Genomic DNA, 47,544 nt, shown 5'->3' with positions numbered 1-47,544 from the left:
TCCTGGGCGCGGCGGCCCGGCACGCGGCCGAGGCCGCCGCGGCGGTCTGCCCGCCCGGCGCGGACCGCGAGGTGGCGCTCACCGGCGGCCTGTTCCGGCTGGGCGAGCCGCTGCTCGCGCCGCTGCTCGCGGAACTCGCCGCGCGGCTGCCGCGGGCGCGGGTGTCCGTGGCGGCGGGCGATCCGCTGGCGGGCGCGGTGCTCATCGCCGGGGCGCTCGCGGCGGACGCGCTGCGCCTGCCGCGGGACCCGGCACTGCTGCGGGTGCTGTAGACCGCGTACGGCCGGTGCGGGACGACCGTATGCCGTACGGACCGGGCTCGTCGCCCCCACAACGCCGCACTCTTCCAAACAGTTTTCACCAAATTAGGACAATACACCCCGCAGTAACCCCCAGTCGAACACCAGAGCCCGCCGAGGGGCTACCATGCGGCGCCATGAGTTCCCCCACGGGCCCCGCGTCAGGCCTGCCTGTCCGCATGCCGCGCCCTCGCCAGCCCGGGCGGCACCGCCGTCCGGAGCCCGTGGCGGCGCCCGAGGGCGCGCCGCCGCTGGTGCTCGCCGTCCCCGGCGTCTGCGACGCGGCCGTACGCGGCCTGGCCGAGGAGATCGTGAGCATCGCCCGGTCCGAGCTGCCGGGCCTGGACGCGCGGATCGGCTACCTGGACGGCGACGGCGTCGAGTTCCCGCACCTGACCGTCGTGCTCGCGCGCGCCGCGGCCGAGCGCACCGGGACCGCCGACCGGCCCGCGGAGCACGCGGAGCGAGAGCCTGAACAGGACGCCGGGCCGGAGGCGGCCGAACGGCCCGCCGCTCCGGGCGACGGCCTCGCGGCGGTCGTGGTGCCGCTGCTGGCCGGCCCGGACGCGACACTGACCCACCGGATACGCCAGGCCGTCGCCGCCGCCGGCGTGCCCGCCGAGGTCACCGACCCGCTCGGCCCGCACCCGCTGCTGGCCGAGGCCGTGCACGTGCGCCTGTCCGAGGCGGGTCTGGCCCGCGCCGACCGCGCCCGGCTGTTCACCGTCGCCACCGCCGCCGACGGCATCGTGCTGGCCGCCGCGGGCGGCCCCGCCGCGGCCCAGGCCGCGGGCATCACCGGCATGCTGCTGTCCGCGCGACTCGCCCTGCCGGTGATGGCCGCCGCGCTGGACCAGGAGGGGGACGTCGCCCGCGTCGCCGGCGAGCTGCGCTCCTCCGGCTCCGCACAGCTCGCGCTCGCGCCGTGTGCCGTCGGCCCGGAGGTGGCGCCGGACCTGCTGGCCCGGGCGACCGCCGAGGCCGGCTGCCCGGCGGCCGAGCCCATCGGCGCGTACCCGGCCGTGGGAGGCCTGGTCGTGGCGAAGTACGCCACCGTCCTCGGCATCACCCCGCGCCCGTCCGCCGCCATGCGCTGACACGCCGCGGCCACCCCGCCGCACATCGTCCTACCACCTGATGAGAGCATGCGCTGCGCAGACAGTCATCTCCAGGAAGCGGAGCGCATATGGAACGTCATGGGGGAAGGCCGGTTCGCCGGCGGGGGGCGACGGCCGTCGCGGCGACGGCGGGGTTCGCGGTCACACTGACGGTGGCCCTTCCGGCCGCCACCGCGCAGGCCGCGAGCGGACCTTCGGGCATCAGCGCGAAGGGCGCGTACCTGTTCGACAGCGGCGCGGGCCGGGAGCTGTGGGGCAAGAGCGCCGACACCCGGCGCCAGATGGCCAGCACCACCAAGATCATGACAGCGACGGTGGTGCTGGAGACGCGGAACGTCGACCTGAACAAGCAGGTGACGATCAAGCAGGAGTACCGCGACTACGTGTCCCGGCAGGGCGCGAGCACGGCCGACCTGCGCAAGGGCGACAAGCTGTCCGTGCGGCAGCTGCTGTACGGGCTGATGCTCCCGTCGGGGTGCGACGCCGCGTACGCCCTCGCCGACACCTTCGGCAGCGGCGACACGATGGCCAAGCGCACCAAGTCCTTCATCTCCAAGATGAACGACAAGGCGCGGTCGCTGGGCCTGCGCAACACCAGGTACGACTCCTTCGACGGCATCTCGCAGGGCGGCGACAACTACACCACGCCCCGCGACATGGCGAAGCTGGCGGCGCGCGTGCTGAAGAACGGCACGTTCGCCGCGGTCGTGAAGTCCACGAGCACCAAGCAGAAGGCGTCCAACGTCAACCGGACGTACACCTGGTACAACACCAACCAGCTGCTCGGCTCGTACAGCGGCGCCGTCGGCGTGAAGACCGGCACCGGCACGGCGGCCGGGCCCTGCCTGGTGTTCGCCGCCAAGCGCGGCAGCCGCACGCTGGTCGGGGTCGTCCTGAACGACTCCAACCGGTACCCGGACGCCAAGAAGATGCTCGACTGGGGATTCGGCACCCGCACCGCGATGANCCAAGAAGATGCTCGACTGGGGATTCGGCACCCGCACCGCGATGACGCTGCGCACGCTGCCCAAGGGCGCGCAGCGGGACTGACGACCGCCGCTTCCACCACCTTCCGGGGTCCGCCCGTCGCCACGACGGGCGGACCCCGTCCTTTGTGCCCGCCCGGCGCACGGCGGCCGTCCGTACGCCGGGGCCGGCGCGTCGGCCGCCCTGCACGGCCGAGCACCCCCGCCGCCCCGGCGGGCGGACCTCCCCCGCCCGTCCGACGCCACGCCGGATCCGCTCCCGGCCGGCACCCCGCCCGCGCCGACACACCGGAGCCCGCCCGCGCCCCGCGGGGCCCGGGCGTGAGGATGGGCGCATGGCCGACACCTTCACGACCCGGATCATCGACGTCACGACCGGGTCCACCGAGACCGTGCACGACCTGACCGACGCGTGCGCGTCGTTCCTCCGGGACGTGGCCCGCGGGCGGGACGGGCTCCTGAACGTCTTCACGCCGCACGCCACAGCGGGCCTGGCGCTGATCGAGACGGGCGCGGGCAGCGACCGGGACCTCCTGGAAGCCCTCCGCACGCTGCTCCCCGCCGACGACCGCTGGCAGCACCGGCACGGCTCCCCGGGACACGGACGCGACCACGTCCTGCCCGCGCTCGTTCCCCCGCACGCGACGCTGCCGGTGGTCGGCGGGGCGATGGAACTGGGGACATGGCAGTCGGTCGTCCTGGTGGACACCAACGTCTCTAATGTCAACCGTCAGGTTCGGCTGAGCTTCCTGGGTTGACCGAGATCATCCTGGGTGCGGCCGCCAATCCTCCTTACTCTGCGCGCGGAGCAGGAGAGGACCTTGAGCGGTACGGACCCGGAGATGACCGATCGCCCCTGCGACGGATGCGGCAGGTGCCTGCTCGGCGTGCGGCGGCTGTCCCACATGAAGGCGGCCACCACCTCGCCCGAGCGGCAGTGCGACGACGTCCTGAGCGCCGCCGCGTCCGTCGGCGGGCACATCATCGGCTGGGCCGACGGCTGGGAGGTCTCGTGGGGCCACGGACCCGATGACGAGGCCCAGGCTGGGCCCGTGGCTGCGCGACGAGAAGGGTCCGTACGACGGCCTCGTCGCGGCCGCCGTGGACCGCCTCGGGCGCAACGTGGTCGACTGCCTGAACACCGGCTACAAGATGCGCGACGAGGGCAAGCTGCTCGTCGCCTACGGCCACGACGGCCCCTGGAACCTGGACGACCCGGCCGACGAGAACCGCTTCACGATCGAGGCGTGGGGCGCCCAGATGGAGCTGCGCGCGATCCAGCGGCGCAACCGCGGCACCACGGTGAAGACCAGGGCGGCACGGGGCGGCTGCCCCGGGGAAGTCACTGACATCGGCCCGCCCCGCGTTCCCTTGAGATCACGCCTTGCCGGTACCCCGGCCCGAGCCTACGGCCCGCGGCCACCGGCCGGCAGCCGTACCGCGGGACCCGGTACGGCCGGTGCCGGCCGCGGTACGCCGAGGCGCTCGGCCGGCGGGCGTACGTACGGCGGCCGTACGGCGTACGTGCCCCCGGCATACACGCGGCATGCCGCCGCGCGGCCCGCCCGGCGAGCCGGGGCAGGAGCCCCATGGCCCCGCGGCCCGGGACGCGGCGGAAGGCCCCGGGCCGGGCAGGTCACGCGGCCGGGGCGAAGGTGCGGCCGAGCGCGCGGACGGTCCAGCCGGCGGACTGCCAGCGCTCGGCGGGCAGGGCGTTGCGGGCGTCGACCACGGCCGCGCGGCGGACGACCCGGGCGAGCACGGCCGGGTCGAGGTCGCGGAACTCCTGCCACTCGGTCAGGTGCAGCACCACGTCGGCCTGTTCGCACGCCTTCTCGGCGTCGGGCGCGTAGTCCAGGGACGGGAACTGGGACCGGGCGTTGCCCATCGCCGCCGGGTCGTAGACACGCACCTGGCCGCCCTGGAGCTGTACGGTCGCGGCGACGTTGAGCGCGGGGGAGTCGCGGATGTCGTCACTGTCGGGCTTGAAGGCCGCGCCGAGCACGGCGACGTTGCGGCCGAGGAACGAGCCGCCGACCAGCTCGCGGGCGATGTCCACGGTGCGCCGGCGGCGGCGCATGTTGATCTCGTCGACCTCCCGCAGGAAGCGCATCGCCTCGCCCGCGCCCAGCTCCTGGGCGCGGGCGAGGAAGGCGCGGATGTCCTTGGGCAGGCAGCCGCCGCCGAAGCCCAGGCCCGCGGACAGGAAGCGCGACCCTATGCGGTTGTCGTAGCCGATCGCCCGCGCGACGGTGGTGACGTCGCCGCCGGCGGCGTCGCACACGTCGGCGATGGCGTTGATGAAGGAGATCTTGGTGGCGAGGAAGGCGTTGGCGGACACCTTCACCAGCTCGGCGGTGGCGAAGTCGGTGCTGATCCACGGCGTCTGGTCGGCCTGGAGGATCGGCGCGTACACCGCGCGCAGCAGCTCGTCGTCGGCGGGCGAGCCGACGCCGACCACGAGCCGGTCGGGGTGCAGGGTGTCCTGGACGGCGTAGCCCTCGCGGAGGAACTCCGGGTTCCAGGCCAGCCGGGCGCCCGCGCCGGCCGGGGCCAGCCCGGCGAGCCGGGCGGCGAGGCGGGCGGCGGTGCCCACCGGTACGGTCGACTTGCCGACCACCAGCGTGTCGCGGTGCAGGTGCGGCGCGAGCGCGTCGATCACCGCGTCGACGTACCGCAGGTCGGCCGCGTCGGACCCGGGACACTGCGGCGTGCCCACGCAGACGAAGTGCACCTCCCCGAAGTCCGCCGCCTCGGCCGCGGAGATGGCGAAGCGCAGCCGGCCGGCCTCGACGTTGCGCGCGAGCAGCTCGCCGAGGCCCGCCTCGTGGAACGGCGGCCGGCCGGCGGCGAGCGCCTCGACCTTGGCGGAGTCGACGTCCACGCCGAGCACGTCGTGGCCGATCTCGGCCATGCACGCGGCGTGGACGGCGCCGAGGTATCCGGTGCCGATGACGGTAAGACGCATGGGTGACCTCCCTGTCGCGGAAAGCGGATCAGCCGGCGTAGCCGGCCGGGTGGAGCCGTTGGAAACGCCAGGCGTCTTCGCACATGGCGGCCAGGTCTCGGGTGGTGCGCCAGCCCCAGGCCCGCTCCACCCGCCGCGGGTCGGCGATGAGCGTGGCCACGTCGCCGGCGCGGCGGGGCTCGACGCGGTACGGGATCGGCCGGCCGGCGGCCCGGGAGAACTCGGCGAGCAGGGTCAGCACCGAGGCGCCGGTCCCGGTGCCGAGGTTGAACACGCGCAGTCCCGTCTCGTCGTCGAGGTGGTCCAGCGCGACCCGGTGGCCGTCGGCGACGTCCACGACGTGGATGTAGTCGCGCACGCCGGTGCCGTCGGGCGTCGGGTAGTCGTCCCCGTAGACCGGCAGCTCGGGCAGGCGTCCGACGGCGACCTGCGCCATGTAGGGCAGCACGTTGTTGGGCACGCCGGCCGGGTCCTCGCCGATCTCGCCGCTGGGGTGGGCGCCGATCGGGTTGAAGTAGCGCAGCGCGATCACCGACAGCCCGGGGTCGTACGCGCAGGCGTCGGCGAGCAGCTGCTCGCACAGGTACTTGCTGCGGGCGTACGGATTGGTGGGCGCCGCGGGGGAGTCCTCGTCCAGCGGCACGGTGCTGGTCTCGCCGTAGACCGAGCAGGACGAGGAGAACACCAGCCGCCGCACGCCGTGCTCGTTCATGGCGTGCAGCAGCGCCGTGGTGCCGCCGATGTTGATGTCGAAGTAGGTCAGCGGGATCCGGGTGGACTCGCCGACGGCCTTCTTGGCCGCGAAGTGGATCACCGCGTCGAAGCGGTGCGCGCGGAAGACCTCCGCCAGCGCGGCCCGGTCGCGCAGGTCGGCCCGGTGCAGCTGGACCGGCCGGCCGGCGAGCTTGTGCACCGCCTCCACGGCGCCGGGCGAGCTGTTGGAGAAGTCGTCGACCACGACGACCTCGTGTCCGTGGGAGAGGAGCTCGACGCAGGTGTGGCTGCCGATGAAGCCGGCGCCGCCGGTGACGAGGACGGTGCTGGTCATGGGGGTTCTCGCTTCCTTGTCAGATCCTGGCTGGGGCGCCCAGCGGCCCCCGCGCCGTCCCGGGGCGGGGCGGCGCGGGGCCGGCGTCACCGTCCGAAGACGGCGTGGAAGTACGCGGGGTAGCGGGCCACGGCGACGGCCGCCGACACCGCCACCAGTACCGCGAGCAGCAGCGGCAGCGCCGCGGTGGCCCGCAGCGCGGCCCGGGTGCGCACGCCGGCGCCGCGGGCGGCCTCCCGGGCGTGCAGCAGCGGGACGAGCAGCGCGACGACCGCGTACGTCACCGCGCCGAGCAGGCACAGGAACGCGTAACCGGCCTGGTCGGTGTGGGACTCGGCGTACAGCGCCGCCCCGGCGAGCGCCGCGCTGAGCGTGACGAAGGGCAGCATCAGGCGGGTGGGCAGCGGTTCGAGGCCGCCGGCGGACTTCGGCGTGACCTTGAAGGTGATCGGGCGGGGCCGGACCCGCTGCACCACCGCGGCCGCCACGCCCCAGGCCACGAACGGCCAGCGGGTCAGGCAGTAGAGGTAGTTCTCCCAGCTCAGGATCGGGGAGCGGGACGGGCGCAGCAGCCCCCTGCGGCGCAGCAGGACCACCATGGCCAGCACCCACACCGACAGCGACCACCAGCGCAGCAGGAACTCCGGATAGTCGACCTGTATCCAGGGCGAGCCGTCGACCGCGGCCACCGGCGCGAGGGCCAGCCCGCCGACCGTGGTGGCCGCCAGCAGCAGGTAGAAGTCCAGCGCGTACAGAAAGCGCAGCCGCAGCCGCCACGGCAGCCGCGGCACGTGCCGGGGGACCAGGCCCAGCAGCAGGGTGGTGAGGCTGCGCGACCACTGGAACTCCTGCACCAGCATGGCGGAGAAGGTCAACGGGCCGTCGCCGTGCGCCTCGGCGTCGATGGCGAAGACGCCCTGCCAGCCGGCCGAGTTCAGCAGGAAGCTGGTGGAGAAGTCCTCGGCGAGCTCGGGCCCTATGCCGCCGATGTCGCGCAGGGCGGCGGTGCGCACGGCGTAGTGCGAGCCGATGCACACCGGCGCCAGGCCGGCGCTGTGCCCGAGTTGCGCGGGGCCGTGGAAGGTCGCCTCGCGGTGCAGCCGGCCGCGGGCCGCCCAGGACTGGTCGGCGTTGGCGTCGCAGACGCTGGGCGCGGCGACGTAGCCGACGGCCGGGTCGGCGAAGGGGCGGACCATCTCGGTGAGGTAGTCCGGGTCTGGCACGTGGTCGCAGTCGAGCTGCGCCACCACGTCGTATCCGGCGTACCCCTCGGTGTCGTAGAAGAAAGCGAGGTTGCCCTCCTTGCACCGGGTGCGGCGGGGCCAGGTGGCGCGGTGGTAGGCCGCCACCCCGTGGCGGGTGGACAGGCGCACGCCGTGTGCGGCGCACCAGGCCGCGATCCGGTCGTCCGGCGACTCGTCGCACAGCCATACGTCGTAGGGCTGCGGGTAGCGCTGGGCGAGCATCGCCTCCAGGGTGGTCCGGGCCACCGCCCACGGCTCCGAGGGGGCGCGGGTGACCACGAAGGCCACCCGCAGCGGCGGGACGCCGATGCGCGGGTCGACCCGCTTGAGCCGGTTGACGCCGATCACGAAGTAGACCGGCATCACCGACAGGTAGAGCAGGATCCCGCTGTTGACCACGATGCCGGTCCAGCCGACCCGGTGCGAGGGCTGGAGCCACCAGACCCAGAACAGCGCCAGGCAGACCAGCCACCCGGCCGTCAGGATCGCGACCAGGGCGCGGTCGCGGGGGCGCAGCACCGGCACGAAGGTGCCACGGGAGAGCCGGCGCCGCCGGGCGAAGGCGCGGTCGAGCAGGGGCCCGTCGGGGCGGACCCGGGTGACGCGGCCCTGGGAGAGCGCGATCACGGCGTCCGCGGGGGACCCGGCGGGTATGGAGGGGGCGGGGCGTACCGCAGACTCCGGCTCCGGATCCCGGTGGGCGGCCGGGCTGGCGCCCGGGTGCAGCGTACTCACGTACCGGACTCCGATCGTTTGACGCCCGTCGGCGCCTCCCCACCGGGGAGGCGCCGACGGGGGTGGGGAGGGATCAGGCGGCGGCGGCGCGGTCGACGGCCGGTTCGCCGTCGAGCTGACCGCCGGCGAGCGCGGCGCGGGCCGCGGCCACCTCGTCCGGCCGGTCCCTGAAGTACCGGACCGTGCGGGCCAGCCCCTCCTCGGTGGACACGAGCGGGCTCCACCCGAGCACCTGCTGGGCCCGGGTGATGACCGGCCGGCGGCGGGTGGGGTCGTCGACCGGCAGCGGGTGGAACTCGACGGGGCTGTCGGCGCCGGTCAGCCGCAGGACCAGGGCGGCGAGTTCCAGCACCGTGCGCTCCTGGGGGTTGCCCAGGTTGACCGGGCCCGGCTCGGCGGAGTCGAGCATCGCGACGATCCCGCGGACGAGGTCGTCGACGTAGCAGAAGCTGCGCGTCTGCGAGCCGTCGCCGTAGACGGTGAGCGGGTCGCCGTTCAGCGCCTGCGCGATGAAGCTCGTCACCACCCGGCCGTCGTGCGGGCGCATCCGCGGCCCGTAGGTGTTGAAGATGCGGACGACGCCAGTGTCGGTGCCCAGGTGCCGCCGGTACGCCGCGGTGGCGGCTTCGGCGTAGCGCTTGGCCTCGTCGTAGATGCTGCGCGGGCCGACCGGGTTGACGTTGCCCCAGTAGTCTTCGTGCTGCGGGTGGACCAGCGGGTCGCCGTAGACCTCGCTGGTGGAGGCGAGCACGAAGCGGGCGCCGCTGCGGTGGGCCAGCTCCAGCGCGAGTTCGGTGCCCCTGCTGCCGACCGCGAGCGTCTCCAGCGGCATGCGGTGGTAGTCCGGCGGGGACGCGGGGCTGGCGAGGTGGACGACGGCGTCGACCGGGCCGGCCACGGGCAGTTCGGCCGCCACGTCGGCCCGTACGAAGGTGAATTCGGGTGCGGTCGTCAGGTGCGCGATATTGCTGCGCCGACCGGTCGAGAGGTTGTCCGCGCAGACGACCGAATCACCACGCGCTATCAGTGAGTCGCACAGGTGCGAGCCGAGAAAGCCCGCCCCTCCGGTAACGACGATACGCACGGCTCTCCTCAGATGGGGAAGAAGTTGGGACTTCCGGCCGCAATGGTGGGGTCATTACCGGATCCGTCTTGTCGGGGCGCTCACTATGCCATCGTTTACCACCCTTGGTAACGCCAGGTAGGCGTGATGCTTGCCACTCTGAAACGCGTGCCTGTGCCACGGATCGGAAAAGGTGGTTCCGGAGCCGGACGGCGAAGTCCGGCGCGTGTCAGTATGAATGGCGCCGGGTACACGTGTCACGGGCCCCGGGAGGGTTTACCGACGGACACCCGGCGCGCAATAAAAAACTGACTGTCGCGGTGCGCAACCACGCCCGTGTAAATAGTGTGTAAAGTGATCCCCGGTGGGACGGGAAACGGATTCCGGTCCCCCCTTTTCCTCCGGGTACCCGGAGTACCGGGCTGGGACTACGGTGGGACCTCCTCGCGTCCGCGCCTCGTCCGCGCCCGCACCACACCTCGCCTAGACCGCGGAGCCCCACGTGCTCTCCCGCAGAAGCCTGTTGTCCACCGCGCCCCTGCTGACGCTCGCGGCGGCCGCCGCCTGCGCCGGGCCCTCCCCCCGGCGCGGCGGCGGGCCGCGGCCGCTACGGGGCGCGCTGGCGGTGCGCGGCGCCGACCTGTCCTCCCTGCCCCAGGAGGAGGCCGCCGGCCGGCGCTTCGGCGACGCGGGACGCACCGGCCCGGCCGAGCGCCTGCTCGCCGCCCGCGGCGCGACCGCCGTCCGGCTGCGGGTCTGGGTCGACCCGGGTCCGGACGGCTTCGGCCTCGCCGCCGCCCTGCACCTGGCCCGCCGCGCCCACGCGGCCGGCCTGCGCGTCGTGCTGGACCTGCACTACTCCGACAGCTGGGCCGACACCGCCCACCAGACCACGCCGAAGGCATGGGCCGGACAGGACCTGCGGCGGCTTGCCGCCACGGTGCGCGACTACACCCGGGACGTGGTCGAGGCGTTCGCCGCCCAGCGCACCCCGGCGGACATGGTCCAGATCGGCAACGAGATCAGCCACGGCATGCTGTGGCCGCACGGCCGCATCGACGCCCCGGGCCGCGAGGAGCGGTGGGACGGCTTCCGTACCCTGCTCGCCGCCGGACTGCGCGGCGCCGCAGAGGCGTCGGCGCCGCCGCGTACCGCCGTCCACATCGACGCCGGCGGCGACAACGCGCGGGCCCGCCGCTTCTACGACCACCTGGCCGCGGCCGGCGTCCCCTTCGACGTGATCGCGCTGTCCTACTACCCCTTCTGGCACGGCTCGCTGGCCGCCCTCCAGTACAACCTCACCGACCTCGCGGCGCGCTACGGCAAGGACGTCCTGGTGGCCGAGACGGCCTACCCGTGGAAGCTGCCGGCGGACGACGGCTGCATCGTGACCCGCGCCGACCAGCTCCCGGACGTGGCCCGCTTTCCGGCGACGCCCGCCGGGCAGGCGGCCTACTTCGAGGCGCTGCGCGCCCTCCTCGCGGACCTTCCGGGCGGCCGCGGCCTGGGATTCCTGGCCTGGGAGCCCGCCTGGGTGCCCGGAGTGCGGGCGAACCGCCGCCAGGAACGGCTCTACGCCAACCTCACCATGTTCGACTGGTCGGGCGCCGGGCTGCCCTCGCTGGCCGCCTTCCGTCCCCGGTGACCCCGGCGCGCACCGGCGCCCGACGCGGAGGTGAAAGCGCGCGGCGGGGGCGCTCGCCACGCCGGAAGCGCTGATTCCAGCGGTACGGCGCGGGGGCGGCCGCCGGGACCCGCGGCCGCCGTACCGGCAGGAACCGGCCGCACGCCGACCGTCCCGGCCACCGCCCACCCGGCTCGTCGGGGCCGCCGACGCCCACCGGGGCCGTACCACGTCGCGCTCCACCACTGGTCGGGCTCTGCTCGCGCGCGGCCGGACGTTGGCCCGAAAAGCGCCTGCGCGCGGATGCGGGGAACCGGCGCGCGCCAGCGCGCGAGCGTCCCGGGCACCCCGGCGTGCTCGCCCCGGCGCCTTGGCATGTGCACCGGCCGAGCGGAAGAGTGCTGCGCGGCCCGCGCGCGTACGCCAGGGCCGTGGCGCTCCTGGAGAACGAGATCGCCGAGCACCGCGGCGGCCGCTGACGGGGTCCGGCGTCGGCCGTGCCACACGAGGGGAAGCACGAGGGGCCGGCCGACGGCCCGCCGGGGACCGCGCCCGACAGGTCGCGGCGGCGGCCTGTCGGGCCCGTGGCGGGGTCAGTCGACCGTCCAGTGGAAGACGTGCCGTTCCGGCATGTCAGGGACCCGGAGACGGGATAAGTCAACGGTCGGCGTGGCCCAGAATGTCGCCGCGTTCGCTGATGAATTCCGCGCTGCTGAGGTAATAGCCCGCAGGGACGCCGAGGTCGGTGAGTTCTCCCCTGCGCCACAGGCAGGCGTGCGGGTTGCCGGTGTCGGCGTGCTCAAAGTACCCCACGACCTCCCGGCGGTCGTTGACGTCCTGAGCAACTCCCGGGCCCTGGCCGGGGACAGGCAGGTCCATGGTTGTGCCCTCGCTGCACAGCACGGGCCGTTCGGCTCCGGGTCTGGCAACGGTTCCTACCACGTCACCGCGGTCGTTGAGGGCACGACCCCAGCCCGCGCAGCCTTCGGGCACGCCGAGGTCGGTCAGCTTCCCGTGCTGCCAGACGAAGGCCCAGACGCCGGTGTAGCTTTCGGACGTGTTGTGACTGCCGGCTTTCCGGCCGTGCCGGTCGGGTCCTACCGCGCGGGTCCACATGCCGGAGTTCCCGAGGCCGGAGAGGTCGGTGGTCCGGCCCCAGGGGCCAAAAGAAGTAGTACCCAGCTGAGCCGGTCCCGTATCCGCCGAGGACATGGCCGTGGTCGCTCAGCCCGTACGTGTACGAAAGCGTCCGCGCCGCGGCGGGCGGCCGGATCCGGCCGGGTCTCCCGCGCCCGTCGGGGGTACGCCCGGCTTCCCGGACGACCGCGAGAACGTCGTCGCCGGGCGGCAACGACTGCGCGGGCGAACTGGCGCGGTTTGTCCAGGTAGCCGAAGCCTTCCGTTCGACGCGCCGGACACGGCGGGGCAACCGGCGCCGGCAGCGCGGTAGGGCTGACGAGTTGGGTCGCCCGGCGAAGGAGAGCTCCTGAGCCAGCCGTGTCGCTAGCCGAACTGGTGAGGTGGGGCAGGAACCCGTCCCCGCCTCGCTCCAAGGGTGCGAGGTGGGCCCGTGAGGAGTTACCGTAAGTTGCCCTAGCGGAGGTTGGCGGATACAAATGTCGATAGTGCCAACCGTCAGGTCCGGCTGTCTTTCCTGGGCTGATTCGGAATCATCCCGGGTGCGGCCGCCAAACCTGCTTGCTCTGTCCGCGGAGCAGGAGAGGAACCTTGAGCGGTACGGACCCGGAGATGACCGAACGAGCCCACGACGGATGCGGCAGGTGCCTTCTCGATGTGCGGCGGCTGTCAGGTGAAGTGGCAGGGGGACGACGGCCGGGCGCTGCCCGTCGGTGGCGCTCGGGGCGTCCGGCCGTCCGAGCAAGTCAGGCGCCGCTGATACAGGTGTCCTTCTCGCAGGTCTGGCCGCAGCCGTCGCCAGGGTCAACCCCACGGGGCTGCCGCACGGAATGAGCCTGCAAAAAAGTGGCCGCACTCGTTCCGATTTCACCGCGTTCACGTATCCGCAGGCCCCGGACTTGCTCCGGACGACGCGCGGGCGACAGACAATAACGTGTGCTGAAATTCCGGCGAGCCTGTCAAGGGCGAAGTGGTCGGCGGTTCCGCTGACGCGCGCGCCGGGTCGGGTTCTGTTTTCGCTGCGCCATGCCGCTTCCGATCGCGCCTGAAATCTCTTCATTCGGTGCCGGGTATCGGGCTCTGGGCGCCGCCAGGAGCAGGGAGGGCGTAGTGGCTCCGCGCGTTCCAAGAGAGTCGCCGCAGACCGTGGCCGCGATGATTAGAACAACCCGTTCCGCCGAGGGTCCCTCCACGTATGACGTCGCGCATACGTTTCCCGGGCAGAGCGGTTTTTCGGCGCGCGCTCTCACGCTCGCTGCCCGGCGAATCCCCGTGGTCCCTGACGCGTTGCGCGAGGTTTCGGATCTCACCGCCGACGCCGGTCTCGTAGAGGGCGTCCCGGCTCTCGGCCCAGCCTGCCGGACTCCTCCCTTCCGACCGGCCCGGACCTGGCGAACGCCCCAGCGGCCGCCCACCGCCCGCGCACGCCACGCAACCACCTCACGCGGAGGGACCCCATGAGTGCTCGCCCCGGCCCTCTCGGCACCCCGGACACCAGCGTCCCCCAGTCCTCGATCGACCGCGCCCTGCTGGACGAGAGCCGATTCGGCGGAGGCTGCATGCACCTGGGAGCCGTGCTCCTCTTCGACGGTGACCCGCCGGGCCTGGACGCGCTCGCGGCTCACCTCACCGAACGCCTCCCGCTGGCCCCCGAGTTGACGTTCCGCGCCGCAGGCACCGCCCGCAGGCCGAGGTGGGAGCCGGACCCCGCGTTCGACGTCCGCAACCATCTCCACCTGGCCGCGCCCGCCCCAGGGCCGGGCCCCCTCGCCGACCGTGTGATCAACGCCATGCTGGGCCTGCCGCTCGACCCCGGCCGTCCCCTGTGGGGGCTGTGGGCGGTCCCCACCGGCCACGGACACGCCCTGTGCTACCGCGCCCACCACGGCTACCAGGACGGCCAGGCCGCCGCCCGTACCGTCAGGACGCTGTTCGCCCCCTCGCCCTCGCGCCCCACCAGGCGTCCCACCACACCACCGGTCCCCCGCCTTGAACCTGGCGTGGTCAGGGACGTGCTGCCCCTGCTGCGGCGGCCCGCCCGCTGGTCGGCCCTGGACGCACCGCCCGGCTCCCGGCGCCTGGCCACCACCACGGACACCGATCTCACCCGGCTCAAGGCCATCGCCCGCACGACCAGCACCACCGTCAACCAGGTGTGCCTGGCCCTCGTCACGTCCCTGCTGCGAGGCTGCTTCCCGCGCGACTGGCCGCACCCCCGCCAGACGGTGCGCACCGCCATGGGCCTGAGCCTGCGCTCCCCCCGCGCCCCGTACCCGTGCCTGGGCAACCAGTCCGGCGCCGACCACATCGCGCTTCCGTGCGGCGAACCCTCCGCTCCGCGCCGTCTGGAAATCCTGCGCGAGCGGATAACGCCCGAGCATCTGGCCCAGGTCAGACGGCACCAGGCCGCCCTCCTCGGGCGCCTTCCTCGCTGGAGCGGCAAGTTCGTCGTGCGGGTGTCCACCCACCCCCGGTTCGTGCAACTGGCCGTGGTCGACATCCGCGGCCGCACCTCGGTGGCATTCGGCGGCAGGCAGGCACAGGCGGTCTACGCCCTGCCCCCCTGGATTCCCCGCCAGCCCCTGATGATCACCTGGATCACCTACCGGGACCGCCTCCACGCCACCTTCCTGGCCTCTGACGAATTTGCCGGCCGCACCCTACTCGCCGACCTGTGGCACCAAGCCGTCGACGACCTCGGCCGGGAAGCCCGCGTCCGCACCCTGTGAAAGGCACCGCGACACGCTCCACAGCAGAGGCCCGCACCAGCGGGAACCAGCACCTGCCCACCCTCCGTCCGCTTCGCGCACTCCGCGAAGGAGGTTTTTCGCCGTGGCATCACTGAAGATTCCGACGTTCTCCGAACCTGAGTTCCCCTCGGTCAGCCCCCACGAGGAGCAGATCGAGGCGTACACACGCGACTACGCGGAACGCGTGGGCATGACGGCGACCCCTGCCGGAAGGCGGAGGCTCGACGCGGGCTACGGCCGCTTCGTCGCCTGGACCTATCCCGCCGCTCCCTTCGAGGACCTGGGCATCTGCGCTGAATGGCTCTTCGTCACCTTCGTCCTGGACGATCTGCACACCCTGCCCGCCTATGACTCGCCGGATGCCTGGTCTCCGCACCACCGCCGTCTCATGACGTTGATCGAAACCGGTCGGCACGAACAGGTAACGCGTCCCACCGCGTTCACCCGGTCCGTCGCGGACCTGTCGGAGCGGACCCGGCGCAAGGTGTCGGCGGCCTTCTACGAGAGATTCGCCCACCATCTGGACATGTTCTTCCAGGGATTCTCCAGAGAGTCGGAGAACCGCCGGATCGGGACGATTCCAGAACTCGGGAACTTCCTGGAGACCAGGCGCCTTTCGGTCGGCATGGAGTTCGGATTCGACCTCGTGGAATTCAGCCAGGGCTTCGAGGTCCCCGAGGCGGTCTACACCAGCCCCGGCTATCAGAGTCTCGTCGCCGCCGCGGCCGACATCGTCGCCTGGCAGAACGACGTCCACTCGCTCAAGCTCGACATTCAGCGCGGCGACCTGCACAACCTCGTCCTCGTCCAGCAGAAGGCGACCGGATCCGACCTGGACCAGGCACGTGAGATGGCCTGCGACCAGATCCGGCAGCGCATCGACGACTTCACCAGCGCCGAACACCGGCTCCTTGCGGCCCTGGCCGAGACGGATCTCACCGAGCCCGACCAGGCCAGGATCCTCGACGTCGTGGCCGGCATGCGGCAATGGGCCAACGGCTGCCTGCACTGGTACCGCACCACGACCCGCTACACGATCCCCGCCTCGTCCGCGGAGGCCGACCGGGAGCACCAGCACCTGGAAGCCATCTTCTGACGGGTGCAGCCCACGACGCCTGCCGGCGACGCGGCCGACCGCGGACTCCGCCCGCGGTGCGGGCGGTACCCGCCCAGGCCGGCCCCGCCGTCTCGCCGACGACACGCGAACAAGGATGCGCGACCGATGATCCACGACTCCGTGCCCACAGCACCGAGCGCCCTGCCGCTCCTCGGCCACGCCCTGCCGCTGATCCGTACGCCCCTGGCCTTCGTGCGGTCGCTGCCCGCCCACGGGGAGCTGGTCCGTATCCGGCTGGGCCCCCTTGCCGTGATGGTGATATGCGATCTGGACCTGACCCGGCAGGCCCTGCTCGACGACCGCGTCTTCGACAAAGGGGGCCCGCTCTTCGACCGCATGCGGGAAGTACTCGGGGACGGTCTCGCCACCTGTCCGCACGGTGAACACCGCCGACTGCGGCGGCTCGCCCAGCCCGCTTTCCATTCCGCCCGGCTCCCCGGCTACGCCCAGGCCATGACCGCCCGCATCGACGAGGTGATCGGCTCCTGGCACGCGGGACAGACCCTGGACGTCCTCGCCGAGATGATGACGCTCACCTCCAGGGTCACCGCCGCCACCATGTTCTCCGGCACCCTGCCGCCAACCGAGCAGGGCCAGATCCTCGACGACGTGACCACCGTCCTCAACGGGGTCTTCTGGCGCATGTTCCTGGTCCCCCCGCTGGACCGGCTCCCCACCCCGGGCAACCGCTCCTACGAGCAAGCCCGCGCCCGCCTCCGGGACACCTTCGACCGGATCATCGCCCAGCGCCGCGCCGAGGGCACCGACCACGGCGACCTGCTCTCGGCCCTGATCGCGGCCCACGACCCCGAAGACCACGGGGGCGGTATGACCGACGCGGAGATCAGGGACACGATCGTCACCTTCTTCATCGCCGGGACGGAGTCCACAGCCTCCAACGTGGCCTGGGCGCTGGACCTGCTCGCCCGGCACCCCGAGATCGAACAGCGGCTCCACACCGAGGTCGACGCCGTCCTGGGCGGTGCCCCGGCGGTCCACGCCGACCTGCCCCGCCTGGAGCTGACCGGGCGTGTCATCACCGAAACCCTCCGGCTGTACCCGCCGAACTGGCTCTTCACCCGCACGGTCACCGCCGACACCCGCCTGGGCGGACACCTGCTGCCCGCCGGGACCACCGTCGCCTACAGCGCCTATCTCATCCACCACCGCCCCGACCTGTACGACCGGCCCGAGGTCTTCGACCCCGACCGTTGGGACCCCGGGCGCCCCCAGCCGCCCCGCCACGCCTACCTCCCCTTCTCCACCGGCGCCCGCAAATGCGTCGGCGACACCTTCGGCATGAACGAGGCCACCCTCGCCCTCGCGACCATCACCGCCCGCTGGCGCCTGACACACTCCCCCGGCCACCAGGCCCGCCCCGTCCCGCGCACGACATTGCGGCCCCGCGGACTGCGCATGCGCGTCACGCCCCGCACCACGGCCGGCACCCGAGACCCGCGCCCTATCGAACGCCTGCCCTAAAGGCTGTCCCGTAATCCCTGGTGGATCAGCGAGCGGCGTCAGATGCGGTCAATCGCAAGGCGGCGGAGCGTCCGAATAGTGGTTCTATTCGGACGTTTCGCCAACGCCGCGAGTGGCCGTAGCTGGCGTCGGGAGCCCGCCAGGGATTGCGGGACAGCCTTTGGTACGGGACCGCACGGCGATGTCCGGCGCCCTGGCCAGGCCGACGGCAGCGGCCCGGCCGAGGCGGCGCCGTGTCTCGCGGGGCCGACCCCGAAACTGCTCCTGAAGGCTCCTGCGCGGCGCAGGCGAAAGCCTCGGTCCCGTACCGGGCCGGGCGCGTCAGGGCGCCGGGTCGGTGGCGGGTGCCAGGCGCAGTGCCTCCTCGACCAGGGCGTCGACCACCTTGGTCTCGGGAACGGTCCGTACGACCTCTCCCTTGACGAAGATCTGGCCCTTGCCGTTGCCGCAGGAGACGCCGAGGTCGGCTTCGCGTGCCTCGCCGGGGCCGTTGACGACGCAGCCCATGACGGCGACGCGCAGCGGGTGGGGGAAGCCGTCGAAGGCGGCTTCGACGCGGGCGGCCAGGCGGTGGATGTCGACCTGGAGGCGGCCGCAGCCGGGGCAGGAGACGATCTCCAGCTTGCGGGGGCGCAGGCCGAGGGAGGCCAGGATGTGGCAGCCCGCCTTGACCTGTTCGACCGGCGGGGCGGACAGCGAGACGCGGATGGTGTCGCCGATGCCCTCGGCCAGCAGCGCGCCGAAGGCGACGGCCGACTTGACCGTGCCCTGGTAGGCCGGTCCGGCCTCGGTCACGCCGAGGTGGAGGGGGTAGTCGCACGCCCCGGCCAGCAGGCGGTTGGCGGCGATCACGGTCAGCGGGTCGTGGTGCTTGACCGCGATCTTCAGGTCGGTGAAGCCGTGCTCCTCGAACAGCGAGCACTCCCACAGGGCGGACTCCACCAGGGCTTCCGGGGTCGCGCGCCCGTACCTGGCCAGCAGGCGCGGGTCGAGGGAGCCGGCGTTGACGCCGATGCGGATCGGCACCCGGGCCGCGGAGGCGGCGGCGGCGATCTCGCCGACCCGGTCGTCGAACTTCCTGATGTTGCCGGGGTTGACGCGCACCGCGGCGCAGCCGGCGTCGATGGCGGCGAAGACGTAGCGGGGCTGGAAGTGGATGTCCGCGATCACCGGGATCGGCGACTTGGCCGCGATGGCGGGCAGGGCCTCGGCGTCGTCCCGGCCGGGCACGGCCACGCGGACGATGTCGCAGCCGGCGGCGGTGACTTCGGCGATCTGCCGCAGGGTGGCGTCCACGTCCGCGGTGCGCGTGGTGGTCATGGTCTGAACGGAGACCGGCGCGCCGCCGCCCACGGGCACGCGGCCGATCTGAAGGCGCCGGGACGGTCGGCGCGCCGGGGTGGTGGTCCCGGGCGGGGCGGGGGCGGGGGCGTCGGGGCGGCCGGGGTTCATCGGGCGCTCCGGGCGGTCGCCGGGGCGGCCAGGCCGGGTCCGTCCGGCCGGTCGGTCAGGGCGCGCAGCACCGACCGGGCGATGCCGGGGCCGTCGAGGCCCGCCTCGGTCAGGAGGGTGTCGCGGGCGCCGTGCGGGACGAACGCGGGCGGCAGCCCGAGGGTGAGCACCGGCGTGGCGACGGCAGCGTCCCGGCAGGCCAGCGCGACGGCGCAGCCGAAGCCGCCGGCGCGGGTGCCGTCCTCGACGGTGACGGCCAGCCGGTGGCGGGCGGCGAGGGCGGGCAGGGCGGGGCTGACCGGGAGCAGCCAGCCGGGATCGGCCACGGTGACGCCCAGCGCGTGGCTCTCCAGGGCGCGGGCGGCCTCCAGCGCCGCTCGGGCCAGCGGGCCCGCCGGGACCAGCAGGACGTCCAGGGGACGGCGGGGGCTGCGGTGCAGGATGTCCGTGCCGTCGATGCGCGCCGCCGGATCGACCTGCGGCCCGGCCGCTGCTCTGGGGATGCGCAGGAGGGCGGGGCCGTCGCGCAGCGCGGCGGCCTCGCGCAGCAGGAGCCGCAGCCGGGTGGTGTCCCGGGGGGCGGCGATCCGCAGGCCCGGCACCGCGCCAAGGGTGCTCACGTCCCACATGCCGTGGTGGGACGGGCCGTCGGGGCCGGTGATCCCGGCCCGGTCCGCGACGAAGGTCACCGGCAGCCGGTGCAGGGCCACGTCCATCAGCATCTGGTCGAACGCCCGGTTCAGGAACGTCGCGTAGACGGCGACCACCGGGTGGTAGCCGGCCAGGGCCAGGCCGGCCGCGGAGGTGACGGCGTGCTGCTCGGCGATCCCGACGTCGAAGACCCGTTCCGGAAACCGGCTCGCCATGGGCGCGAGGCCGGTCGGCCGCAGCATGGAGGCCGTGACCGCGACGAGGTCGGCGCGCTCGGCCGCCAGGTCCGCCAGCTCCTGACCGAAGACCTCGGTCCACGACGGTGGCGCCGCGGCGACCGTGCCGGTGCCGGTGCCGGTGCCGGTGGCAGAGTGCCCGGCGCTCACCGCGTGCAGGCGGTCGGCCTCGTCCGCCTCGGCCGGCCCGTACCCTCTGCCCTTCTCGGTCACCACGTGGACGACCACCGGGTGGGCGAGCGCCCGCGCCCGGCGCAGCGCGCTCTCCACCTCGGCCGTGTCATGGCCGTCCACCGGGCCGAGGTACCGCAGGCCCAGCGCGGTGAACAGGTTCCGGCGCGCCTGCGCGGCGCCGCCCCGCCTGAGGTCGGCCAGGTGGGCGGCGAGCGCTCCGCCGGTGGGGGCGTAAGAGCGGCCGTTGTCGTTGAGCACCACGACCACCGGACGGTCCGGCGCCGCGCCGAGGTTGTTCAGAGCCTCCCAGGCCATGCCCCCGGTCAGCGCCCCGTCGCCGATGACCGCCACCACCGCCCGGTCCGGCTCGCCGCCCAGGGCGCGGGCCTTGGCCAGTCCGTCCGCGTACGACAGGGCGGTGGAGGCGTGCGAGTTCTCCACCAGGTCGTGCGGGGACTCCGCCCGGCTCGGGTACCCGGACAGCCCGCCCCGCCGCCGCAGCCGGTCGAAGTCCGCGCGGCGCCCGGTCAGCAGCTTGTGGACGTAACTCTGGTGGCCGATGTCGAAGACGATCGCGTCCCGCGGCGAGGCGAAGACGCGGTGCAGCGCGAGGGTGAGTTCGACCACGCCCAGGTTCGGCCCCAGGTGCCCGCCTGTCGCGCACACCGCCTCCACCAGGAAGCGGCGGATCTCCGCGGCCAGCGCCGGCAACCGGTCCGGCGGCAGGGCGCGCAGACGCTCCTCGTCCGGGACCGTGTCGAGTAGGGGCCAGACCGGGGTCGCCATGGCGCACGCACATCCTCACAGTAGGCCGGGAGCCGCCGACCGCCCGAGACCGGCGCTCGGACCGGCTCGCGGCTCGGTGTCCTCCAGCAGAACGCGGCCGGGCGACGGCGCGGAACGGGGCGGCGGCTCGTACCGGATGAATGTGCTGAACACCGCCGTCCCCGCGGGCCGGGGCCCGGCGGCCCGCAGGCCGCCGGGACGGCGTACGTCCGTCAGACCAGGCGCCGGGGGGCCGCACGGCGTGGCAGGGGGTGCCGGCGCAGGAGGTCGCGTACCGGCTCGCTGCCGCGGTACCCGGACAGCCGACGGCGCAGCAGGGCCAGGTCCCGGGCGGTACGCGCGGATTGCAGCCGCAGGCCCTCGGCGAAGGCCGAGTCGGCGGCCTGGCACGCCTCCGGCACGTCTCCGCGCAGGAGGTGCAACTCGGCCAGCGCCGCACCGGCCAGGACGCGCGGCCGGTACTGGCCGCCGTCCCGGTGCTCCAGGGACGTCTGGAAGGCCGCGACCGCGCCGTCGGTGTCCCCCAGCGCACGCCAGGTCCGCGCCTGCTGGAAGGCCAGGGCGGCGAAGGGGTACCGGACGAACGGCCCGGCGCTCCCCGCCTGCTGTGCCTGGTGCGCCTCCAGGGCGGCGTCCAGGTCGGCCAGGGCCGCACGCCGCTCACCGGCCCGCGCTCGGGTCACGGCGCGCTGGGCGAGCAGGAAGGACCGGATGCCGGTCTGCCCGCGCGGCACCGGAACCTCGCAGGCCGCCGCCGCCAGCCGCAGCGCCGCGCGGTGGTGGCCGAGCGACTGGGCGTGCGCGCTCATCGCGCGTACGGTCACCGCGTACAGGTCCGGGGCGTCGGCCTCACGGGCCAGCCGCAGGGCCAGGCGGTGGTAGCGCTGGGCCAGATGGTGGGCGAGGTCGTCCACGCACGACTGGGCGAGCAGGAAGGCCAGCTGGGCCGCACCGCGCAGCAGGCGGCGGTGCGCCTCCTCGCCGCTGTCCGCGCGCAGCCACCCGGTGACCTCCTCGCGCAGGTAGCAGCTCAGGCTGCGCCGCGCGTGCGCCCCGCCGAAGGAGGTGAGGGCCTGGTGGAAGGCCCGCGCCATGCGCTCCACCTCCTCCGCCTCGGCCGTGCCCACGCGGTCCGCGGCCTCCCTGGGCGACCGGGGCCGCGCCGGGTGCGGCGCCGTCCACGGCGTCGGCCGCGCCAGGGCGGCCTGGTAGGGCGTCGCCCGCAGGTCGGCGGCGCGGCGGGGGTCGGCCTCGGCCGCGCACAGCTCGGACACCGCCGCCGCGCCCTGGCACCCGTCGGCGGCTGCCCCTGACGCGTGCGGACCGTCGCTCCAGCCGAGGTCGGGTGGGGTGATCGCCCGGTTCAGACGCCGGGTCAGCGCCTCGGCCACCAGCCGCGCGGTGTGCGGGCGGGGCTGGACTCCACAGAGCCAGTGGGAGACGACGCTGCGGTCGTGGGAGACGTCCCAGCCGTTCTCGGCGGCGATCTGCGCGACACAGCGCAGCAGTTGGGCGTGTGACCAGTCGGCCTCGGCAAGGGCGGCACGCAGCGAGGCGTTCGGCTGGCGGCGGTTCGGCATCGTCTCGGGCCTTTCGTACGGGGGCGGTACGGGCCACCCGGCGCGGCCGCGCTCCGGCTCACGCCAGGTCGCCCGCCGCCCGCGGGAGCCCGGCCGCGCACGGGGGCGCGGCCGGGGGCCGCCCTTCCCGTACTCCGCGGAGCGCAAGGGGGCGCAGACAGGGAGGCACGACATCACCGCGCTCCGCGGCCCGTGCGTCCGAACGCGCCACAAGGACGGGAACGGAAGCGCCACTCCCTGTTCCCACCCGTCTCGGCCTGCGCATGTGTCGGTGCGCCTACGCACGGGGCGCCGACGCGCGGGGCACCTCGCGTCCGGCCCGTCCGCGCCTCCCGGGCCCAGCCACGGCCGTGGACGACGACGCCCTCCGGGAGCCCGGCGCCGGTACGCCGTCCGGGTGAATCCGGGTTCCCGCCCTCCCGGGGACGCTCTGCCGTGGCAGGAGGCGGCGCTACGGATACACCTATGGAAGATCCGTTCATCACCGCCGCCCTCAGGACCTCGGCCCCCGGTCGTGGCCGCCGCCCGGACGGCCGGAAGCCGGGCCTCCGTACGGACCTGAACGGCCTCGTGCCGGACGGCGGGAACCGCCCCCCGCCGAAGCGGGGCCGCGCCGGCCGCGGACGTGATCCCGCACAGCGGGTGGCGACGGCTCGCCCCGCGCGGCCGGACAGCGCCAGGTCCGGCGAGCACCCGGCGCGCGCCGCCGCCCCCCGCCTTGAACAGTCGGCCGGCACCGAAAGTCGCGCGCGCTCGACCGTCCGCCGCCTGTCGTACTCCGGACGGCTGCCGCGAAGCCTGCCGCTGGACGCGCTCGGGGCGCGCCCCGGGCCGCAGGCCGTCGCGGTGTCCACCCGGACTCCCCCATGCGGCGGTTCCTCGATCCGCCGGGCGCCGACGGCCGCCTGGACGCTTCGCGGTGGTACGCGGCAGCAGAACGTGGCGGGCGCCACTGGACAGAACCCCTGACCGGGACGGACCCGTGCCAGGGCCAGGCACCCGGCCACGGGCCGACGACGTACCGGTGGGACGGTCCGCCCCCCGGCGACCAGGTCGGCGGGGGGGGCGGACCGCCACGGGAAAGGCGGGAGCGGGCGCGGGACGGCTCCCTTCCGGCGGCGCGCGACCGCCGACGCGACCGCGCGCCGCAGCGGAACGCCGCGGTGCGGTCTCAAGGGCCGGTCCGAGGGGTGGCGGGCTACGGCCGGCGGTGGTGCCGCCCTTGCGTCCACCAGTGGACGGCGGCCAGCGCGGCGGCCGCCCGGAGCGTCTTCTTCCAGCGTGCGTCCGCCCGTTGGTGCAGCGGGGACAGGTCCCCCTTGCTGACGTCGCCCACCTGGACGGCGAGTTCGTGGTTGGCCAGGTCGCGGGCCAGGTCGCGGGCCTGCCCCGGCAGGTGCAGCGCGCCGAGCAGCAGTTCCAGGCCGGTACGGGCGAGCTGGACCTCGGACAGCGCGTCGCGCGCGTAGCCGAGCAGGATGTCCCGCAGGTTGTCCTGGAAGACCTCGATGACGCGCAGTTCGGGCGCGAGACAGCGCACGGAGCCCTCCAGGTTGGCGAAGGACTTGCCCAGGATCGAGACCATGGGGCTGGTCTGGATGCCGCGCCGCGTGGCGCGGGTCAGCGCGCGGGTCAGGGTGGCCCCGAAGTCCAGTTCCTCCAGCGAGGCGGTGGCCACCTGCGGCACCAGGGCGGTCATGTCCTGGATGAAGGCCCCGACGTCCGCCCAGGGGGTCGCCCTGCCCATCTCCACCCAGGACCTGGCCAGCGCCGTGCCGTCGTTCTGGGCGACGCTCAGCAGGCTGAGCACGAGGGACATGCTCAGCCGCCGGTCGACGCGTCCGACCATGCCCCAGTCGATGAGGGTGGCGGGCTGCCCGGGCGCGACGAAGACGTTGCCCGGGTGCGGGTCGGCGTGGAAGGTCAGGTCGGTGAAGTAGCCCTGGAACATGAAGGACAGCAGGTCCCGGCCGATGGCGGCGCGCTGCTCGTCCTTGAAGGCGTCCCGGTCGGCGTCCCGGATGACGGTGCCCGGCGCCAGACTCTGGATCATCACCTTCTCGGTCGCGTCGACGACGCGGGGCACGTCGAGGTGCTCGAAGCGGCGCGCGGCGGCGCGGCCCCGCTCGGTGTTGCGTGCTTCGACGGTGAAGTCCAGCTCGGGCCGCATCGCGTCGAACACCACGCCCAGCATGGCGTCGACGTCTATGGTGGCGCTGAACCGGGGGGCCCGCCGGGCGAAGAAGCGGGCGGCCCTGCGCAGCATTCTCATGTCGTCCTCGACGACCGGCCGGATGCCAGGCCGCTGGACCTTGACCGCCACCGGAGTGCCGTCGGCCAGCGTCGCGGCGTACACCTGGGCCAGGGAGGCGGCGCCGAGCGGCCGCTGTACGTCGAAGGTCCGGAACGCGCCGCGCCACCCGTGCCCCAGCGCCTCCCGGAGGACCGGCTCCATCGCCGCGAACGGCAGGACGACCGCCCTGTCGTGCAGACTCTCCAGCTCGTGTGCGACGGCCGGCGGCACGATGTCGGGCCGGGTGGACAGAATCTGCCCGACCTTGACGTACAGCGGTCCCAGCCGCTCGAACGCCTCCCGGACCGACACCGCCCGGCGCTGCTGTGCCGAGGCCCCGCCGGGGTCGCCCGCGCGGGCGGACCGGACCGTCTGAGCGGCCTCCTCCGCCACGAGCTGACGCGCGACCTGAGCCAGCAGGCGTGCGCGGGCCACGCTCATCGGATGCCTTCCTCGTGCCGGACCGCCGCGTCGGTCGGCGGCCGGCCCGCCCAGCCGTCCAGCGGTGCCGGCTGGGCGGACCACCCGCCGACCGGGCCGGCCGCGGGTGCTGGTGCCTGCCGTCGGGTGGGCGGTTCAGTGGGCTTCCGCCGGGACAGCGGGCCGCGACTCCTCGTGCTCCGCACGGTCGTCGCAGTCCCCGTCGTGCCGGCGCCCGTCGCAGTCGTGGCAGTCACAGCACGGCCGGGGTTCCACCATGCGCTTCAGACAGCAACGGAAGTCGCGTTCGGCGCAGGCCGCCCGGTCCAGGCACTCGTCCGCGAGGTCGTTCCAGGCATCCATCACCTTGCGGATGAAGCGGGTTATTCCCGAACAGTTTCTGCGATGCCCGCATTTCCTGGGAGGTGGTGTGTGAGACATCGGACTCCTTCGGTCATCAGCGTTCCAGGGGAGGCGCGGGCGCCCCGTCCTCGGGCGCCGCGGTGTCCGGACGCCCTCGGAGGGGCGGGGGAGGCGGGCACCGGCGCCTCTGGGCCGCCCCCTCCTGCCGGCCCGGCGTCCCCAGCCCGCCCCCCTCCAGCAGACCGTGGCCGTGCGTGCCGGGGAAGCCGCCGGCCGCGGTCCACGGGTGAACGTGCTGAACGTTTCCGCGAATCCCCGCGGCGCACCAGTCCGGCGTCGCCCGTGGCGCGGGCGTGGACGGCTGCGTTCAGCGTGTTCACACCGTCTCGGTCGGGCGCGTGTTCCCTCCCCGCCGCGGCCGGGGTGTGATGGACCGGACCGGCTCCCACGGGTTCGCGGGCGGTGTGCCCGACGCGTCCGGGGCACACCGTGGACCGCGGGGCCGGTACGTGAGGAGGGGCTGATGTCCGCCATGCCGGTCGACCAGGTGTCCATGCGCCGTGGGCGGGAGTTGCTGGCCCGGGCCCGGCTCGACGTGGAACCGGGCCTGCGGGCCTGGGCCGACCGGCTGCCGCCCCGGGTGCGCCCGCTGGCCGGTTACCACCTGGGCTGGCTGGACGAGCACGGCCGCGCCCGGGCGGCCGCCGCGGGCAAGGCGGTACGTCCGGCGCTGGCGTTCTCCTGCGCCCGGGCGGTCGGCGGGCCGCCGTGGCACGCGGTCGGCGCGGCGGTGGCGGTGGAACTGGTGCACGCCTTCTCCCTGGTCCACGACGACGTCATCGACCGGGACGAGACCCGCCGGCACCGGCCCACGGTGTGGAAGGCGTTCGGGATTCCGGCCGCCGTGCTCACCGGGGACGCGCTGCTGGCGCTGGCCGGCCGGGTCCTGGCCGACGCCTCCGGCCCGCGGTCGGCCCGGCAGGTCGCCCTGCTGGCGGACGCCGTGATCGAGCTGGTGGAAGGGGAGGCCGCCGACGTGGCGTTCGAGACCCGTACCGACGTGACCCTCGTCGACTACCTGGCCATGGCCGGCGGCAAGACCGCCGCGCTGATGGGCTGCGCCTGCGCCCTCGGGGCCCTGGCGGCGGGCGCCGACGAGGCACGGGCGGACCACCTGGCCGCCTTCGGCCGCCATCTGGGGCTGGCGTTCCAGATCGTGGACGACCTGCTGGGCATCTACGGCGACCCGGCCGTCACCGGCAAGCCGGTGGCCGCCGACCTCGCCGCGCGGAAGAAGACCTATCCCGTCCTGGCCGCCCTGGCCTCGGACACCCCGGCCGGCCGGGAGCTGGCCAGCCTGTACGCCGCCGACACGCCGATCGCCGGCGACCGGCTCGCGCAGGCCACCCGGTGGGTGACCGAGGCGGACGGCCGGGCGCTGGCCGAGCGCGCCGCGGAACGGGAACGGACGCTCGCGTTCGCCGCGCTGGCCGCCGCCGACCCGGACCCTGACGCCGCGGGGGATCTGACCGCGCTGGCCCACGTGCTGGTCCACCGGGAGGCGTGACGCCCGGGCCCCGGCCGCGCACCGCCGTATCCCTGCCGCCGGCGTCCGCGCGGTCGAAGCCGCGGTCCGCAATTCCTTCGCAGGGCTTCCGAAACAGGTCAGCCGACTGTCAGCCCTCGACCTCGGGCTGCACCAGCGGTACGAGGACGACATCCTGACGTTCCACGAATACAAACGCGTCATCACCACCGTGGACACCGACGCGGTCACCCGGCGAGTCCGGGGCGAACCGGCCGACCAGTTCAGCGTCAACGGTGCCCGCGCCCTGGTGAGCGCGTCCGGGGGGCCGCCGGGCCGGGGACGCCGCGCGGGTGCTCGTCCGCTGCCCGCAGACCGCCCGCTGGGCGCGCCCTGCCGCGTCAGCCGGTCGGCAGGTCCAGGTGGCTCTCCCGGCCCGCGGGCGAGGTGAAGGCAAGGGTGGTGTCCGGCTGGTTGGCGTTGTCGTAGAAGGGGTCCGCGGTGGTGAGCACCAGCAGCACGCGCCACCCTGAGGGAACGTCGAAGCCGGTGGCCTGGAGGCTGATCTCGGCGGTGGCGGGGCGGCCGGCCCGGTCGTGGTGCGAGGTGAACGGGGCGTGGGTGACGATGTGGCCGCCGCCGACGGGATCGGCGGCGAAGAGGTAGGCGACGAACGTCGTCTGGTCGGCGGCGGGGACGTAGGTCAGGCGCAGGACGGGGACGCCGCGCAGCCGCAGCCCGCGCCGTCCCGCCGGCCCGGTCTGCCAGACGGCGGCGCGGCTGCGGAAGGCGCCGGCGTCGAAGCGGTTCGTGGCGTACCGCTTCGGATGCGCGAACCTCTCCTGGAGGCCGGTGACGAGGAGGGCGTCCGCGACCCTCGCGGGCGTACCGGGGCCGCCCGTCAGCACCGCCCTGCTCCAGCCGCTGGACCGCACGGGGCTCAGCGCTCCGCGGCCCCGCGGGCCGCCCGGCGCACCCAGGTAGAGCCGTTCGGTCCGGTCGGTGAAGGCGTCCCACGTGGCGTGGGTCTCGACGGCACGGGTGTACATGACCTCGCTGGTGACCTGGTCCTCGGTGTCGACGCCGTTCCGCTCGCCCTTGAGGAACCGGTCGAACCAGCGCCGGGCGTCGGTGAGAACGCGTTCGCTCGTGATCCCGGCGACGCTCGGCAGCTCCACCGCGAAGTGGTCGCCGATGCCCGCGTACAGGCGCTTGGGGCCGCGGAGGGCGTTGAACAGCCGCAGGGTCTGGTTGGGCGGGAACACCGTCTCGTGCCACGCCTGGACGTAGAAGACCGGCACGCGCCGGGCGTTGAGCCGGTCGACGACGGTCAGCGGCGCGCGTGCCCGGGCCCAGGCCAGGGCCTCCTCGATGGGCCTGCCGCCCAGGATGTCCTCGAACGCCTTCTGCGTCTCCGGGGCGAGCCGGCCCTCGGTGGGGACGACGCGCAGCAGGAGGATGGCCGCCAGGTGCCGCGTCTCGTTCTCGTACTGCGCCTCGACCAGGTCACCCCAGGTGCTCATGGCGACCACGGCGGACACCCGCGGGTCGTGCGCGGCGGCGAGCTGGCCGATGCCCGAGCCGTAGGACTCGCCGAGGAATCCGGTCCGGGTGATCCGGCGCGGCAGCCGCTCGTCCAGGAAGTCCAGGGCCTTGCGCGCGTCGGCGACGTCGAGGGGACCAGCCCCTTCCACCTGTCCGGTGGACGCGCCGAAGCCGCGCGGCGTGTAGGCGAGGACGTGGTAGCCCCACTGCTGGAACCGTGCGGCCAGCGCCGCGAGAAGAATCCAGCCGATATCGGTCCACCCTCCGGGCATGACGAGCGCCGGGCGGGGCCTGTCGTCGGGGTGGGTCCACAGGGCGCCGTCGAGTTCGGCGGAGTCGGCGCCGGGAATCCGTACCGTCTCGAAGCCCAGGGCCCGCACCCGGATGACCTCCTCCGCCAGGTCGTCGGGCAGCAGGCCGGTGTCACCGGTCCGCAGTGCAGCCTTCAGGACGGACAGCCTCAGCTCGTCGACGGACACGAGCGGTCCGTCGGAAGACGAGAGCCGGCTGCGGTCGGCCAGGGCGGCGACGGCCGCCAGCAGAGGGGAGGAACCGAGGGTGTCCGGCGGTTCCTCCGGGGGCGGTGTCGGCATACCGGCGAGACCTTCCTTCCTTGCGCGTGGCGGTGTTCGTCGCGGCGTTCGCGGGGGCGGCGTTCCTGACGGCCCGCGCCGCCCGGATGCGCGGCCGCGTGGCGATACGGATCCCGGTGGCGGGCGCACGCTCACGGCGCCCTTCCGAGGGCGAGGACGGCGTTGCGGCCGCCCGACCGCCGAGGCGGACAGGGCCGGGCGCAGCCGCCGGGACCGGGCCTCGGCGACCAGGGCCGCGCGGATCGCGGACTTCGGCCGACTGCCGCGCGGATGCGGCTTGACGACGTGGTAGGCGTCCGGGGAGGCGCCGTACCCGCACAGCCCGGCGCGGGTACGCGCGCCCGGGCCGCCTCTCGGCTCGCGGCTCGGCGGTACGGCCGGCGGGCGTTCCCCTCCAGGGACGGTGCCGGGCCGGGGACAGACCGGGATCGCCATGGCGTACACGCATCCTCGCAACAGGCCGGTAGCCGCCGACCGCCCCGGGGACGGCGGGGAGACAGCCGGCGGTGGTGCCCATCAGCACACCCCGGCCGGACGGGAGCGGGGAACGCAACGGAGGCGCTTACCGGGTGAACGTGCTGAACACCGCCGTCGCTGCCGGGGCGGTGTCGAAGGCGGCGGCGAGGTCCCGGACCCGGGCGCGGGGCGACGGGTCGCCGGCCGGCTCTCCGGGGCGCAGTGGCCCGGAGTGGCTGCCAGGCGCCGGCGGCGGGCGGCCCGACGGCTGTCTGACGCACGCCGGTGACCGACGCGGCGGGCGCCCCGTGCGCCCGGCGTCGGCTGCGAGGCGTCGAGAGGCGTCGAGGCCGTCGTCCGGGCGCTCGCTCGCCTTCCCGGCGGCCGAGCGCGCGGTCAGCCGAGGCCGGTGGATATCCGCGGGGGCGTGCGGCCGCTGGTCTGCGTGATGAGGTGATCGACGACGTCGTGCAGGCTGCGTCGGCGGGTGAACGCCGCCCGCTGCCGGTCGCTGCCGTTTCCGGTGGTGGTGAGGTGCCGGATGAGGGCGGTGAGCGGTTCCAGTTCCCCGTGATCGAGCAGGGCGGGACGGACCCGGTCGACGAGGAGTGCGGGCTTCTATCTGGTATTCGGTGAACTCGCTGGTGACGGAGGCGTCCTCGCGGCCCATGGCACGTTCGAGCGCCGCCGGGCTGGTGGGCCATACCGAGCGGGTCCGGGAGTGGACCAGGAAGTACTCCTCCTCGATACCGAGTGTCGGAGGCTGGTTGTGTGCGCGGCTCATGGCGACTCCTTGATGAGGTTTTCCCGGCAGGCCGGGGCGGACCGGGGCGCGACCGCTCCGGGGAGGGCGGTCAGGAGCCCGTGCGGGGGCAGGCGTCGGGCGCGGCCAGGAATCCGCCGGCGCGCAGGCAACGGAGGTAGGAGTCGACGAGCCGGGCGTCGACGGGCGGGCACCAGGGTTCGTCGCGGCGCAGCACGCCCGGCACGTTCGTCCGGCGGAAGCGGGGGAACGACTCCTGCCTGCGCAGGAAGCACCCGCCGTCCGGGCGGCCGCGGTCGAGGAGCAGCGGGAGGTACGGGGCGACGGGGTGGCCGGGGTCGCTCACGGCGAGGCGGGCGATCTGGTCGCTCCACTGCCGGTACGGGCGTGTCCGCACCGCGTAGCCCATGGCGCGCAGACGGTCCACTGCCAGGTCCAGCCGCGCCGGGCGCGGGTTGGTGACGTGGTAGACGCGCCCGTCCGCACCGCCCTGCCGGAGGAGCCGGACGACGACCTCGGCCGTGTAGTCCACGGGGATCAGGTCGAGCGGGATGTCCAGGGCGGGGGCGGCGCCGGTGTCGGCGATGGCCCGCAGCAGCGCGCACACCATGGTGCCGGTGTTCCAGTTCGCGCCAGCGCGGGTTCCGGCGATCTCGTAGGGGCGGTGGATGGCGGCGGGCAGTCCCCGTTCGGCGCCTTGGGCGACGAGGCGTTCGGCGACCCATTTGGACTGGGCGTAGCCGGTGGGCAGGAGCTCGGGGTGCCCGAGGGGAGTGTCCTCCGCGACCTCCCGCACCCCGGCGGGGCTCGTCCCGCTGAGGACATCCATCGTCGAGACGAAGTGCACCGCCGTGGGTCGGTGTTCGGCGGCCAGGCGCAGGATCGCGCGGGTTCCCCCGACGTTCACCGGTGCCAGGTGGCGGTAGGGGTACAGGAGGTTCACCCGGGCACCGGCGTGGAGTACGGCGTCGGCCTCGTCGGCGAGACGGTTCCACAGGTCGTCGGCCAAGCCGGCCCGGGGGGCCGCCAGGTCCGCGGGCACGGGCCGCACCCGGTCCCGCCAGGCGGCGGAGGACGGCAGGCCGTGGTGGTGCAGGCCGGCCGCGAGCCGGTCGCGCGCGGCCTCCGCGCCGGAGGCGCGGACCAGGCAGTACACCAGGTGCGCGGGGTCCCTGGTCAGACGGTCGAGCAGGTGGGCGCCCAGGAAGCCGGTGGCGCCGGTGAGCAGCACGGTCGCCGGGAGTGCCGGCGGGCCCGCCGGCCCGGCGGCGGGGCGCAGCCGCGGGTCGAGGACGGCCTCGGCGGCGAAGTCGACCCCGTCGTCGGTGTCGCGGCGAGCGCCGGAGGTGGGCAGGCGGCGGGTGAACGCGGCGAAGTCGGCCAGAGTGGGGTTGCCGACCAGGGCGTGCAGCAGGTCGCGGCCGGCCGGCACGGCGATCCCCAGCCGGTCGCAGAGGGCCGGGACGACCTGGCCGGCGCGCAGCGAGTCGCCGCCGAGGGAGAAGAAGTTGTCACGGCGGAAGACGTGGTCGACGTCCAGCTGGTCGGCCCACACCTGGGCGACAGCCCGTTCCCGGTCGTCGCGCGGCTCCTCCCGCACGCCGGTGCCGGAGCGCCGTGCGGTGAGCGGGCCGAGCGCGCCGCGGTCGGGTTTTCCGTGGGGCGTCAGGGGGATGCGGGGAACCACGGCGATGGCGGAGGGCACCATGAACGACGGGAGCCGGTCCCGGGCGTGGGCGTCGAGCCGCCGGGGCAGCGCCTGAAGTTCCGTGCCGGGCGCGGCAACGACCGCCCCGACCAGCCGCCGCGCCGATCCCTCGCCGAGGACGTCCACCAGGGCCTCGCGTACCGCGGGGTGGGCCGCCAGGACGGTCTCGACCTCGTCGAGTTCCACCCGGTAACCGCTGATCTTCACCTGGCGGTCCCGGCGCCCGCGGAACTCGATGACTCCGTCGGGGCACCAGCGGGCGATGTCGCCGGTGCGGTACACCCGGGCCCTCCGCGGTCCAGGTCTCGGCGACCTCCAGCAGAGCATTCCCCACGGGCTCGTCATGCCGTCGGTGCTCGATATCCTGGACGAGTTCCTGCGCGGTGGGCATCTTCGGACTCCTTTCCAGGCAGGTGCCGCTTCCAGGTGGCTGCCGCCCGGATTCCACTCCGTGGGGTCGGCCACCGATCGCCGTCGGCGCCCGGTGGGCCGGCGGCGCCGGGCTCGGGTCGAGATACCGCTCGACCCCGCGCCCGCGACCCGGTCATCTGGTATCTGTTTTGAATTTGACACCCATGCGCTAACACCCATGCGCGAACCACGCGCGACTTGCCTTTTTTGATTGCGATATCACTCTTCGCGCAGTATCTTCTGGGTAATTACGCCGAACTGATTCGCCGCAGTGGTCCGCCGCATTTCCTGGCCCGATCCGGCGGGCCTTTCGCACGCGGTCGCGGAAGCGCTTCACGAAGCTGGAGACGGGCTCGGCTCAGGGGCTGAGCAGGGACTTGACGGCGCGGCGCTCGTCCATGGCCTGGTACGCCTCGGCGGCCTGGTCGAGGGGAAGGGTGAGGTCGAAGACCCTGCCGGGGTCGATCTTCCGGTTCCAGACCAGGTCGATCAGCTCGGGCAGGAACCGGCGGACCGGAGCCGGGCCGCCGTGCAGGTGCACCTGGGAGAAGAAGAGTTCCTCACCGGCCAGGGCGACGCCGTGGCTGACGCCCACGAAGCCGACGTGTCCGCCGGGACGGGCGGAGCGGATCGCCTGCCGCATCGACTCCTGGGTGCCGACCGCCTCCACGACCGAGTGCGCTCCCAGCCCGCCGGTCAGGTCCTTGATCCTCGCCACTCCCTCGTCGCCGCGCTCGGTGACGATGTCGGACGCCCCGAACTCCCGGGCGAGCTTCTGCCGCGGCTGGTGGCGGCTCATCGCGATGACCCGCTCCGCGCCGAGCTGCCTGGCGGCCAGGACGGCGAGCAGGCCGACCGCGCCGTCGCCGACGACCGCCACCGTCCGGCCCGGTCCGGCGTGGGCGGCCACCGCGCCGAACCACCCGGTGCCCAGCACGTCGGACGCGGCCAGGAGGCCGGGGACCAGGTCGGCGTCGGGCAGGTCCGGGGTGGCGACGAGCGTGCCGTCCGCGTGGGGGATCAGGGCGCGCTCGGCCTGGGTGCCGACCGCGTTCATGAACACCCGGTGGACGCAGGAGGACGGGTAGCCCGAGCGGCAGATCTCGCAGGTGCCGTCGGAGGCGACGAACGAGCCCACGACGAACTGGCCGGGTCTGATGTCCTTCACCTCGCCGCCGACCTCCTCGACGACGCCGACGTACTCGTGTCCCATCGGGGTGGGGCCGGCGACGGGCTCGACGCCGCGGTACGGCCACAGGTCGGACCCGCACACGCAGGCCGCCGACAGCCGGATGACCGCGTCGGTCGGGGCGGTGATCCTCGGGTCCTCGATCTCCTCCACCCGGATGTCCCCGGGGGCGTGCAGCACGACACCGCGCATGATGGCCTCTCCTTGACTCGCCGGCTTCCCGAGGGCCGCGCGCGGCGCCCCTCGGGAAGAAGCCAAGAACGGCGATCCGGCTGAACGGCCCGTACGCGCGGCGTGTCGGCCGCGATGTCACCCGGGGGGCGGCACACCGGCCCGCGGCCCCCGCGGCACGCTGCCGCCCGGACGTCGGGCACGTCGCGCGGCGGCCGGGAGGGAGACGCACCCGAAAGCCGCGCGGCCCGCCCCGGCGCCCCGGGCCGGGCCCTACCGGCCGCCCGCGCGGGTCGAGTCGCGGACGATCAGCTCCGGCTGGAGGATGATCCGCTGGTGGGCGTGGTGCCGGGCGGTGTCGCCGGTCTCCTCGATCAGCAGGTCCGCCGCCGCGCGGCCCATGCGGAACGCGGGCTGCCGTACGGACGTCAGCGGCACGGCGGCCGCCGCCGCGAACTCGATGTCGTCGTAGCCCGCCAGCGCGATGTCCCCGGGCACCGACACCCCGGCCCCGTACATCGCCTGCAGGACGCCGAGCGCCAGCAGGTCGTTCGCGCAGAACACGGCCGTCGGCCGGGGCGTGAGGGCCAGCAGCCGGGCGCCGGCGTCCCGGCCGGCCGGGACGTCCAGCCGGTCCTGCTCGACGTGCCGCATGGCGGTGGGCGGCAGGCCCGCCTCGGCGAGCGCGGCCAGGACGCCCGTGTGCCGGTCCTGGCACTGGGGCAGGTGCATGGGGCCGCTGACGTAGACCAGTTCGCGGTGGCCCTGGGCCAGCAGGTGGCGGGCGGCGAGGGCGCCGCCGGTGACGTCGTCCACGGACACCGAGCAGCCCTCGGTGGCGGGCACCGTGCGGTCCACGAAGACGAACGGGATCTCGTGGCGCCGGAAGTTGTCCAGGCTGCGGCCGGTGGGGTCGGCCGGGGTCACCAGCACCCCGCGCACCCGGTGTTCGGCGAACAGCGACAGGTAGTCGGCCTCCTCGCTCGCGCTCTGGCCGCTGTTGCACACCATCACGCCGAGCCCGGCCTCGCGGGCCGCGCGCTCCGCGCCGCGGGCGACGTCCACGAAGAACGGGTTGGCCATGTCGAGCACCAGCAGCGCGATGATCCGGCTGCGGCCGGCCCGCAGTTGACGGGCCGACTCGCTGCGTACGTAGCCCAGGCGCTCGATGGCGGCCTGCACCCGGTCGCGGGTGCCCGCCGCGACCATCTCGGGACGGTTGATGACGTTCGACACCGTGCCGACGGAGACGCCCGCGTGCCGTGCGACGTCCTTGATCCCCACCATGCGTACCACGACTGACGACCGACCGCCTTCCCAACGGCCCGCCCAGGCCGCCCGACTATGTTACGTACGGGTAGCGCCGCGGGATCCGTGCCGTGCGGCGATGGGTGGTGCTTCACACCGCCCGGGGCGTACGGCACTATGGGCCGTCGGTGATCACCGACGGGTCCGGTGCGCGCGGCCGCGGCCGGCCGCGAGCCCGCGAGGGAGGAAGGGCCGTGCGCGTCGCGCTGTTCGTCACCTGCGTCAACGACACCCTCTATCCGGGCACCGGACGCGCCGTGGTGGCCCTGCTGGAGCGGCTGGGCGTGACGGTCGGCTTCCCCGAGGCGCAGAGCTGCTGCGGCCAGCCGCAGTACAACACCGGCTACCGGCGCGAGGCCGAGCCGCTGGTGCGCCGCTTCGCCGCCGCGTTCCGCGACTACGACTACGTCGTCGTCCCCTCCGGATCCTGCGCGGCGATGGTGCGCGAGGGCTACCCGCGGATCGGCGCGCGGGCGGCGGCCGAGGGACGCGGCGGGGAGCTGGCCGACCTCGCCGCGCGGGTGGCGCCGCGCACGTACGAGCTGACGGAGTTCCTGGTGGACGTGCTGGGGGTCACCGACGTGGGAGCCAGCTATCCGCACACCGTCACCTACCACCCCACCTGCCACGGCCTGCGGGCGCTGGGCCTGGGCGACCGGCCGCGCAGACTGCTGGCGGCGGTGCGCGGCCTGCGGCTGGTGGAGCTGCCCGGCGCGCAGGAGTGCTGCGGCTTCGGCGGCACCTTCGCCGTCAAGAACGCCGCGGTGTCGGCCGCGATGGGCGCCGACAAGGCGCGCGCCGTCGCGGCCACGGGCGCGTCGGCGGTGTGCACCGTCGACAACTCCTGCCAGGCGCACATCGGCGGTATCCTCGCCCGGCAGGGCTCGCCGGTGCGCACGGTGCACATCGCCGAGATCCTGGCCGGTACGGGCGCCGACGAGGCCGCCGGCGGCGCGTACGGCACGCAGGAGGCCGCGCCGTGAGCCGGACCTACCTGGGCATGCCCGCCTTCCCGCGCGCCGCTGCCGCCGCCGTCCGGGACGAGCGGCTGCGCGCCAACCTGCGGCACGCCACCCACACCATCCGCGCCAAGCGGGCCCGGGCCGTGGCCGAGGTGCCCGAGTGGGAGCGGCTGCGCGCCGCGGCCACGGCCGTCAAGGACCGTACGCTCCGGCACCTGGACCACTACCTGGAGCGGCTGGAGGCGGCGGTGACGGCGGCCGGGGGCCACGTGCACTGGGCCGCGGACGCCGCCGAGGCCAACCGGATCGTCACCGGGCTGGTACGGGCCACGGGCGAGCGGCACGTCGTCAAGGTCAAGTCGATGGCGACGCAGGAGATCGGGCTGAACGCGGCGCTGGAGGCGGCGGGCATCCGCGCGTACGAGACCGACCTGGCCGAGCTGATCGTGCAGCTCGGCGACGACCTGCCCTCCCACATCCTGGTGCCCGCCATCCACCGGGGCCGCGGCGAGATCCGCGACATCTTCGCCTCCGCCATGGCCGACTGGGGCCGGCCCGCTCCGGACGGCCTGACCGACGACCCGGCCGAGCTGGCCGAGGCCGCGCGGCTGCACCTGCGGGAGAGGTTCCTGAGCGCCAGGGTCGGCGTGTGCGGCGCCAACTTCATGGTCGCCGAGACCGGCACCCTGGTGGTGGTGGAGTCCGAGGGCAACGGCCGGATGTGCCTGACCCTGCCGGAGACGCTCATCGCCGTCGCGGGCATCGAGAAGGTCGTGCCCACCTGGCAGGACCTGGAGGTCTTCCTGCGGCTGCTGCCCCGCTCCTCGACGGCCGAGCGCATGAACCCGTACACCTCGATGTGGACGGGCACCGCGGACGGCGACGGGCCGCGCGCCTTCCACCTCGTGCTGCTCGACAACGGCCGCACCGACGCCCTCGCCGACGCCGTGGGCCGCCAGGCGCTGCGCTGCATCCGCTGCTCGGCCTGCCTGAACGTGTGCCCGGTGTACGAGCGCGCCGGCGGCCACGCGTACGGCTCGCCCTACCCGGGGCCGATCGGCGCGATCCTCACGCCCCTGCTGCGCGGCACCGCGGGTCCTCTGGAGGCGTCCCTGCCGTACGCGTCGTCGCTGTGCGGGGCGTGCTACGAGGTGTGCCCGGTCGCCATCGACATCCCCGAGGTGCTGGTGCACCTGCGCGAGCGGGTCGCGCAGGGCGGCCCGGCGACCGTGCGCGGCACGCGCACCGTGCTGCGGCCGGCCCGGGGCCACGCCGCCGAGCGGGCCGCGATGCGGGCCGCCCGGTGGGCGTTCGACCACCCGGGCGCGCTCCGCGCGGGGCAGCGGATCGCCTCCCGTACGCGCCGGCTGCACCCGCGGCGGCTGCCGGGCCCCGGGCGCGCCTGGACCGACAGCCGGGAGCTGCCGCGGGTGCCCGCCGAGTCGTTCCGCGACTGGTGGCGGCGCACGCGCGGGGACGGCCCGCGCGTGGCCACGATGCCCGCACCTGCGCGCCGCACGGCCGGAGAAGCGAACGGAACAGCGCCATGAGCGGCCGGGACGTGGTGCTCGGCCGCGTCCGGCGCGCGCTCGCCGACGTGCCGCGTGGCGAGACGCCCGGCGACGTGCCCGTCGACCGCGGCTACCGGCGCGCGGACGACCGGCCCGTCACGGAGGCGACGGTCGACCTGCTCGCCGCGCGCCTGGCCGACTACCGCGCGGCCGTGCACCGCGCGGACCCGGCCGGGCTGCCCGGCCTGCTGGCCCGGCTGCTCGCCGACCGGGGTGCGCGCAGCGTGGCCGTCCCGGCCGGGCTGCCCGCGGCCTGGCTGCCTGACGCGGCCGGCTCCGACGTCCGACGGGTGCCCGACGCGCCGGAGGTGACGGCGCGCGACCTGGACGCGGTCTCCAGCGTGGTCACCGGCTGCGCCGTGGCCGTCGCGGAGACCGGCACGGTCGTGCTGGACGCCGGCCCCGGGCAGGGCCGGCGGCTGCTCACGCTCGTGCCCGACCACCACGTGTGCGTGGTGCGGGTGCCCGGCCAGGTCGTCGCGGACGTGCCGCAGGCCCTGGCCCGCCTCGACCCGGCCCGCCCGCTGACCTGGATCTCCGGGCCCTCGGCGACGAGCGACATCGAGCTGGAGCGGGTGGAGGGCGTGCACGGGCCGCGGCGGCTGGACGTGGTGCTGCTGGCCGGCTGACCGGCCGTCACGGCCGCGGTGGGTGACGGGCCGTCAGAGGCCGGCCAGCTGGCCGCCGTCCACCAGCACGGTGGAACCGGTCTGGAAGCCGAAGTCGGCCGACGCCAGGGCCAGCGCCGCGGACGCCATCTCCTCCGGCCTGGCCATGCGGTGGAGGGCGTAGGTGCCGCGCTTGCCGAAGTCCGCCTTCTGCGCGGCCCAGTCCTCGTCGTTCATTCCCGGCGGCCGGTGCGCCTCCAGGATCGGGGTGTCGGTGATGCCGGGGGCGAGCGCGACGACGCGGATGCCGTGCGACCCGTTCTCCATGGCGGCCGCCTGCACGATGCCGGTGACGCCGCCCTTGCTCGCCGTGTAGGAGGCGAGCCCCGGGCGGGTCTGGAACTGGTTGCTGGAGCCGGTGACGATGATCACGCCGCCGCCGAGCCGCCGCATGTGCGGGATCTCGTACTTCAGGGCCAGGAAGACGCCGCGGGTGTTGGTGTGCGTGACGTCGTCCCACTCCTCGACCGTCACCTCGTGCAGGTCGGTGAACGACTTCTGGATGCCCGCGTTGTTGAACGCGACGTCCAGGCCGCCGTAGGTGTCGACCACCCGGTCCACGAAGGCCCGCACCTGAGCGGGGCGGCGCACGTCCGCCCTGATGTACGTCGCCTCCCCGCCCGCCGCGCGGATCTCGCGCTCCACCTCCCGGCCCAGGTTCGCCCGCCGTCCGCAGAAGCCGACCCGGGCGCCCTCGCGGGCGAAGGCGACGGCGGTGGCCCGGCCGATGCCGCTGGTCGCGCCGGTGATCAGGACGGTCTTGCCTTCGTAGCGGCCGGCCGCGCCGTCCCGTCCGGCTCCCCGGCCGTCCCGCTGCCGGCCCGCCGCGCCCGCGGCGTCCGCCGCCGCCGGTGTGCCGAAGGCCAGCCCGGCCGCCGACGCCGCTGCCGCGCCGCCCAGTATCGTGCGCCGGCTCATGGGTGTGCTCCGCCGCTCCACAGCGGTCCTCCTCGCGTCTCGCGTTCTCCCCGTACCGTGGCCGCCACCGCGCCCGGCACCGGCCTGTCGGCGACTCTGCGGCACCCGGGGGCCCGGCACATCGGCCGCACGGCGGGGGCGGGGTACCGACGAACGGCGGTGGTCCGGGACGGCCGCCCGCTACTTTCGTCGGCTGTGCCCGGCGGCCGGGCTGCCTACGATGCCGGGGTGACTGCCGGTGCGACGACCACGGACCCCTATGCGACCACCGCGGGCCTCGGGACGACGGCCGCGGGCCTCGGGACGACGGCCGCGGACCCGCCCTCGCGCGGCCGGGCGGCCGCCTGGCACCAGCGGCTGCCGCTGCGGGCCGCCGGGTTCGCCTTCGTGACGTACAAGGCGCTGCACGACGCGCTGACCACCGGCGCGGGCCTGATCCACGACCCGCGCGCGAGCGCGGTGGTCGCCGCGGGGCTGTGCGCCGCGCTGCCGCTGAGCCGCCGGTGGCCCACGGGGGTGGCCGTGGTGGCGCTGGCCGGGTTCCTGCTGGAGAGCCAGCTGTGGCCGGCGCTGGTCGCGCTGTACGGGGTGACCGTGCGGCGGCCGACGCCGCTCGCGCTCGGTCTGGCCGCGGCGGCGGGCCTGGCCGCCTGCTCGGGCGCGTTCCGGGACACGGTGAACATGCCGCTGGCCACCTACCTGCCCACCGCCATGCTCGTCATCCCGGCCGCCTTCGGCCTGGTGGCCCGCAGCCACCGGGAACTGGCCCGGTCGCTGGCCGACCAGCTCGACCACGTCGAGGCGGCCAACCGGCTGCGCGACGACCAGGTGCGGCTGGCCGAGCGGGCCCGCATCGCACGGGAGATGCACGACGTGCTCGCCCACCGGCTGAGCCTGCTGGTGCTGCACACCGGGGTGCTCCAGCGGCGCGGCGGCGAGGTGCCCGAGCCGATCCGGGAGCGGCTGGGCCTGTTGCGGGACACCAGCGCGCACGCCCTGGACGACCTGCGGGACCTGCTGGGCGCGCTGCGCGACCACGAGGGCCCGGTGCCGCTGACCCCGACCGCCGACGACCTGCCCGCGCTGATCGCCGAGTCGGAGGCGGCGGGCACGCGCGTGCGGGCGACGGTCGGCGAGTTGGCGGCGTGCCCGGCCGCGGTGCGGCTCGCGGTGCACCGGATCGTGCAGGAGGCGCTGACCAACGCCCGCAAGCACGCCCCGGCCGAACCGGTCGACCTGACCGTCATGGTGGAGCGGTCCCGGGTGGAGGTACGGGCGGAGAACCCGTGCCCGCCCGGCCCCGGCCCCGCGGCCGCGCCCGGGCCGCGCGGCTACGGGCTGGTGGGCGTCGCCGAGCGGGTGGCGGCGCTGCACGGCGAGCTGACCGTGGGGCGGACGGACGGCGGCCGGTTCCTGCTACGGGCCCAGCTGCCGGTACCCGCGCACCCGGCCGAGGAGGCCCGTACGGCTGAGGGGGCCCGTACGGCCGTGGCCGCCGGTGCGGCCGGGGAGGCGTCCGCGGCCGCGGAGCACACCGAGTACGCCGAGTACACAGAGGGGGACGTACGGTGATCAAGGTGCTGGTCGTGGACGACGACCCCTTCGTCCGGGCCGGGCTCGCCGACCTGGTCGCCACCGACGACGGCCTGGAGCTGGTCGGCGAGGCCGCGGACGGCCGGGCGGCCGTGGAGCTGGTGACCCGGCGCCGCACGGACGTGGCCCTGGTCGACATCCGGATGCCGGTCATGGACGGCATCGCGGCCACGCGCGCCCTGCGCGCGCTGCCGCACCCCCCGGCCGTGGCCGTGCTGACCACCTTCGACCTGGACGAGTACGTCTACGGCGCGCTGGAGGCGGGAGCGGCGGGCTTCCTGCTGAAGGACACGCCGCCGGACGACATCCTGCGGGCCGTACGGATCGTCGCCGACGGCGGGGCCATGCTGTCGCCGACGGTGACCCGGACCGTCATCAGCCGCTTCCACCGGCCCGACCGGGCCCGCGCCCGGGCGGCCCGGGCGGCGGCCGCCCGGCTCACGCCGCGGGAGCGCCAGGTGCTGGCCGCGCTCGCCGACGGGCTGACGAACGCGGACATCGGACAGCGCCTGCGGCTGCGGGAGTCGACGGTGAAGGCGCACGTCAGCCGGATACTGACCGGGCTGGGCGTGGCCAACCGGGTGCAGGCGGCGATGATCGCCCGGGACCTGGGCGCGGACCAGGGGGAGTGAGCGCGCGGCGCACGCCGCGTCGGCCCCCGCTCGACGTGGCGTGAGCACAAAGGCCCGTGTCGCACCACGTGCCACGCCGAAACGCCGACGGGGTGCGGCGTTCGTCACACGCCTGCCGCATCCGGGCAGTTGAGCGCGGTGCGCCGGATCGGGGTGTCAGTGGCGGCCCGTACGCTGGACGACATGCGGCCGAGATCTCGTACCTCGCACCACCACCCCGCCTCGCGCCTGTCGAAGGACCAGGCGAACGAGGCGATACGCGTCTTCCTCCAGGCGCGCGGGGGCCGGGCACTGCGGCCCTCGGAGCGCGCCGAATACGACAGGCTGCTGAGTGTCTACATGCGGGCGCTGCGCTGCGAGGTCGAGCAAGCGGCGTAGACGTCCGCCAGGAGGACGATGAGCTGGTCCGAGGAGGATCGGAACGGGGCGCCGTACGGGCAGGGCCAGCCGCCCGGCGAGGACGGGCCGCCGCACGCCGACGGGCTGACGGCCGCGGGCGTGCCGTACTACGAGGACGTGTCCCCCGGCCGCGGCGTGCTGCCGCCCCGCGCCTGGCTGCCCGCCTCGGACGCCGCCCGGCTGACCCTGACCGGCGGCGCGCCCTGGGCCTTCCGGCTGGCCCCCACCGCCACCGCCGAGGACGCGTCCTTCGCGCGGCCCGGTTTCGACGCCTCCGGCTGGGACGAGCTGGCCCTGCCCGCCCACTGGGTGCTGCACGGCCACGGCCGCCCCGCCTACACCAACGTGCGCTACCCGTTCCCGGTGGACCCGCCCCGGGTGCCGGCCGAGAACCCCACCGGCGACCACCGCCGCGTCTTCGACCTGCCCGACGGCTGGCCGGAGGGGGGCGACGCGGTGCTGCGCTTCGAGGGCGTCGACTCCTGCGCGCGGGTGTGGCTGAACGGGCGGGAGCTCGGCACGTTCCAGGGCAGCAGGCTGCCGCACGAGTTCGCCGTCGGCGCGCACCTGCGGCGGCGGGGCAACGTGCTGGCCGTCCGCGTCCACCAGTGGTCGGCGGGCAGCTACCTGGAGGACCAGGACCAGTGGTGGCTGCCCGGGATCTTCCGCGAGGTCGTCCTGGTGCACCGGCCCGAGCAGGCCGTGCGGGACGTCTTCGTGCACGCCTCCTACGACCACGCGCGCGGCGCGGGCACGCTGCGCGTGGACGCCGAGCCCGCGGGCCGCGTCACCGTGCCCGAGCTGGGCCTGGACCTGGCCGCCGGGCAGAGCGCCACCGTCCCCGTCGAGCCGTGGACGGCCGAGACGCCCCGGCTGTACGCGGCCGAGCTGGCCACCGCGGGCGAGCGGGTCCGGCTGCGCGTCGGCTTCCGCACGGTCGCCGTCGAGGGCGGCCTGCTGCGGGTCAACGGCCGGCGCGTGCTGCTGCGCGGCGTCAACCGGCACGAGTTCCACCCGCGGACCGGGCGGGCCCTGGACGCGGCGACCATGCGCCGCGACCTGGTGCTGATGAAGCGGCACAACATCAACGCGGTGCGCACCAGCCACTACCCGCCGCACCCCGCCTTCCTGGACCTGTGCGACGAGCTGGGCCTGTGGGTGGTTGACGAGTGCGACCTGGAGACGCACGGCTTCGCCCCGCTGCGCTGGCGCGGCAACCCGGTGGACGACGACCGCTGGACCCCGGCCCTGCTGGACCGGGCGCGCCGCATGGTCGAGCGGGACAAGAACCACCCCTCGGTGATCATGTGGTCGCTGGGCAACGAGTGCGGCACGGGCCGCGGCCTGACCGCCATGGCCGGCTGGATCCGCGGCCGCGACCCGGACCGCCCGATCCACTACGAGGGCGATCCCTCCTGCGCCGACGCGGACGTGTACGCGCGGATGTACGCGCCGCACGAGGAGGTCGAGCGGATCGGCCGGCGCGCCGAGGCGCCGCTGCCCGACCCGGAGGCCGACGCCCGGCGCCGCGCGCTGCCGTTCGTCCTGTGCGAGTACGCGCACGCGATGGGCAACGGCCCGGGCGGGCTCGCGGACTACCAGCGGCTGTTCGCGGCGTACGAGCGGTGCCAGGGCGGGTTCGTGTGGGAGTGGATCGACCACGGCATCGCCCGGCGCACCCCGGACGGCCGGGAGTACCACGCCTACGGCGGGGACTTCGGCGAGGAGCTGCACGACGGCAGCTTCGTCTGCGACGGGCTGCTGTTCCCCGACCGCACCCCCTCCCCCGGCCTGCTGGAGTTCAAGAAGGTCGTCGAGCCGGTCGCGATCGAGGGCGGCGCCGCGGCGGGCACCGTCCGGGTGGCCAACGGCCAGGACTTCGCCGACCTGTCCCACCTGGCCTTCCGGTGGTCCCTGGAGGTCGCGGGCGAGGCCGTGGCCGCCGGCGGGCTGCCGGTGCCGCCGCTGGCGCCCGGCGAGTTCGCCGAGGTGCCGCTGCCGGACGGGCCGCGGCGCGCCGGGCCGCCGGCGGGAGAGGCGTGGTGGACGGTGCGGGCGGTCCTGGCCTCCCCCACCGCGTGGGCGGACGCCGGCCACGAGGTGGCCTGGGGCCAGTTCCCCGCGGCGCCGCCGCCCCGGCCCGCCCCGGCCGGACCGGCCCTGGCGCCGCGCCGCGCCGGAGGGCTGGTCCGCCTCGGGCCCGGCGCGTTCGACCCGGCGACCGGGACGCTCACGGAGCTGGACGGCATCCCCGTCACCGGCCCGCTGCTGGACGTCTGGCGGGCGCCGACCGACAACGACCTCGGCGCCTCCTGGCAGCCCGACCCGCGGCACGGCCTGACCTGGCGGGACCTGGGCCTGCACCGCATGCGTCACCGCACCGACGCGGTGACGCTCCTGACCCCGGAGGGCGAGGACGGCGGCGAGGACGCGCCGGGCGGGCCCGCCCTGGTCGTACGGACCCGGGTCGCGCCCGCGGGCCGGGACCTCGCGCTGCGCGCGGTCTACCGGTGGACGGCCGCCGACGGCCGGCTGCGCCTGGCCGTGTCCGTGGTACCCGAGGGCGACTGGCCGTGCCCGCTGCCGCGGCTGGGCGTACGGCTGGGGGTGCCCGCCGCGTTCGGCGAGGCGGCCTGGTACGGCGGCGGCCCCGGCGAGGCCTACCCGGACACCCGGTCCGCGGCGCGGATCGGGCTGTGGCGGATGCCGGTGGACGCGATGCAGACCCCGTACGTACGGCCGCAGGAGAACGGGGCGCGCGCGGACGTGCGGTGGGCGCGGCTGGCGACCGCCGGGGGGCGCGCGGTGCGCGTGGCGGGCGAGCCGCCGTTCTGGTTCACGGCGCGGCGGTGGACCAGCGAGCAGCTGGACGCGGCCGCGCACCTGCCCGACCTGGTGCCGTCCCCGGACACGGTGTGGGTGAACCTCGACCACGGCCAGCACGGCATCGGCACGCAGTCCTGCGGCCCCGGCGTGCTGCCGCCGTACCGGCTCGACGCGGCGCCCGCCGCCTTCTCCCTCACCTTCTCGGCGGAGGGGCCCCGGGACGACACGCCCTAGGCGGGGACGACCGGGGCTGGGCGGGCCTCAGCTCTCGCCGAAGAGCGCGAGCAGGTCCTCCCGCCCGAACGTCCGGGCCGTCTCCACCGCCGACGGCGAGCCCGCCCGCGGGTCCGCGCCGCCGGCGAGCAGCGCCCGGACGACCGCGGCCTCGCCCTTGAAGGCCGCGCCCGCCAGCGGGGTCTGGCCCCGGCCGCCCGTCCGGTCGGCGTCCGCGCCGCGCGCGAGCAGCGCGGTCACCGCGTCGGCGTGCCCGTGGTAGGCGGCGAGCATCAGCAGCGAGTCGCCGCTGTCGTTGGTGAGGTCGACGGGGACGCCCGCGTCCACGTAGGCGGCGAGCGTGTCGGTGTCGCCGTGCCGCGCCAGGTCGAAGACCTTGGCCGCGAGTTGCAGCACCTCGGGGTCGTGCGCGGGCTCGTGCTCCGCGTGCGGTCCGCTCATGGTGGGTTCGCCTCCGGCTGGGCTCGCGCGGGTGCCGCCTTCGGGAGCGAGACGGCGGTGCGGGCATGCGCCCTCCACCCTACGCACGCGGCCGGGCCGCGTCCGGCTCCCGCGGCCGTGTCCGGCGACCCGTCCGGGGGATTCGGATGATAAAACGCCCATTTGCAGCTTTCGACACTCGAAACACCATGTGACTATATAGTCACTTAAAGCGACCGCCTCTGACCATTCGGGAGTCTGTGGTGATCCTCTCCGTCTCCGGTGTCGTCCTGCTGGGCGTCATCGTCTTCGTGTACTTCCGCAAGGATTCGCTCAAGGCGTCCCACGCCATCATCTGCACGCTGTTCGGCTTCTACCTGTCGAGCACCGCGATCGCACCGAGCATCAAGGCGGGCGGGGCGAGCCTCGCCAGCTTCCTCAGCGGGGTCAAGATCTGACGTGGCCACCAGACCGCTCCCCCGCCTGCTCGCCGCCCTCCTGCCCGGCGCCGCCGCGCACACCCGCCGCCCCGGCCGCGGCCGGGCCCTCGCCCGGAGCGCGGCGGACGGCGCCGCCGACACCCTGCACCCCCTGATCACCGTGACGCGCGGGCTGCGCGTCCTGGGCGGCCGCGCCCGGCGCTGGTGGGCGGCCACGCCGAGCGAGCGGCGCGGCCCGGTCCTGGTCCTCGCGGGCGCCAGCGCCCTGGTGGTCGCCCTCCTGCCGTACGGGCCGCTGGGCGCGGCGCTCGCGCTGCTGGCCTCGGCGGCCTGGGCGGGCCGGGCGGGCACGTCCGAGGCGTCGGCGCCCGGCCCGGACGAGACCGGCGCCGAGCGCCTGGCCACGCTCTACGAGGCCCTGGTCCCCTACTTCCACGCCGCCGGGGACACGGAGGACGGCTACTGCCACGGCGGCGACTGGGCGGCCGTCTTCGACGGCTACGCGTTCGACGAGGACGGGCGGCCGACCCGGCTGCGACTGCGCTATCCGGCGCGGTTCACCGACGGCGAGCCGGAGGCCCGGGCCCGCGTGGAGCAGGTGCTGTGCGCGAAGTCGGGTCGCGGCCGGGAGTACCTGTTCGACTGGGACCAGGAGGCGAACCGGCTCACCATGGCCGTGCTGCCCGCCCTGTCCACCACCATCCGCGCGCAGCGGTTCGTCACCGCGCCCGGCGAGACCGTGCTCGGCTTCACCGACGGCTCCTCGGCCCAGCGCACCCTGCCCGTCTTCGACGGCGCGCAGGGCCCGCGCGGCGAGTCGGCCGCGGGGCCGCGGGACGTGCCCGCCGTCGTCTGGCGCACTGGGCCGCGCTCGACCGAGCCGCACCTGCTGGCGCTCGGCCAGCCCGGCAGCGGCACCACGACGCTGCTGCGGTCGGTGGCGATCCAGGCGCTGCACCACGGGGACGTGCTGGTGGTGGACGGCGCGGGCACCGGCGAGTACGCGTTCCTGGCCGGGCGCGCGGGCGTGCTCGCCGTGGAGTGCGGGCTCGGCGGGGCGCTGGCGACGCTGGAGTGGGCGGCCCGCGAGACCGAGCGGCGGCTGCTGGCCGCGGGCCGGGCCCGGCAGTTCGGCCACCCGGCGCCGGAGGACGTGCGCCGTCCGCTGTGGCTGGTGGTGGACCGGCCCTCGGTGCTCGGGCAGCTCGCGGCCGCCGACGGCCGACCCGACCCGCGCGAGCTGCTGGGCGTGCCGCTGCGGCACGGGCGCACGGCCCACGTGCGGGTGGTGGTCGGCGACCAGCTCGACGCGGCCGACGCGCTGGGCAAGGCGGTGTGGGCCAACACCCGGGCCCGCGTGGTGCTCGGCCAGGTCACGCCCGAGCAGGTGCGGGCCGTGCTCGGCGAGCCGCCGCGCACCACCCCGGCCCCCGAGGCGCCCTGCGGCCGGGGCTACGCGCGCGTGGGCACCGGCCCGGTGCACCGGCTCCAGGTGCCCGCCACGCCCGACCCGTACGACGACGCCACGAGCGAGACGCAGCGGGAGGCCGTGCTCGGGCTGCTGCCGGAGCGGTTCGCACCCGGCCCGTACGACAGCCCCCCGCAGGGACCGGGCTCGGGGCCCGGCGCGGGCCTGGCCGCGGGGCCGGGCGCGGGCGCGGGCGCGCCGAGCCTGCGCAAGGCCCG

33 protein-coding genes and 3 pseudogenes are annotated in these 47,544 nt (G+C 75.0%); 20 read left to right on the top strand and 16 right to left on the bottom strand.

Annotation, left to right across the window (positions count from 1 at the left end; translation table 11 throughout):
• The 5 genes and pseudogenes from RKE29_RS05085 to RKE29_RS05065 form a co-directional block, all read left to right on the top strand.
• Positions 1–272 (top strand): annotated as a pseudogene (locus RKE29_RS05085) (ATPase); the annotation flags it as partial.
• Positions 273–436: 164 nt separating this feature from the next.
• Complete coding sequence (locus RKE29_RS05080; protein WP_312003811.1) at positions 437–1,396, top strand: hypothetical protein; 960 nt, start codon at positions 437–439, stop codon at positions 1,394–1,396.
• A gap of 89 nt (positions 1,397–1,485) precedes the next feature.
• Positions 1,486–2,464, top strand: a pseudogene (locus RKE29_RS05075) (D-alanyl-D-alanine carboxypeptidase family protein); the annotation flags it as partial.
• A 274-nt stretch (positions 2,465–2,738) separates the two neighbouring features.
• Positions 2,739–3,161 (top strand): YjbQ family protein, encoded by a 423-nt coding sequence (locus RKE29_RS05070; RefSeq protein ID WP_312003810.1) that lies wholly within the window; start codon positions 2,739–2,741, stop codon positions 3,159–3,161.
• Positions 3,162–3,432: 271 nt separating this feature from the next.
• Positions 3,433–3,660: pseudogene (locus tag RKE29_RS05065) on the top strand (recombinase family protein); the annotation flags it as partial.
• Between the two features lie 379 nt (positions 3,661–4,039).
• Here the strand turns inward: RKE29_RS05065 and RKE29_RS05060 are convergent.
• The 4 genes from RKE29_RS05060 to RKE29_RS05045 all read right to left on the bottom strand — a co-directional run bounded on the left by RKE29_RS05060 (position 4,040) and on the right by RKE29_RS05045 (position 9,437).
• Positions 4,040–5,371, bottom strand: coding sequence for a UDP-glucose/GDP-mannose dehydrogenase family protein (locus RKE29_RS05060; protein ID WP_312003809.1), 1,332 nt, complete (start codon positions 5,369–5,371; stop codon positions 4,040–4,042).
• Between the two features lie 28 nt (positions 5,372–5,399).
• On the bottom strand, positions 5,400–6,419 hold the full coding sequence (gene galE, locus RKE29_RS05055; RefSeq protein ID WP_312003808.1) for a UDP-glucose 4-epimerase GalE: 1,020 nt from the start codon (positions 6,417–6,419) through the stop codon (positions 5,400–5,402).
• Between the two features lie 86 nt (positions 6,420–6,505).
• On the bottom strand, positions 6,506–8,317 hold the full coding sequence (locus tag RKE29_RS05050; RefSeq protein WP_312003813.1) for a glycosyltransferase family 2 protein: 1,812 nt from the start codon (positions 8,315–8,317) through the stop codon (positions 6,506–6,508).
• 154 nt (positions 8,318–8,471) lie between these two features.
• On the bottom strand, positions 8,472–9,437 hold the full coding sequence (locus RKE29_RS05045; protein ID WP_312003812.1) for an NAD-dependent epimerase/dehydratase family protein: 966 nt from the start codon (positions 9,435–9,437) through the stop codon (positions 8,472–8,474).
• Positions 9,438–9,963: 526 nt separating this feature from the next.
• Here RKE29_RS05045 and RKE29_RS05040 point away from each other — a divergent pair.
• Entirely contained in the window at positions 9,964–11,106 is a 1,143-nt protein-coding gene (locus tag RKE29_RS05040) for a glycosyl hydrolase 53 family protein (RefSeq protein ID WP_312003807.1), read from the top strand.
• 636 nt (positions 11,107–11,742) lie between these two features.
• Here RKE29_RS05040 and RKE29_RS05035 read toward each other — a convergent pair.
• A complete protein-coding gene (locus tag RKE29_RS05035) occupies positions 11,743–12,201 on the bottom strand; it encodes a hypothetical protein (protein WP_312003806.1) in 459 nt (152 codons plus the stop codon).
• 1,478 nt (positions 12,202–13,679) lie between these two features.
• Here RKE29_RS05035 and RKE29_RS05030 point away from each other — a divergent pair.
• From RKE29_RS05030 to RKE29_RS05020, 3 genes are all read left to right on the top strand, one after another.
• Positions 13,680–14,951, top strand: a complete 1,272-nt coding sequence (locus tag RKE29_RS05030) for a wax ester/triacylglycerol synthase domain-containing protein (protein WP_312003805.1) — start codon at positions 13,680–13,682, stop codon at positions 14,949–14,951.
• Between the two features lie 103 nt (positions 14,952–15,054).
• Positions 15,055–16,068 carry a hypothetical protein gene (locus RKE29_RS05025; RefSeq protein WP_312003804.1) on the top strand — a complete coding sequence of 338 codons (1,014 nt, stop codon included), beginning with the start codon at positions 15,055–15,057 and terminating at the stop codon, positions 16,066–16,068.
• Positions 16,069–16,194: 126 nt separating this feature from the next.
• Positions 16,195–17,571 carry a cytochrome P450 gene (locus tag RKE29_RS05020; protein WP_312003803.1) on the top strand — a complete coding sequence of 459 codons (1,377 nt, stop codon included), beginning with the start codon at positions 16,195–16,197 and terminating at the stop codon, positions 17,569–17,571.
• A 321-nt stretch (positions 17,572–17,892) separates the two neighbouring features.
• Here RKE29_RS05020 and ispG read toward each other — a convergent pair whose 3' ends face one another.
• From ispG to RKE29_RS04995, 5 genes are all read right to left on the bottom strand, one after another.
• Positions 17,893–19,023, bottom strand: coding sequence for a flavodoxin-dependent (E)-4-hydroxy-3-methylbut-2-enyl-diphosphate synthase (ispG, locus tag RKE29_RS05015; protein ID WP_312003802.1), 1,131 nt, complete (start codon positions 19,021–19,023; stop codon positions 17,893–17,895).
• Complete coding sequence (locus tag RKE29_RS05010) at positions 19,020–20,870, bottom strand: 1-deoxy-D-xylulose-5-phosphate synthase (RefSeq protein WP_312003801.1); 1,851 nt, start codon at positions 20,868–20,870, stop codon at positions 19,020–19,022. The genes ispG and RKE29_RS05010 overlap by 4 nt, the downstream gene beginning before the upstream one ends.
• 212 nt (positions 20,871–21,082) lie before the next feature.
• Positions 21,083–22,450, bottom strand: coding sequence for a hypothetical protein (locus tag RKE29_RS05005; protein ID WP_312003800.1), 1,368 nt, complete (start codon positions 22,448–22,450; stop codon positions 21,083–21,085).
• Positions 22,451–23,648: 1,198 nt separating this feature from the next.
• Entirely contained in the window at positions 23,649–25,184 is a 1,536-nt protein-coding gene (locus tag RKE29_RS05000) for an AarF/UbiB family protein (RefSeq protein WP_312003799.1), read from the bottom strand.
• 135 nt (positions 25,185–25,319) lie between these two features.
• Positions 25,320–25,526, bottom strand: coding sequence for a hypothetical protein (locus RKE29_RS04995; protein ID WP_312003798.1), 207 nt, complete (start codon positions 25,524–25,526; stop codon positions 25,320–25,322).
• A 523-nt stretch (positions 25,527–26,049) separates the two neighbouring features.
• On the opposite strand from RKE29_RS04995, the gene RKE29_RS04990 reads away from it, so the two are divergent.
• The gene (locus RKE29_RS04990; protein WP_312003797.1) at positions 26,050–27,093 is read left to right on the top strand and encodes a polyprenyl synthetase family protein; all 1,044 of its coding nucleotides are present in this window, start codon (positions 26,050–26,052) and stop codon (positions 27,091–27,093) included.
• A gap of 359 nt (positions 27,094–27,452) precedes the next feature.
• Here the strand turns inward: RKE29_RS04990 and RKE29_RS04985 are convergent, their stop codons facing one another.
• Entirely contained in the window at positions 27,453–29,189 is a 1,737-nt protein-coding gene (locus RKE29_RS04985) for an alpha/beta fold hydrolase (protein ID WP_312003796.1), read from the bottom strand.
• 909 nt (positions 29,190–30,098) lie between these two features.
• Here RKE29_RS04985 and RKE29_RS04980 point away from each other — a divergent pair.
• A complete protein-coding gene (locus RKE29_RS04980; RefSeq protein WP_312003795.1) occupies positions 30,099–30,281 on the top strand; it encodes a hypothetical protein in 183 nt (60 codons plus the stop codon).
• Between the two features lie 218 nt (positions 30,282–30,499).
• Here the strand turns inward: RKE29_RS04980 and RKE29_RS04975 are convergent, their stop codons facing one another.
• From RKE29_RS04975 to RKE29_RS04965, 3 genes are all read right to left on the bottom strand, one after another.
• Complete coding sequence (locus RKE29_RS04975; protein ID WP_312003794.1) at positions 30,500–32,398, bottom strand: thioester reductase domain-containing protein; 1,899 nt, start codon at positions 32,396–32,398, stop codon at positions 30,500–30,502.
• Between the two features lie 487 nt (positions 32,399–32,885).
• Complete coding sequence (locus tag RKE29_RS04970) at positions 32,886–33,908, bottom strand: zinc-dependent alcohol dehydrogenase family protein (protein WP_312003793.1); 1,023 nt, start codon at positions 33,906–33,908, stop codon at positions 32,886–32,888.
• 252 nt (positions 33,909–34,160) lie between these two features.
• Positions 34,161–35,174: a LacI family DNA-binding transcriptional regulator gene (locus tag RKE29_RS04965; protein WP_312003792.1), complete on the bottom strand. Its 1,014-nt coding sequence runs from the start codon at positions 35,172–35,174 to the stop codon at positions 34,161–34,163.
• Positions 35,175–35,389: 215 nt separating this feature from the next.
• Here RKE29_RS04965 and RKE29_RS04960 point away from each other — a divergent pair, with 215 nt between their 5' ends.
• The 3 genes from RKE29_RS04960 to RKE29_RS04950 are packed head-to-tail and all read left to right on the top strand — an operon-like array spanning position 35,390 to position 38,357.
• Positions 35,390–36,178: a (Fe-S)-binding protein gene (locus RKE29_RS04960; protein ID WP_312003791.1), complete on the top strand. Its 789-nt coding sequence runs from the start codon at positions 35,390–35,392 to the stop codon at positions 36,176–36,178.
• A complete protein-coding gene (locus RKE29_RS04955; protein WP_312003790.1) occupies positions 36,175–37,707 on the top strand; it encodes a lactate utilization protein B in 1,533 nt (510 codons plus the stop codon). Before RKE29_RS04960 ends, RKE29_RS04955 begins: the two co-directional genes overlap by 4 nt.
• A complete protein-coding gene (locus tag RKE29_RS04950) occupies positions 37,704–38,357 on the top strand; it encodes an LUD domain-containing protein (RefSeq protein ID WP_312003789.1) in 654 nt (217 codons plus the stop codon). The genes RKE29_RS04955 and RKE29_RS04950 overlap by 4 nt, the downstream gene beginning before the upstream one ends.
• 33 nt (positions 38,358–38,390) lie before the next feature.
• On the opposite strand, the gene RKE29_RS04945 is transcribed toward RKE29_RS04950, so the two are convergent.
• Positions 38,391–39,314 (bottom strand): SDR family NAD(P)-dependent oxidoreductase, encoded by a 924-nt coding sequence (locus RKE29_RS04945; protein WP_312003788.1) that lies wholly within the window; start codon positions 39,312–39,314, stop codon positions 38,391–38,393.
• Between the two features lie 228 nt (positions 39,315–39,542).
• Between RKE29_RS04945 and RKE29_RS04940 the strand changes: the two genes are divergently transcribed.
• From RKE29_RS04940 to RKE29_RS04925, 4 genes are all read left to right on the top strand, one after another.
• Complete coding sequence (locus RKE29_RS04940) at positions 39,543–40,886, top strand: histidine kinase (RefSeq protein ID WP_312003787.1); 1,344 nt, start codon at positions 39,543–39,545, stop codon at positions 40,884–40,886.
• Positions 40,883–41,539 carry a response regulator transcription factor gene (locus RKE29_RS04935; RefSeq protein ID WP_312003786.1) on the top strand — a complete coding sequence of 219 codons (657 nt, stop codon included), beginning with the start codon at positions 40,883–40,885 and terminating at the stop codon, positions 41,537–41,539. Before RKE29_RS04940 ends, RKE29_RS04935 begins: the two co-directional genes overlap by 4 nt.
• A 183-nt stretch (positions 41,540–41,722) precedes the next feature.
• Positions 41,723–41,917, top strand: coding sequence for a hypothetical protein (locus RKE29_RS04930; protein WP_312003785.1), 195 nt, complete (start codon positions 41,723–41,725; stop codon positions 41,915–41,917).
• Between the two features lie 18 nt (positions 41,918–41,935).
• Positions 41,936–44,998, top strand: coding sequence for a glycoside hydrolase family 2 TIM barrel-domain containing protein (locus tag RKE29_RS04925; protein ID WP_312003784.1), 3,063 nt, complete (start codon positions 41,936–41,938; stop codon positions 44,996–44,998).
• A 27-nt stretch (positions 44,999–45,025) separates the two neighbouring features.
• Here RKE29_RS04925 and RKE29_RS04920 read toward each other — a convergent pair whose 3' ends face one another.
• Entirely contained in the window at positions 45,026–45,439 is a 414-nt protein-coding gene (locus RKE29_RS04920) for an ankyrin repeat domain-containing protein (RefSeq protein WP_312003783.1), read from the bottom strand.
• A 242-nt stretch (positions 45,440–45,681) separates the two neighbouring features.
• Between RKE29_RS04920 and RKE29_RS04915 the strand changes: the two genes are divergently transcribed.
• Both RKE29_RS04915 and RKE29_RS04910 read left to right on the top strand, forming a co-directional pair.
• Positions 45,682–45,876, top strand: coding sequence for a hypothetical protein (locus tag RKE29_RS04915; protein ID WP_312003782.1), 195 nt, complete (start codon positions 45,682–45,684; stop codon positions 45,874–45,876).
• A gap of 1 nt (position 45,877) precedes the next feature.
• On the top strand, positions 45,878–47,544 hold a 1,667-nt coding region (locus tag RKE29_RS04910), incomplete at its 3' end, for a hypothetical protein (protein ID WP_312003781.1).

Origin of the sequence: Streptomyces sp. B1866 (assembly GCF_031932565.1) — a bacterium.
GTDB lineage: Bacteria > Actinomycetota > Actinomycetes > Streptomycetales > Streptomycetaceae > Streptomyces.
This window is presented reverse-complemented; position numbering and strand designations above follow the sequence as displayed.

Coding starts and splice junctions, on each gene's coding strand:
- RKE29_RS05020 (WP_312003803.1), top strand. CDS start 16,195: ATGATCCACGACTCCGTGCCCACAGCACCGAGCGCCCTGCCGCTCCTC.
- RKE29_RS05070 (WP_312003810.1), top strand. CDS start 2,739: ATGGCCGACACCTTCACGACCCGGATCATCGACGTCACGACCGGGTCC.
- RKE29_RS05060 (WP_312003809.1), bottom strand. CDS start 5,371: ATGCGTCTTACCGTCATCGGCACCGGATACCTCGGCGCCGTCCACGCC.
- RKE29_RS04990 (WP_312003797.1), top strand. CDS start 26,050: ATGTCCGCCATGCCGGTCGACCAGGTGTCCATGCGCCGTGGGCGGGAG.
- RKE29_RS05000 (WP_312003799.1), bottom strand. CDS start 25,184: ATGAGCGTGGCCCGCGCACGCCTGCTGGCTCAGGTCGCGCGTCAGCTC.
- RKE29_RS04970 (WP_312003793.1), bottom strand. CDS start 33,908: ATGCGCGGTGTCGTGCTGCACGCCCCCGGGGACATCCGGGTGGAGGAG.
- RKE29_RS04920 (WP_312003783.1), bottom strand. CDS start 45,439: ATGAGCGGACCGCACGCGGAGCACGAGCCCGCGCACGACCCCGAGGTG.
- RKE29_RS04995 (WP_312003798.1), bottom strand. CDS start 25,526: ATGGATGCCTGGAACGACCTCGCGGACGAGTGCCTGGACCGGGCGGCC.
- RKE29_RS04930 (WP_312003785.1), top strand. CDS start 41,723: ATGCGGCCGAGATCTCGTACCTCGCACCACCACCCCGCCTCGCGCCTG.
- RKE29_RS05005 (WP_312003800.1), bottom strand. CDS start 22,450: ATGCCGAACCGCCGCCAGCCGAACGCCTCGCTGCGTGCCGCCCTTGCC.
- RKE29_RS05030 (WP_312003805.1), top strand. CDS start 13,680: ATGAGTGCTCGCCCCGGCCCTCTCGGCACCCCGGACACCAGCGTCCCC.
- RKE29_RS04950 (WP_312003789.1), top strand. CDS start 37,704: ATGAGCGGCCGGGACGTGGTGCTCGGCCGCGTCCGGCGCGCGCTCGCC.
- RKE29_RS05035 (WP_312003806.1), bottom strand. CDS start 12,201: ATGTGGACCCGCGCGGTAGGACCCGACCGGCACGGCCGGAAAGCCGGC.
- RKE29_RS04945 (WP_312003788.1), bottom strand. CDS start 39,314: ATGAGCCGGCGCACGATACTGGGCGGCGCGGCAGCGGCGTCGGCGGCC.
- RKE29_RS05080 (WP_312003811.1), top strand. CDS start 437: ATGAGTTCCCCCACGGGCCCCGCGTCAGGCCTGCCTGTCCGCATGCCG.
- RKE29_RS05010 (WP_312003801.1), bottom strand. CDS start 20,870: ATGGCGACCCCGGTCTGGCCCCTACTCGACACGGTCCCGGACGAGGAG.
- galE (WP_312003808.1), bottom strand. CDS start 6,419: ATGACCAGCACCGTCCTCGTCACCGGCGGCGCCGGCTTCATCGGCAGC.
- RKE29_RS04925 (WP_312003784.1), top strand. CDS start 41,936: ATGAGCTGGTCCGAGGAGGATCGGAACGGGGCGCCGTACGGGCAGGGC.
- RKE29_RS04965 (WP_312003792.1), bottom strand. CDS start 35,174: ATGGTGGGGATCAAGGACGTCGCACGGCACGCGGGCGTCTCCGTCGGC.
- RKE29_RS04985 (WP_312003796.1), bottom strand. CDS start 29,189: ATGCCGACACCGCCCCCGGAGGAACCGCCGGACACCCTCGGTTCCTCC.
- ispG (WP_312003802.1), bottom strand. CDS start 19,023: ATGAACCCCGGCCGCCCCGACGCCCCCGCCCCCGCCCCGCCCGGGACC.